Below are 57,671 nucleotides of genomic sequence, written 5' to 3' on the forward strand. Positions count from 1 at the left end.
ACCTTCGACCAATTGGTTAAAAGCCAACTGCTCTACCAACTGAGCTAACGACCCATAGCTGGATGCCGGCCTTGCTTCCGGCGAACAAGCGTTCAAATGACCCTTGCTCTGCGTTTGGTGGGTCGTGAAGGATTCGAACCTTCGACCAATTGGTTAAAAGCCAACTGCTCTACCAACTGAGCTAACGACCCAAACGAGGCGCACATATTACTGATATTTCGTCGCTGATCAACCCCTTTCTCGGGGATTCCCCAACTTTTTTATCGATCCGGTCAAGATACAAACATCTCGGTTAATCTGTAACCAGATTCACGCAGACTCAAGAAACTTACGCGCAAGATCGGCTGCGCCAGTATCCGGATAGCGCTCTACAACGCTTTGCATCCGGCGCTTCGCTTCATCTTTTTCGCCCAGCCGATTCAACGTAATGCCAAGCTTGTAAACGGCGTCTGGCGCCTTACGGTGATCGTGGAACCGCGTGGCGACAATGGTAAAGGCCTGTTTTGCCTGCTCCAGCTTCGGATCTGCCAGATACACTTCACCAAGCCAATAATAGGCATTAACGGTTAGATCGCCCTCTGGGTACTGGTCGATGAAATCATAGAGTTGGCTGATCGCGGCATCAAAGTCTTTCTTGTTGCGAATCAGGTCAATAATGGCGCTGTAGGTTTTCTGCTCCTCCGCACCCGGAGAACGATACACTCTGGCTGGAGTCGAGCGCGTAGCCTCGCCAGGCCGGCTGGCCTGCGAATTTGCCGAAGCGTCGTCGGCAGCTTTGCTTTCAAGGCTCTTGGACAGATCCAGAATCCGCTGATCCAGATCCACGTACCGGTCACGGCTTTGCTGTTGCAACCGACTGACCTGATGCTGCTGCTCCTCAACCTGCCCCTGAAGCCTGCGCACATCAGCCTGGAGTTGCTGGATCATATAGAACAATTCCGCAGTGGCCTGGTTGTTACCTGCCTTGCGCTGGGCCTCTGAGGTGTTGTTCTGAAACGCGGGTGTGGACGACTGTGCATGACTGACTCCCGCCAGGCCGAAGCCCAGCGGGAACAGCACTGTCGCCATGAGCAGTTTTCTCATGGGACCTTCCGATAGTTAGCTTTGATTACTCGAACACCAGCTCAACGCGACGGTTCTGCGCCCAGGCGCTTTCCGAAGAACCATGCACAGCTGGCTTCTCTTCACCATAGCTTACGGTTTCAAGCTGACCACGGGAAGCACCGTTAACGACAAGGAATCGCTGAACTGCACTCGCGCGACGCTCGCCCAGCGCCAGGTTGTATTCTTTGGTGCCACGCTCATCGGTGTGACCCTCCAGTCGTACTTTCTGACGCGGATTGTCGGCCAGGAACCGAGCATGTGCGACCAGTACGTCCCGGGCTTCCTGCTTGATTTCAGAGGTGTCGAAATCGAAGTAGAAGACGGTGATGTTACGCAGGGCCTGTTGTTCTGCCTGCTGCTGAGCCGCCTGGCGTTCATCATCGGTCAAACCTCGGGACGAAACGCCATCGCCATCCGCACCGCCATACACGGTAGAGCCGCCATCCTGATCGATAGCAGCCACGTCAGACCCGTAGGTACCGTCTTCCATGGTATCCCCGGTGGAGCTACAACCGGCTACCAGACCAACGGATAACAGCATTGCAAACGCTTTGGACTGTACTGAGAATTTCATCTACACACTTCCTTTTTTGACTTGGTTTAATCGAACAACAACTTAATCAGCGAACGATAGGACCCCACGCGGGCTCACGCACATCACCGTCCGCTGCAGGCAAGCTATAAGCTGCCCCACCGTTCGCTGACACTACCGTAAGCACACTGGTACCGTTTTGCTGGGTGGCATAAATCAACATGCGTCCGTTTGGCGAAACGCTGGGTGATTCATCGGACTCGGTTCGGGTGATGACGGTTTCCTCACCGTTTTTCAGATTAATTCGGGCGATGTGAAAGGCCCGATTTCTTTGATGAACGTAGTAAACATACTCGCCTTTGGCATCCGGACGGGCACGGGCGTTGTAACGGCTGCCGAAGGTAATCCGCCGAGGTTCGGCACCCAGACGCTCCATATAATAGATCTGGGGCCCACCGGATCGGTCAGAGGTGAAAAAGATCCCCCTGCCGGCATGATCCCAGGCACCCTCGGTGTCAATCGCCCAATGATTAGTCAGCCTGGTGAGGTTGCCCGATGCAATTTCGAGCCGGTAAATCTCGGCGTTGCCATCTTTTGACAGAGTCAGCAACAAAGACTTGCCATCCGGCGACCAGGCCGGTGCTGAGTTGAGCCCCGGGAAGTCGGCGACTTTCTTGCGCTCACCGCTGGCCAGTTCATGGGTGAACACGACCGGCTTTCCGGTTTCAAATGACACGTAGGCCAACTGCTTGCCATCCGGCGACCAGGCCGGCGAAAGAATCGGCTCCTTGCTTTCCAGGCGCACTCTGGCTCGCTTGCCATCAAGATCACTCACCTGAAGCCGATACAGGGTCTCGCCCCCCGTTCTGCTGAGCGTTACGTAGGCCAGCTTTGTGGAAAACACCCCTGGATCACCGGTAATAGCCTCGTAAACCCGATCACTGATGTGGTGGGCCAGGGTACGAACATTATTGGCAGAGGCTCCGGCAGTTTCACCCAGAATGCGTTCTTCACGGTTGACATCGAACAACTCGTATCTCGCCTCTATGCGCTCGCCCGAGCGTGTAAGCTGACCTACCAGAACATACCGTTGGCCAAGCATGCGCCAGTCGCGGAAATACACCTCTGACCGTTGTGATGGCAAACTGAGCATTCTGGTGGGCTCCAGCGGGCGAAACTCGCCGCTCATGGTCAGGTCGGCCTGAACAATACTGCTGACCTTGTCACCGGCGGGCATCGCGCCGCTCTCGGCAAAGGGCACCACAGCGATCGGGATGGCTGAGTCTGCACCTTCGGTAATGCGAATGAGCAACTCCGCCCTGGCCGTGCTGGCAACCAGCATGGACACCAGCAGTGCGGTCAGCACCGCGGCAAAAGAAAATCCCTGGCGATAAGCGTTATGTGCGTTCAAAGTCATAGGCCTCACCGCAACCGTTGCGGGTTAAATTCAATGGTAAACTGACGGAAATAGCGCTCAAATGTATTCCGGTCCGAAGGCACAGGGTAACGACTTAACGACCGCACCGCCCCCAACGCCGAATTATCAAACGCGGTATTCCCGCTACTGCTGACCAGCCTCGCGTTAACCAGTTCCCCGGTTGGCAACAAGGTTATCTGTATTCGGGCCGTCATGTCCTCCGTCGCCGACGACGGCGGATACCAGGCCTGACTCAGCCGCTCTCGAATCAGAGACTGATATCGTTCGCTCTCCGACAGCATTTGCGCCTCTCTCGCGCGGGCCGCTGCAGCCTCTTGCTGACGCCGGGCCTCGGCCTCGCGCTGACGATCGGACTCGTCCGCCAATGCCTCAAGCTGTTGCTCTCTCAAACGACGCTCCGCTTCCTGACGCCTGCGTTCCGCCTCTTGCCGGGCAGCTTCTTCCTGGCGTTTTCGCTCGGCCTCTTCCTGTTTACGCCGCTCTTCCTGGCGCCTTTTCTCTTCTTCGGCTTTGCGCTGCGCCTCTTCCTGCTGACGGCGCTCTTGCTCAGCCCGCTGACGCTCCCGCTCTTTAGCTTCAGCCTCTGCCCGCTGGCGCGCAGCCTCTTGCTCACGAGCTTGCTGCTGTTCGCGCTCTCGCGCCTGGGCTTGTTGCCGCTGCTGCTCTTCTTGCTGTCGCTGCCTGGCCTGAGCCTCAGCCTGCGCCTGACGCTCAGCCTCTTGCCGGGCCTGTTCTTGCTGTCGCCTGCGTTCAGCTTCTTCTTCCTGACGTTCCCGCTCCTGCTGTTGGCGGCGCTCTTGATCACGATCTCGCTGGTCCTGATCATCGACCACCGGGCTGGGTCGCGGCTCCGGACTGACCAGGCGCGCAGAGATCTGCCTGGGCTCAGGCTCAGACACCGGCGATGTCCAGGACCAGCCGGCAAGGGCAATTCCGACAATCAGCAAGTGTAAGGCCAACGACATCACCACCGGTGATTTCAGCGATGCAGGCTCGGTACTGATAATTTCCCGTTTGTGACCCTTCACAACAATAATGCCACCCTGTTACTGCCTTTCCCGGGGCGTGTCGGTGATTAAACCAACACCGGTTGCACCCGCAGCCTGGAGTTCAGCCATTAATCTGACCACCACTCCGTATTCAACAAATTCATCGCCTCGCACCAATACTTCCCCACTGGTACGTTGTGACAGGATGTTAGCAACCTGCTCCCTGACCTCCGACAAAGACATGGGATCACCGCTGCGATCACCTACCTCCAGGTAATAGGCACCATTGCTGTCCACCGAGACCGTTATAGACTCCACATCCTTATCTTGCTGGATCGGGTCTGATGTGGTTTGAGGCAAATCCACTTTCACGCCCTGGGTCAGCATCGGTGCCGTCACCATAAAGATCACCAGCAGCACCAGCATAACGTCGATATAAGGCACTACGTTGATCTCTGACATCGGTTTGCGCCGACTCTGGGACATCATGCCCTTCATGCCGCTCATACCGTTACACTCCCGTTACCGATAACCGCCATCAGGCAGCCTGATCGTTGTTGTGCACACGCCTGTGCAGAATGCTGGAAAACTCTTCGGCGAAGGTTTCGTAGTTCTTCAGAAGCGCATCCGACATGGCCGAAAAACGGTTATAGGCGATAACGGCCGGAATCGCGGCAAACAAACCCATAGCAGTTGCGATCAAAGCCTCGGAAATACCAGGCGCCACCGTAGCCAACGTTGCCTGTTGCGCCTGAGCAAGGCCACGGAAGGAGTTCATGATGCCCCACACCGTACCGAACAAGCCGACGTAGGGGCTGGTTGAGCCAACGGTGGCCAAAAACGGCTGGTGCATTTCCAGACGTTCCTGCTCGCGTGAGAACGCAACGCGCATCGCCCGCTGGGTACCTTCCATCACGGCATCGGCATCCCTGCTTTGCTGGCGCAAGCGGGAGAACTCCTTGAAGCCGGCGCGGAATACCGATTCCATACCGGAGAACGGGGTCGGATTGGCATTCACCTCTTTGTAAAGCTGGCCAAGATCCATACCAGACCAAAATCGTTCCTCAAACGCCAATTGCGCCTGTTTCGCCTGCCGAAATACCTGAACACGCTGAAATATCAACGCCCAGGACACCACCGACGCCACCACCAGCAACAACATGACCAACTGCACCAGAATCCCGGCATTGGCAATCAAATACCAGACTGAAAGTTCCGCTTCCACTGTGCACTCCCGACTAAGTTTGTATGCTTTTCAATAAATTACAGAAACTTTTTAAGAATCATTTGCATATTATCTGGCAACCTGCGCGGGCGGCCTGTATCCAGCGCAATACACGCAACACGCACCTCGGCCTCGCACAGTAGCCGGCGATCAGCTGATCTGAACACCTGCTGCCGAAATGTCATCCACACCCGCGACGAGGCAATCGGCTCTGCGGTTACCAGCACCTGATCATCCAGCCTGGCCGGAACCAGGTAGTGCAGATTCATGCGCTGCACCACGTAACTGATGTTGTCCTCCAGCCCCGCTCTGAGGCCGACGCCCTGGCTTCGAACCCACTCTGTCCTGGCTCTCTCCATGAAGTGGAGATACTTGGCGTGAAACACAATGCCGCCGGCATCCGTGTCTTCGATATACACCCGGATCGGCAGTTCAAAAACCTCTTTACTCGCGCCATCAGTCAAAGGAGCCGCCCTCTCTGTCCGATTTCGGCGGCACCACACCAAAGTGCTGGTAAGCACTGGACGTTACCATGCGGCCTCTTGGCGTTCGCAGCATATAGCCCTGCTGAATCAGGAAAGGCTCCAGAACATCCTCGATCGTGCCCCGCTCCTCACTGATGGCAGCCGCCAGACTCTCGACACCCACTGGACCACCATCGAATTTCTCGATCATCGCCAACAACAGCCGGCGGTCCATGTGATCAAAACCCTGACTGTCCACTTTCAACATGTTCAGCGCCTGATCGGCAATGTCTGCGGTGATGCGACCGTCGGCGCGCACCTCTGCAAAATCCCTCACGCGCCTGAGTAAGCGGTTAGCAATCCTTGGTGTGCCACGAGACCGGCGGGCTATCTCAAACGCCCCGGCGCTGTCGATAGACACCGACGACAACCGGGCAGACCGCGTGATGATGTGCGTCAAATCCTGCGTGTTGTAAAACTCCAGGCGCTGAACAATACCAAACCGGTCACGCAGCGGTGACGTTAGCAAGCCGGCACGCGTGGTCGCTCCTACCAGGGTAAATGGCGGTAAATCCAGCTTGATAGACCGGGCCGCAGGGCCTTCGCCGATCATAATGTCCAGCTGGTAGTCCTCCATGGCCGGATACAAGACTTCCTCTACCGCCGCACTCAGACGATGGATCTCGTCAATAAACAAGACATCGCCTTCTTCGAGATTGGTGAGCATTGCTGCAAGGTCACCGGCTTTTTCCAGTACCGGCCCGGAGGTCGTCTTGATGGCCACACCCATTTCGTTAGCAATGATGTTCGCCAACGTGGTTTTACCGAGCCCGGGTGGGCCAAAGATCAAAACATGATCCAGGGCCTCCTGGCGGGCTCGTGCAGCAGAAATAAAAATTTCCATCTGCTCCCGAACCGTCGGCTGACCAACATACTCGGATAACAAGGTCGGGCGAATAGCTCGATCATGCACTTCCTCGTATTCACCGCCCTTTGCCGATATCAGTCGGTCGGATTCAATCATGGCATTATCCGCTTGCTGGGAATAAACAACCTGCCCGCTTGTTCAGGATGCACCAATTGTACAAAGGGCATTGTGGGAGTCACGTTACGCTCTCTACACATTGGTGTCATGAGGCGACATAAAAAAGCCGGAGAATCAGAAATTACCCGGCCGGAATCATATTGCGCAAGGCGAGACGAATCAGCGTCTCGCTGGTCATCTCCGGCTCCGCGACTTTGGCGATCGCTCTGGCAGCCTCCTGGGGCTTGTAACCGAGTGAAATCAGGGCGGATTCCGCTTCTTCTCTGGGATCGTGATTTGCCACAGGCGCTACCTGAAGCTCGCCTGAACCGGTCACACCCGGTGCAGCTGGTATAAACTGCCCCTCGAGCTGACCAATTCGATCGGTCATTTCAATCAATAACCGCTCGGCCGTTTTCTTGCCGACACCGGGCAGTTTGACCAGTGAGCTGACGTCTCGCGCCTCAACACAGCGGATAAACTGTTGCGCATCCAGGCCGGAGAGAATACCCACCGCAAGCTTCGGCCCTACCCCGTTAACCTTGATCAACAACCGGAACAGATTACGATCCAGCCGGGAGGCAAAGCCAAAGAGGCTCTGGGCATCTTCGCGAACAGCAAAGTGTGTGTGCAGGGTGACTTCCTGCCCGATCTCTGGCAGGTGAAAGAAAGTGGTGTAGGGAATATCAATTTCATAACCCAGCCCGGAACACTCAACCAGTGCATGGCCTGGGTTTTTTTCTACAAGCAATCCTCGGATACGACCAATCAAAGCAGGTCTCCTGTGGCTGTTGTGAGCTTGTTATTGTCGCCGGACACGCCCACCCCTGACCTTGCCACCGATCCCGGCCAGCTTGAGCATGCTCTGGTTCATGTGGGCATGGCATAAGGCAATAGCCAGAGCGTCGGCGGCGTCTTCCTGAGGCTTGCGCGACAACCCCAACAGGGTCTGCACCATGTGTTGGATCTGGGCCTTGTCGGCGCCGCCGGTGCCGACTACCGCCTGCTTTACCTGCCTTGCGGAGTACTCATGCACCGCCAATCCACTGTTGGCAGCACTGACAATGGCCGCGCCCCGGGCCTGACCCAGCTTGAGGGCAGAATCTGGATTGCGTGCCATGAATACTTGCTCGATGGCAAATTCTTCAGGACGATACTCGCCAATCAGCACTGCGAGGCTTTGAAAAATGGTTTGCAGGCGCTCCGCCATCGGCTTTTCACCAACCCGGATGCAGCCGCTGTCGAGGTATTCGATCTGGCGGCCATCCACGCGAATGATGCCGTAACCGGTAATTCGGGAGCCCGGATCTACTCCAAGGATGATTGGCATCCGCCTGCCCTCAGAGGTGCATTGGTCATACCAGCATGCCGGGCCGGGAATGCGGACACTGCCCGCTCTCCCGACCCCAGGCACTTACTCTTGGTCTTCTGCTTTGTTGCCTTCAACCGGCTTGGCAGAGCGACGCAGGCGAATGTGCAACTCTTTGAGCTGTTTTTCGTCTACTTCGCCCGGCGCCTGAGTCATCAGGCAGGTGGCGCTCTGGGTCTTCGGGAAGGCAATCACGTCACGAATCGACGACGAGCCGGTCATCAGCATCACCAGACGGTCCAGGCCAAAGGCCAGGCCACCGTGAGGTGGGCAACCAAACTTCAGTGCGTCCAGCAGGAAGCCGAACTTGGCTCGGGCTTCTTCCTCACCAATGCCAAGAATGCGGAAAACAGTTTCCTGCATCTTGCCGTCGTGAATACGGATAGAACCGCCGCCCAGCTCGGTGCCGTTCAGCACCATGTCGTAGGCACGGGACAGTGCGGTAGCGGGATCGGAGGCCAGCTCTTCCGGGCTGCACGAGGGTGCTGTGAACGGATGATGAATGGCCGTCAGGCCACCATCCGAGGTCTCTTCGAACATCGGGAAGTCGACAACCCACATCGGTGCCCACTCGCAGGTCAACATGTTCAGATCGTGGCCGACTTTGATGCGTAATGCGCCCAGCGCTTCGTTGACCACAGTGGCTTTGTCGGCACCGAAGAACACGATGTCGCCGTCTTCCGCACCCACGCGCTCGATGATCGCCAGGGCAATGTCATCACCCAGGAACTTCACAATCGGAGACTGCAAGCCTTCGACACCTTTGGCCAGGTCGTTAACCTTGATGTAGGCCAGGCCCTTGGCCCCATAGATGCCAACAAATTTGGTGTAGTCGTCGATCTGCTTTCGGCTCAGCTCGCCACCTTTCGGGACGCGCAGCGCCGCAACACGGCCTTTCGGGTCTTTTGCCGGGCCAGCGAATACTTTAAAGTCGACGCCTTCAACCAGGTCACCAACGTCGAGCAGTTCGAGCGGAATCCGCAGGTCTGGTTTGTCACTACCAAAACGCTGCATGGCTTCGGAGTATGGCATGCGCGGGAAGTCTGGCAGCTCAACATCCAGCACGTCTTTGAACAGGGACCGAATCATGTCTTCGTTCAGCTGCATCAAAGTCTCTTCGTCAATGAAGGAGGCCTCGATATCTACCTGGGTAAATTCAGGCTGGCGATCTGCCCGCAGGTCTTCGTCGCGGAAACATTTGGCGATCTGGTAGTAGCGATCAACGCCAGACACCATCAGCATTTGTTTGAACAGCTGAGGTGACTGGGGCAGCGCAAAGAAGGAACCGTCGTGGGTCCGGCTGGGTACCAGGTAATCGCGGGCACCTTCCGGGGTGGCCCGGGTCAGAATGGGCGTTTCCACATCCATGAAGCCGCGGCTGTCCAGGAAGTTACGGATGTAGCTGGTAACCCGGGAGCGGAAGCGCAGACGATTGATCATTTCTGGCCGACGCAGGTCGATAAAGCGGTAACGCAGGCGAACGTCTTCGCCCACGTCTACGTGTTCATCCAGCGGGAACGGCGGGGTGGCGGCTGCGTTCAGGATAACCAGCTCTTTACCCAGCAGCTCTACCTGGCCGGTAGGCATAGTGTTGTTTTCGGTGCCGGCAGGGCGACGACGTACGCGGCCAGTGATTTTGACCACAAATTCGCTACGGACTTTTTCCGCCAGACCAAAGCTTTCAGGGGTGTCTGGATCGATAACCACCTGAGACATGCCATCCCGATCCCGCAGATCCAGGAAGATAACCCCGCCGTGGTCACGGCGGCGGTGTACCCATCCGCAGAGTGTGACTTCCTGATCAATGTGGGATTCGTTGATCCCACCGCAATAATGACTGCGCATATCGGTTCCCGTTCGTTCTGAATGTGTGCGTTAATTCGTGATGTCTGGGCAATCAGGTGGGGATGGCTTTCCGAAACCGTGCGGAGCCATGGATGGCGAAGCCGAGCTTACACGGACGTATTCACAGCGTGTTTCGGAAAGCCATCCCCACCTGATTGCTTGCAGCGAAATCCTGGCCGATGGAAATTTTTGCGACCTTACTGGAAAAGCCGCCCATTATAAACACAATGCCGTTGAAAATCAGGCGTACCGAAACGCATTTGAGCCACTCAGATGACTCCATGTGAACAGACGGCTAAAATGCCGGGTTTTAGCGGTCGTTGGAGTAGCCATTTTGGCCACCAGAGCAGAGCAGAAACTGAAGACCCGCCGGGCATTAATGGACGCCGCCCTGGCGCAGCTGAGCGCAGACCGGGGCTTTGGCAGCCTGAGCTTGCGAGAAGTAGCCCGTGAAGCTGGCATCGCCCCAACCTCATTCTATCGGCACTTTTCAGAGCTGGATGAATTGGGCCTGGCCTTGGTGGATGAAGGCGGTGTGGCGCTGCGGCAACTGATGCGCCAGGCCCGCAAGCGGATTGTTCGGAACGGGAGTGCGATTTCCACCTCGGTAGACACATTCATGGAGTATCTGGGCAATAATGCCAACCTGTTCCGCCTGATGTTGCGGGAGCGCACCGGGGTATCCAAGCCCTTTCGTACGGCGGTGAAGGCGGAAATTGATCACTTTGTGACCGAGCTTGCAGATGACCTGCGCCGCTTTGCAGAAGAGCAGAACAAACAGCTGGCAGAGCCACGCCTGGTGGCTGAAGCCATGGTAACGCTGGTGTTTAATCAGGGAGCGGAAGCACTGGATGCCACACCCAAAGAGCGGGAAGAGCTGAAAGTCAAATTGAAAACCGAGTTGCGAATGATTCTGGTGGGCTCCCAGACCCTGGCCCAGTGGCAACAGGGCCCGGAGTAGACACGGGCCGGATCAGGCCAGGGACTGCAATAATGGATGCAGCCTGGCACTGACTTCCGCCAGCTGATCATCTGTGTACGGCACGGGCGCCTGCTTGCCCCAAACCGGACCCGGCCATGCCGGGTCTCCTTGATACCGCACAATGTGATGCAAATGCAGCTGCGGCACCATGTTGCCCAGTGCCGCAACGTTCATTTTGTCGCCGCTAAAAAGCTCCATCATACCTCGGCTTAATACCGAGGATTCTTCCACTAACCGCACCTGTTGATTATGCTTCAGCTCGTAGATTTCCCGGATGCCGGGTACGGCCGGCACCAGGATAATCCACGGCCAGGTTTTGTCGTTCATCAGACAAACCTCACACAAACGGGAGTATCCCAGCTTGTGTGTATCTGCCGTCAGCCGCTCGTGTAGCTGAAACATCACCTGAACTCCCTGTTATTAACCGGCTGAGTGGAACTGGTTAAGACCGCGGCCAACGGCATAATAGACCAGGCCATGGCGCTCAAGCATTTCAGGCTCATACAGGTTGCGACCATCAAAGATGGCGGGCTGCTTCAGAGCGCCGGCAATCAGATCAAAATCCGGCGACCGGAATTCTTTCCATTCGGTACAGATGGCCAGCACATCAGCCCCTTTAAGTGCCTGCTCTTTGGTGCCGCACAGTGTCAGCCCGTCATGGCCCTCATAAATGCGCTGGGTTTCTTCCATGGCTTCCGGATCAAAGGCCTGTACCGTGGCACCCGCCTCCCAGAGAGTTTCCATCAGGGTACGTGATGAGGCTTCGCGCATGTCGTCGGTATTCGGCTTGAACGCCAGGCCCCAAAGCGCAACCACCTTGCCTTTCAGGTTACCCTGGAAGTAATGACTGATCTTGTCGAACAGCACGTGCTTCTGTGCGTAATTGACAGCTTCTACGGCATTCAGCAGCTTGGCTTCATAACCACAATTACCAGCAGTGCGCGCCAGCGCCTGAACGTCTTTCGGGAAGCAGGAGCCACCGTAGCCGCAGCCGGGATAAATGAAGTGATAGCCGATGCGCGGATCAGAACCAATGCCACGGCGCACGGCTTCGATGTCAGCACCCAGGCGTTCGGCCAGGTTGGACATTTCATTCATAAAGCTGATTTTGGTGGCCAGCATCGAGTTAGCCGCATACTTGGTCAGCTCGGCAGAGCGAATGTCCATAAAGATCATTCGGTCATGGCTGCGGTTGAACGGGTAGTAGACCTCGCGCAGCACTTCAGCAGCCTGCTCGCTGTCAGTTCCGACCACAATGCGATCCGGCTTCATGAAATCGTTGATAGCCGCGCCTTCTTTCAGGAATTCCGGATTGGATACCACATCGAAACCCAGCTCCAGGCCGCGCTTGTCAAGTTGGCCACGCACCGCAGCTTTCACTTTGTCTCCGGTACCCACGGGCACGGTGGACTTGTCCACTATCACCTTGTAGTCGTCCATGTACTGACCAATAGATTTGGCCACAGCGAGCACGTATTGCAGGTCGGCAGAGCCGTCTTCATCCGGCGGCGTGCCTACGGCGATGAACTGCAAGGTGCCGTGCTTGACGGCGTCTTCGGCATCGGTCGTGAACGACAGCCGGCCGGCCTCGACCGTGTGTTTGACGATGCCATCAAGGCCTGGCTCATAAATTGGGATCTGGCCATTCTTCAGTTTTTCGATCTTGCCCTGGTCCACATCCATGCACAGTACGTCATGGCCCACATCCGCAAGGCAAGCGCCCGTTACCAGGCCCACGTATCCGGTTCCGAAAATCGTAATTTTCATTGCATCATTCCTGAAATTCGTTGGTTAACAATTTTATTTGGAGGCTTTTTTCTTCTGCCAGACGGCTTCCCAGGCAAGAGCAGTGCGTACGATGGTATTGAGGTCATCGTAATCCGGCTGCCAACCCAAAACGTCTTTGATACGGGTGTTGTCTGCCATTAAAGCGGCAGGATCTCCGGCCCGACGGCCAGCTTGCTCTACCGGGAATGAGGCACCAGACTCCAGCTTCACCACGTCGATCACTTCCTGAACAGTGAAGCCACGGCCATAACCACAATTCAGGACCTGAGACTTGCCACCACCGGACATGTAATCGAGCGCCATCACGTGAGCCTTCGCCAGGTCCTCCACGTGGATGTAATCGCGAATACAGGTGCCATCGCGAGTGTCGTAATCGGTACCAAACACGCTCATACCCTGGCGCTGGCCGGTCACGCACTCACAGGCGACCTTGATCAGGTGCGTTGCCTCGGGCGTTGCCTGTCCCAGACGTCCTTCCGGGTTGGCTCCGGCGACATTGAAGTAACGCAGGATGACGTAATTGAGGTCCGAGGCAGCGGCAAGATCCATGATCATGCGCTCGCTCATCATCTTGGAGGCACCATAGGGATTAATGGGCGCCAGCGGCAGGTCTTCAGTCAATACCGTCTGTTCAGGCATGCCATACACCGCAGCCGTAGAGGAAAACACCATCGATGGTATTTTGTGGCGCTCCACGGCTTTCAGCAGATTCAGGGTGTTGCGGGTATTGTTGCTGTAATACTTGAGAGGATTAGTGACCGATTCTGGCACCACAATGTTGGCTGCGAAGTGTAAAACGGCCTCAAACCGGTGCTTTGAGAACACCGCCTCAATGGCGTCTTCATCCGCCAGATCTGCCACCACCAGCTCGCCGGCCGTGACCGCCCAGCGGTAGCCGGTCGAGAGATTGTCGAACACCACAATGTCGTGGCCTGCCTCCGCCAATTGGCGCACAACGTGACTGCCGATGTAGCCGGCACCACCGGTAACGAGAACTTTCATGAGGCTGCGCTTCCCTTCCCTGAGTGTTGTTGACGGCGCTGCCGGATTTCCCGACGGCGCCGGCTAAAAAATTCGGATATCACCTGGCCGCACTGGTCAGCCATTACACCGCCAGACACGTCTACCCGCCAGTTCAGGTGCGGCTCTTCCAGAGTTCTTCGGGCTGATTCCACAGCTCCGGCTTTCGGCTCCGCCGCTCCATACACCAAACGGCTGATTCGGCCATGAACGATCGCACCCACACACATGGTGCAAGGCTCCAGCGTCACATACAGCGTGGCGCCTGTCAGCCGGTAGTTACCCACCCTGGCAGCGGCATCCCGCAGGGCTCGTATCTCGGCATGAGCGGTCGGATCGCAGCCAGAAATCGGCGCATTGAAACCGGCCCCGACTTCCTTACCATCGAGAACCACCACTGCGCCAACAGGCACTTCACCCATCCTGGCCGCCTGGCCGGCAAGGTCCAACGCCCGTTCCATCCAGTATCGGTCTTCCCGGGCATTATTCACAATAGCTTATCTCCCGCCCGTTAACCGCCGCTTATTCCCATTCGATGGTGGCCGGCGGCTTGGACGAGATATCGTAGGTTACCCGAGACACGCCCGAGATTTCGTTGATAATCCGATTAGACACGGTTTCCAAAAGATCGTACGGCAGGCGCGCCCAGCGAGCGGTCATGAAGTCGACGGTCTCCACCGCACGGATGGCGATCACATACTCGTAACGGCGGGCATCACCCACCACGCCAACCGACTTCACCGGCAGGAACACCGCAAAGGCCTGACTGGTCTTGTGGTAGAAGTCTGCGCGGTGCAGCTCCTCCAGGAAGATGGCGTCAGCCCGGCGCAAGATCTCGGCGTACTCTTTCTTGACCTCGCCCAGAATCCGCACACCCAGACCAGGGCCCGGGAACGGGTGACGGTAAACCATATCGTAGGGCAGGCCCAACTCCAGGCCGATCTTGCGTACTTCGTCTTTGAACAGTTCGCGCAGCGGCTCAACCAGTTTCAGCTTCATGGTTTCCGGCAAGCCACCGACATTGTGGTGAGACTTGATGACATGTGCTTTACCGGTTTTGGACGCGGCGGATTCGATGACATCCGGATAGATGGTGCCCTGGGCCAGCCAGATCACGTCTTTGATGCGCGTAGCTTCTTGATCAAACACCTCGATAAAGGTGTTGCCGATCACTTTACGCTTCTGCTCCGGGTCGTTCACACCCTTGAGCTTGGACAGGAACAGGTCTTCTGCATCGGCACGGATCACTTTTACGCCCATGTTACTGGCGAACATGTCCATCACCTGGTCGCCTTCGTGCAGTCGCAGCAAGCCGTTATCAACAAACACGCACGTCAGCTGATCACCAATGGCCTTGTGCAACAGCGCTGCGGTAACCGAGGAGTCAACACCACCTGACAGCCCCAGCAACACTTTGTCATTACCCACCTGCTCACGAATCTGACGGACCGCGTCGTCAACAATCTTGGCGGGGGTCCAAAGTGCCTCACAGCCACTGATGTTCAGGATAAAGTGCTCAAGAAGCCTCTTGCCCTGCAGGGTGTGGGTCACTTCCGGATGGAACTGCACGCCATAAAGATTGCGGTTGAGATCCTGCATGGCTGCAATCGGCGCGCTTTCAGTGGACGCCAGCAGCTCGAAACCTTCCGGCATGACCACAACTTTGTCACCGTGACTCATCCAGACATCCAGCAAGGACTCGCCCGCCGGGGTCAGGTGGTCCGTGATGTCCTGCAGCAACGGACCCTGGGCCCTCACCTTGACCTGAGCGTAACCGAATTCACGCTTCTCGGAGCTGGCCACACGCCCCCCCAGCTGCTCTGCCATGGTTTGCATGCCATAGCAGATGCCAAGAACCGGAATTCCCTTATCGAACAACCCTTCAGGGGCCCGTGGACCGCCCAGCTGGGTAACAGACTCCGGGCCGCCGGCCAGGATAATGCCCTTGGGGTTGAATGCTTTCAGTTCGTCGTCTGTGATATCGAACGCTTTGATCTCACAGTACACGCCGATTTCTCGCACACGGCGAGCAATTAACTGGGTGTACTGAGAACCGAAATCGAGAATCAGGATACGGTGGTCGTGAATATTCTGAGCCATGGAGTCCTCGGGCTGTAAAGAAACAACACGGCCCGGAAACCGGGCCGTGTCAGATCGAGCAAAGATTAACCGATTCGGTAGTTGGGTGCTTCTTTGGTGATGGTTACGTCGTGGACGTGGCTCTCGCGCATACCCGCGTTGGTAATCCGGACAAATTCCGGCTTGGTGCGCATCTCTTCCATGGTGGCACTGCCAGTGTAGCCCATGGAAGCCCGCAGGCCGCCCATCAACTGGTGCACGATGTTACGCATCGGGCCTTTGCAGGCAACGCGACCCTCGATACCTTCCGGAACCAGCTTCTCAATGCCTTTGGTGGCATCCTGGAAATAACGGTCGCTGGAACCCTGCCCCATAGCGCCAATCGATCCCATACCGCGATAAGCCTTGTAGCTGCGGCCCTGGAACAACTCAACTTCACCCGGGGCTTCGTCAGTACCCGCCAGCAAGCTGCCAATCATCACACTGTGAGCGCCAGCAGCAATAGCCTTGGCAATGTCGCCAGAGAAGCGCACACCGCCGTCGGCGATCACCGGTACGCCACGGTCACGCATGGCTGCCGCGACGTTGGAAACCGCTGAAATCTGGGGCACACCAATACCAGCCACGATTCGGGTGGTACAGATCGATCCGGGGCCAATGCCCACTTTGACCGCATCGGCACCGGCGTCAGCCAGGGCAAGTGCAGCGGAGGACGTGGCAATGTTGCCGCCGATCACCTGAACGTCCGGGTAGTTTTCTTTTACCCAGCGTACGCGATCGATAACACCTTTAGAATGGCCGTGAGCTGTATCCACCACGATTACGTCAACACCGGCCTCTGCCAGCGCCGCCACACGGGCTTCTGTATCACCGCCGGTACCAACTGCGGCACCTACCCGCAAACGACCCTGCTCATCTTTGCAGGCCAGCGGATAATCCTTGGCTTTCTGGATATCTTTAACGGTAATCAGGCCGCGCAGTTCAAAATTGTCGTTGACCACCAGCACTTTTTCGATTCGGTGACGGTGCAACAGCTCTTTGACATCGTCCAGGCTGGCACCTTCTTTAACCGTCACCAGCTTGTCTTTTTTGGTCATAATATCCCGAACCGGGGTATCCATCCGACTTTCAAAACGGATGTCACGGCCCGTGACAATGCCAACCAGATCGTTGCCATCTACCACTGGCAGCCCGGAAATACTGTTGGCCATGGTAATATCCACCAGCTCCCGAACCGTGGTGTCTGGAGTTACCGTGATGGGATCTTTCACCACACCACTCTCATACTTCTTGACCTTGCGGACTGCAGCGGCCTGCTGTTCCAGCGTCATGTTCTTATGCATGATGCCAATACCGCCTTCCTGAGCCATGGCAATAGCCAACTCAGCTTCAGTGACCGTATCCATTGCCGACGACACCAATGGAATGTTCAGGTTGATGCCTTTGGTCAGCCTGGTCTGAAGGTTGACCTGATGGGGAAGAACCTCGGAGTAACCGGGCACAAGCAGAATGTCATCAAACGTGAGGGCTTCTTCGGCAATACGCAGCATTGGGATCCGCCTTTTGAACATGCTAAGTTGGGAGCTTGCTCGTTACACTCGAGACGGTGCAACACAGCAAAATCCTTAATCGACCTATTATAAAGAGGTGACTACGGACAGTAAACCGCGAGGTTTTTGCACTTCTATTGCATCTTGCTGAATTTCCGTTATTTTTACCCGTCTCTCGGCTATTGCGTATGAACGATCTTGGAGCGCCATTTTTGACTTCCCCCTACCCGGATACCCGCCCAAGGGCTTTAACCGTCAGCGAACTCAATCGTCAGGCCCGGCATTTGCTCGAATCCAGCTTTATGCAGGTGTGGGTAGAAGGCGAACTGTCCAGCTTTTCAAAACCTTCATCCGGGCACTGGTACTTCTCCCTGAAAGACCAGAAATGCCAGATCCGATGCGCCATGTTCCGGGGCGCTAACCAACGCATCCGCCCCTTGCCCCGCGAAGGCGACCAGATCCGTATTCGCGGCAAGGTCACGCTTTACGAAAATCGTGGCGATTTTCAAATCATCGTTGAGCACATGGAGCCCGCCGGGATTGGCGCTTTGCAGCAGGCTTTTGAAGCATTAAAGCTGAAATTACACGCTGAGGGCTTGTTTGACCCGGCGCGAAAAAAACCGATTCCGTCGATGCCGCGCCACATTGGCGTCATTACCTCCCCGACCGGTGCTGCCATACACGACATACTGACCGTTCTGGCTCGACGCTGCCCCGCGATTCCCGTGACACTCTACCCCACGGCGGTTCAAGGGCAGGCTGCAACCGCCGACATTGTCCGCGCCATAGACCAGGCGCAACGCCATGGAGTCGCCGACTTACTGATCATTGGTCGTGGGGGCGGTTCACTGGAAGATCTCTGGTGCTTCAATGAAGAGACGGTCGCCAGGGCCATTGCCAGCTGCTCAATACCAACCGTCAGCGCGGTCGGCCACGAGGTCGATGTCACCATTGCGGATTTTGTGGCGGATCTCAGAGCACCGACACCCTCAGCGGCGGCTGAAAAGGCCTCTCCCGATCAACTCCAATGGCTACGCCGGCTTGGTGAGCAGGAGTTGCGGCTCGGTCAGTCCGCGCGCCGGCTGTTTCAGCGCCTGCAAACCCAGCTGGGCCACCTTGCCGCCAGATTGCGGGATCCACGCAGGCAGCTACAGGACAAAGCTCAACGCATGGACGAGCTGGACCTGCGCCTGAACAAAGCGATGGCGCAGCAACTTGTTCAGACCAGACTCAAGGCCAACCACCTCAGCCAACGACTGAGCACCCAATCGCCTCACAAAACCCTGCTCGCAGCCAGTGAGCAGACAACCAGGCTGAACGACCGGCTCGAAGCTGCCATCCGGCAACAGCTTCGACAACAGCATGAGCACCTGCAACATAATGCTCAAACCCTGCACCTAGTCAGTCCGCTAGCCACCCTTGGGCGGGGTTACGCAATTGTAAGGGATGACCAGAACCGGATTGTTCGCAACTCTGAGGCCCTCAGCGAAGGCTCATCAATCACCGCCCGCTTTGGCCAGGGCAGTGTTCGCGCACAGGTGACAGAGGTCAACTCTGATAGCCATTGAGCGTTAAATACCAGGCGACTTCGCCTATGGTCTAGTAGTCATGGTTTTTAAAGCTTCTACAGTTGTGTTTAACAATCACAGAACAAAAACAGCACAGCTGAGGTGGCAAGCATGAACTACCACTCTGAGTTCCGCCGGTCGATCGACCAACGGGATGACTTCTGGCGAGAACAAGCTCAAGATATAGATTGGATTGAATCTCCGAAAACCATTTGGCAGGCACTGAATAACGGTCACGGCGAGTGGTTCCCCGACGGAACCCTCAACACCAGCGATGCCGCGCTTGATGCCAACATCCGCGCCGGCCGCGGGCAACAGACCGCCCTTATCTACGACTCGCCGGTAACCAATACTCAGCAAAAATATACCTACAACGAATTACGCGATGACGTTGCGCGATTCGCCGGCGCTTTGCGGGCCCGCGGTATCGAGAAGGGCGACCGGGTTATCCTGTATATGCCCATGATCCCGCAGGCAGCCATCGCCATGCTGGCCTGCGCACGCCTGGGCGCCGTTCACTCTGTCGTGTTCGGGGGTTTTGCCGCCCATGAACTGGCGGTGCGAATTGAAGATGCCCAGCCAAAAGCGCTGATTACCGCCTCTTGCGGCATCGAAGTCACCAAAGTGATTGAATACAAACCACTGGTGGACAAGGCCATTGAGCTGTCCAGCCACAAACCCGACCTGTGCGTGGTCTATCAGAGACCTCAAACCACAGCGACGCTAAAAGACGGGCGTGATTTTGACTGGGAAGAGATCTGCGCCAGCGCGGAGCCAGCCGATCCGGTACCCGTAAAATCAACCGACCCGCTTTACGTTCTCTACACCTCTGGCACCACGGGCAAGCCAAAAGGGGTGGTACGAGATAACGGCGGCCATGCAGTAGCCCTGAAATACAGCATGAAGCTGGTGTACGACGCCAAACCCGGCGACGTGTTCTGGGCTGCCTCGGATGTTGGCTGGGTGGTGGGTCACAGTTATATTGTTTATGCGCCGCTATTCGCCGGCTGCACCACTATCCTTTATGAAGGCAAGCCAGTCAGAACCCCAGACGCAGGCGCATTCTGGCGCGTGGTGCAGGATCACAAAGTGAATATGCTGTTCACTGCTCCAACCGCTTTCCGAGCCGTTCGCAAGGAAGACCCGGAAGCCGATCAGCTTGGCCGCTACGATGTATCATCGCTAAAGCGCATCTTCCTGGCCGGTGAACGGCTGGACCCACCCACCTATGAGTGGCTCAAGGAGCATACTGGCCTGCCGATTCTGGACCACTGGTGGCAGACCGAAACCGGCTGGGCCATCTGCTGCAACCCGGTGGGCCTTGAAATGATGGCCACCAAGCCGGGGTCGGCCACCGTGCCCTCGCCAGGGTTCAACGTTCAGGTGGTGGACCCGGAAGGCAGCCAGATACCTGCCGGCGAACAGGGCCAGATTGCCGTCAAACTCCCGCTGCCACCTGGCTGTCTGATGACAGTTTGGGGCGATGACAAACGGTTTCAGAGCAGCTATCTGGACCCGATTCCCGGGTTCTACAGCTCTGGCGACGGCGGCTTTATCGACGACGATGGCTACGTCTTTATCATGGGGCGCACCGACGACGTGATCAACGTGGCCGGCCACCGCCTGTCCACCGGCGAAATGGAAGAAGTCGTTGCTTCACACCCGGCCATCGCCGAGTGTTGTGTGGTTGGCGCTCACGATGACATGAAAGGCCAGATCCCCATTGGCCTGGTGTTGATCAAAGATGGCGCAACCATTGATCAGGACGAACTCGAAGAAGAACTGGTTGACATGGTTCGGGAGAAAATCGGCGCCATTGCCTGCTTCCGTCGAGCCATTGTGGTGGATCGACTGCCCAAGACCCGCTCAGGCAAGATTTTGCGCCGGGTCATTCGGCAAATTGCCGACGGGGAGCAGTACAATGTGCCCAGCACGATCGACGACCCCGCCATTCTTGAGGAAATCAGCGAGAAATTCGGGCGCTGATTCGCAAAGCCTTCATAATATGCAACACAACTTTGCCTGAAACCCAGGCAAAGTTGTGTTGCATATCTGTGACAACCCACTGTTTTTAAACATTTTAAATCTTTAAAAACTTCCTGAAAAAACAATTGACGCCCCCCAAACACGGTCTATACTAAAAATTGCTGTGATCCTCTGCAGCGGTATTTGGCGAATGCGTTTCAACGTCCTGCCCAAGGCTTTTCGTTGCCCTTCCTCAGTACGCTCCGGATGTTCCAGCAACGGTTTCCGCTCCGGCAGAAGCCGAGTCCGTACAGGCTGCTACCTGTGCGGAATCCGAACGTCCCGTGAGGGCAACATTTCAGTAAGACAGGAAAGATCGATGTCCGATACCAAGACTGGCCAAGTAAAGTGGTTCAACGAATCCAAAGGCTTTGGCTTTATTGCTCAGGAAGGCGGCAGTGACGTTTTCGTTCACTACAGTGCAATCAATTCCGGCGGTTTCCGTACTCTGGCAGAGGGCCAGCAAGTACAGTTCACCGTTACTCAGGGACCGAAAGGCCCGCAGGCGGAAAACGTAACCCCGCTGTAAGCGGTTGCGTTAACTGCCGGATGCCCCTCACGGGCAGACGGAAAAGAACGGCCAGCACATCGCTGGCCGTTCTTGTATTTGAAGGCTACCGGCTCAGGCCTGGGCAACCGCGCCAGTTTCTGAGGTAGTAGCGGCATCGCTGGCTGCCGTCTGAGCAACGGCTGAGAATAGCGCCTGCAAGGTCGCCGAGGTCGTATCCTCCGCCAGCGCAGCTGCACTGCAATGCTGGCCATTGGCGGTCAGGCGGATGCAGGCCAGAGCATTGGCATTGGTCCCCTCGCCCAACGCAAACTCATCATACGCCTCAACCGCAACGGCAATCCCGAACCGTTTTGCCAGCGCGTCCGATACTGCCTCAACGGCACCCAGCCCCTGCCCTACCAGCGTTATCGGGGAGGCATCACGACCCACCACCACCTCGGCCCGAACGCCATCATTATCCCGATGCAAATCATAAGAGCGCAAAGCCCAATCGGTATGCACTTTCAGGTAGCGCTCATCAAACAACCGGTGAATGGTGTGGGAGTCAATTTCACCACCGTTGGTTTCGGCTTCGCGTTGCACCACTTTGCTGAACTCGATCTGCAACCAACGGGGCAAGCTGATCTTGTAATCCCGTTCCAGCACGTACGCTACCCCGCCCTTGCCGGACTGGCTGTTGATGCGCACCACTTCTTCGTATCGCCGGCCAAGATCAAAGGGATCAATCGGCAGATAGGCGACATTCCAGGTTTCGCCCTCCGTACGTCTTGCCAGGCACTTTCGAATAGCATCCTGGTGACTGCCAGAAAACGCCGTAAACACCAACTCACCCGCGTAGGGATGGCGTGGGTGAGTGGAAATCTCAGTACACGCTTCTACCACATCGGTAATTTCAGCCATACCAGAGAGGTCCAGCATCGGGTCAATGCCTTGCGAATACAGATTCATAGCCATGGTAACCAGATCCATATTACCGGTGCGCTCTCCGTTACCCATCAACGTGCCTTCAACCCGGTCAGCTCCTGCCATCACCGCCAATTCAGCGGCTGCCACAGCACAACCCCGGTCATTGTGGGTGTGCACACTGATCCTGACGTGCTCACGGTAGCGGATATTCTCACAAATCCATTCCACCTGGTCGGCAAACACGTTAGGGGTTGCCATCTCAACGGTGGCAGGCAAGTTTATGATCACTGGCTGGCCCTGGTCCGGTCGCCAGACATCGTTCACTGCATCAACTACCTCGGCCGCGAAATCCAGCTCGGTGCCGGTAAAGCTCTCTGGCGAATACTGGAACGTCCAGTCAGTATCCGGATAACGCTCAGCGATCTCTTTGACCACGGTTGCGCCCTGTACGGCGATGTCTTTGATGCCGGCGCGGTCCAGACCGAACACCTGCTCACGCTGAACGGCAGACGTTGAGTTGTAAACGTGAACAACGGCTTGCTTCACCCCCTCAAGTGCCTGATAGGTGCGTTTAATGAGTTCCGGCCGCGCCTGGGTAAGCACCTGAATTTTCACATCAGCGGGGATTCGGTTTTCTTCAATCAGTTTGCGGCAAAAATCAAAGTCGGGCTGACTGGCTGCCGGAAAGCCGATTTCAATTTCCTTAAAGCCAAGTTTGACTAACAAATCGAACAGCCGTTGTTTTTGAGCGACGCCCATAGGCTTAACCAGCGCCTGGTTGCCATCGCGCAGATCAACGGCGCACCAGACCGGGGCTTTCTCGATGACCTGATCCGGCCAACGACGATCTTCTTTAGCTACTGGCTTAAAGGCGCTGTATTTACGATGGTCAAAGGCCATACCTGAACATTCCTTCCGCTGATCGTGACTATAAAGAGCAGTGTAACGCCCCCAGCGCGCCATTTGGTTGCTATTTGCGCAAGCATTCGATATTTTTAGCAATATAATTGCCGTACTCTAATCAGGCGAAGAAGATGATTGCGAATAACGCCAAGCCGTTGGCCAGAATCGACAAAACCGACCGTAAAATCCTCGAACAATTGCAGAGCAATGGCTCGCTCACGAATCAGCAGTTGGCCGAAAAAGTCGGGCTATCCCCTTCCCCATGCCTGCGCCGGGTGAGAACCCTTGAAGAAGCAGGTATTATCGTGCGGACAGTAACCATTCTGGATCACAAGAAACTCGGGCTGGCGCTGACAGCGATTATCCTGATCGGTATGGACCGTCACACGCCGGAACGGTTTGCCGCTTTCGAGGAGCAAGTCGCTGCGTACCCGGAAGTCCAGGAGTGTTATCTGATTACCGGACAAAGCGCCGATTATATGCTGAAAGTGGTGGTACCCGACATGGACCACTACCACCAGTTTCTGCTCAACCGGATTACCCGCATTCAAGGCGTCAGTGGGGTGCACTCCAGCTTTGTGCTGCGGCGGGTGATAGACAGCACCGCCTTGCCACTGGGTTACCTTTCCTGAGGCGACTACCAGTCTGTAGATTAGCGCCTCATCGTCTGTACCTTGTGCCACAGGCTCCGTACAATAAAAGCCACTTTACGACCATGACAGGCAGACCCGGGCCAGCCCTCCTGCCGATCAGTCTACATTTCTACTTTTCATCAAAGCGGAAGAAACGATGCGAGCAAGCCGTTATCTGATTGCCACCCAGAAAGAGACCCCTGCCGACGCCGAAATTATCAGTCATCAGCTGATGCTGCGTGCGGGCATGATCCGGAAACTGGCCGCAGGCCTATACTCCTGGCTGCCGATGGGCCTGCGTACTTTGCGCAAAGTGGAACGGATTGTTCGTGAAGAGATGGACAAGAGCGGGGCCCAGGAAGTTCTGATGCCGGGGGTTCAGCCTGCGGAATTGTGGCAGGAATCCGGCCGTTGGGAACAGTACGGCGGCGAATTGCTGCGCATGAACGACCGTCACGGTCGGGACTTCTGCCTCGGCCCAACTCATGAAGAAGTGATCACCGACCTGATCCGCAATGAGCTGAAAAGCTACAAGGAACTGCCGGCCAACTTCTATCAGATCCAGACCAAATTCCGCGACGAGCGCCGTCCCCGTTTTGGCGTTATGCGTTCACGCGAGTTCATCATGAAGGATGCCTACTCCTTTCACGTCAACGCGGCTTCTCTGGACGACACCTACCAGGTGATGCACCAGACCTACTGCAACATCTTTGACCGTCTGGGCCTTGATTACCGCCCGGTGCAGGCAGACTCCGGCGCCATCGGCGGCAGTGCATCCCATGAATTCCACGTACTGGCATCCTCCGGTGAAGATGCCATCGTGTTCAGCACCGACAGCGACTACGCCGCCAACATGGAGAAAGCCGAAGCAGTTGCACCGGCCGGCGAGCGCCCTGGGGCCACAGAACCCCTGACCGAAGTGCACACACCGGGCCAGAAAACCATCGAGGCCGTTTCTCAGTTCCTCGGCCTGCCGGCTGAGCGCAGCGTGAAGACACTGCTGGTCAAGGCTGAAGCCGATGACAATGGCGATGCCGGTCTGGTGGCACTGATTCTGCGCGGCGACCATACTCTGAACGAAATCAAAGCTGAAAACCTGCAGGGAATTGCCGAGCCGCTAACCATGGCGACTGATGAAGAAATCGAAAGAGCCATCGGCTGCAAACCCGGCTCTATTGGCCCGGTGAACCTTCCGGTGCCTGTGATTATTGATCGCAGCGCCGCTCATTTGGCTGACTTTGTCTGCGGGGCCAACAAGGATGACTACCACCTGACCGGCGTAAACTGGCAAAGAGATCTACCGCTGGGCCGAGTTGAAGATCTTCGCAACGTGGTGGAGGGCGACCTGAGCCCCGACGGCAAGGGCACACTGGAAATTCGCCGCGGCATCGAAGTGGGCCACATCTTCAAGCTGGGCAACAAATACAGCTCGGCCATGAACGCCACTGTACTGGATGAGAACGGCAAGACCGTGATCATGGAAATGGGCTGCTACGGCATCGGGGTTTCGCGCATCGTGGCGGCCTCCATTGAGCAGAACCATGACGACAAGGGCATCATCTGGCCAGATGCCATTGCGCCATTTGAAGTCGCCATTGTGACGTTGAATGCGCATAAGTCACCCATCGTCGCAGAGGCTGGCGAGAAGCTCTACGAGCAACTGCGACAGGCTGGCTATGACGTACTGCTGGACGACCGGAACGAGCGACCGGGCGTTAAGTTTGCAGACATGGAGCTGATAGGTATACCGCACCGGTTTGTGGTTTCCGAGCGCGGTCTTACGGCTGGCACCCTGGAATACAAGGGTCGTCGCGATGAAGACAAGCAGGATATTGCTGTCGAAGATGCCCTGCTGTTTCTGGTAAAGGCCTCTCCCAAAGGCAGCCTGTAAGTTGTTCTGGCCGTTCCGGGCATCGCGTTATCGATCACCCGGAACGGCAACACCAACGCTACCGTCGACCAACGATGCCCGGCTCCATTTCCAGTTCTACCCCGAACTTATCCTGCACAGACTGGCGCACCTCTTTCGCCAACGCCAGCACATCGTCACCGGTACCACCTGAGTGATTAATCAGAACCAGCGCCTGTCGGTTATGAATTCCAACCCGGGCACTGCGGAAGCCTTTCCAGCCGGCCTGATCAATCAACCACGCGGCCGCCAGTTTAACGCCCTGCTCCGCCGGATAAGAGACCACGTCAGGGAATTGCGACTGCAAACGTTCAAACCGGGAGGCATCAATCACCGGATTTTTAAAGAAACTGCCCACATTGGGCAGCACCGAAGGGTCCGGCAGCTTGCGACGACGCACCGCCATAACGGCTTCAGCCACATCCAGAGGTGTTAAAGACGCAGTATCAGTATCCGCCAGATAGCTCTGAAGATCGCGATAACCCAGTTTGAGCGGCCGTGAGCGGGATAGGCCCAGGCGGATTTCCAGAATGATGTAACGGCCCGGGTGATGCTTGAACAGACTGTCCCGGTAACCTAACTCACAATCTGCTGCCGTCAGGGTGACCGACTTCATTGTACTGCGATCGAGTGCCGTAACGCTTATCAGGGTATCGCCCAACTCAACGCCGTAAGCGCCGATGTTCTGCACCGGAGCCGCACCGGCAGTGCCGGGAATCAGCGCCAGATTCTCAATGCCACGGTATCCCGACCGGGCTGCGTACACGACCGCCTCATGCCAATTCTCGCCGGCGCCCAGTACCAGCACCGCATCATCACCACTGGCCTGCTCCCACCTTCGGCCACGAATGGCCATGTGCAGCACCAAACCATCATAGTCACCGGCAAAGACCAGGTTACTGCCACCGCCAAGCACCAGGGTATCCAGCTTACGGTCGGAAGCCCAGCGGAGCGCATCCCGCAACTGGCCTTCGCTGCCAATAGCCACCAGATACCGGGCGTGAGCGGCAACCGCCAGGGTGTTCAGAGCACTCAAACTGGCCTGCTCGTTAATGGTGAGGCCCAGGCTCAAGCGAGTCGCCTCCGGATGTCCTCCAGCAAGCCCTTGCTGGCGTCGTGTATCAAGTCCAGGACTCGTTCAAACCCGTCTTCACCGCCATAATAGGGATCGGGCACTTCAGCTTGCCCAGACTCGCCAAACTCAAGTAACAACCGAGGCTCTGTTCCCCCGTTCTGATGCCACAGGTCTCTAACGTCAGCCAGATTCTCGCGGTCCATCACCAATACGTAGTCAAACCGGTCAAGATCCTCCACAGCAATCTGGCGCGCCCGAAGACCGCTGATATCAATTCCCCGGCGCCCTGCGGCTTCCATCGAGCGGGTGTCCGGTGCTTTACCAATGTGCCAGTTGCCAGTGCCACAGGAATCGATGCGCAATCTTTCCGAAATCCCCTGCTGGCTTGCCAGCTGCCGGAAGACGCCTTCGGCGGTGGGTGAACGGCAGATATTCCCCAGGCACACAAACAGTACGCTGACGTGCTCAGACATAACGTCCTCCTGCTTCTAACAAAACCCTGATCCGGGCCAGATCTTCCTCGGTGTCGACGCCCGGGGCGGGCGGTTGATCGGCAATATCCACATGAATACGAGCGCCATTGTACAACGCACGCAACTGCTCCAATGCTTCTATCTGCTCGGTAGGCGCAGGCGGCCAACTGACGAACTGGCCCAATACACTGGCGCGATAGCCATAAATGCCGATGTGCCGGAAGTACCCGATACCGTCAGGCAGATCGACATCGGCTTCCCAGGCATTCGCCGGCCAGAAATCCCGTGCCCAGGGAATCGGCGCACGGCTGAAGTAATGGGCGATACCCCGGGCATCGAACACCACTTTCACTACGTTGGGATTGAATACCTGCCTTGGGTCATGGATCCGTTCACACAGGGTCGAAATGGCCACTTCGGGGTACAGGTCCAGATTCTCGGCTACCTGATTGATCAATACCGGCGGGATCAGAGGCTCATCGCCCTGCACGTTGACGACCCGATGGTCCGGGTCGAGGCCCAGCTTTCTGGCAACCTCTTCCAGGCGATCGGTGCCGCTGGCGTGATACGGCGAGGTCATCACCACTTCTGCACCAAACGCCTGGCAGGCGTCCTGAATACGCGAGTCATCCGTGGCAACCACCACCCTGTCGGCCTGACTTTCTCTGGCCCGCTCACACACATGCTGAACCATTGGCTTACCAGCAATCATCGCCAGGGGCTTGCCCGGCAATCGGCTGGAGGCATAGCGAGCGGGAATGACAACGGTAAATGACATGATGGCGCGTCCTGCTTGCAGGTTAATCAGTGTTTATCGAGTCGCTCGTCAGAGCTCAGTGTGCGGGCTTCAACAGCCAGCATCACCGGAATGCCTTCACGGATCGGAAAGGCCATGGCATCGTGATAGCAGATCAGCTCGGTGCGAGCTTCGTTAAGCTTGAGTTCGCCCTTACAAACCGGGCAGGCCAGCATGGCCAACAATTTCTTATCCATGGTGTGTTCTCTCAGTGTTTTGTTGATGCAACAACTTGGAGCACCGCCGGAGCCGCTCCAGAAAACGGTGTTCAAAAGGTTCTGACAGGCAAGCATCCACCGTCAGCACCCAGGCGTTGTCTGGCGCAAAGTCCCGACATTTAACAGCATCCTTTGCCGTCATCACCAACCATTCACCCGGCCTGGAGCCAAGATCTTGCGGGCGAAAGCGATGATGATCCGCATACGGCGCCTCCTGAACCCGAGCTCCCAGTGACCGAAGCGTGTCGAAAAACCGCGAAGGGTTACCGATACCGGCAACCGCTCGAACAGACTGTCCCTGCAACGCGCCAGGGGTAAGCGTTTCGCCTGAGTTCAGGTTAACCAGTGAGGATGGCCGCAGCGCCATAGCGTGAATATCCGGGTGCTCGATGCCGGCAAATTCATCAATCTGCTGCCCGGATGGCGGGAACTCTGCCCCGTTCAGGACGACAAAATCTACGGTCGCCAGTCGCGACACAGGCTCTCGCAATGGTCCTACCGGTATCAACGCACCATTGCCAACACCCCGCCGATCGTCAAAAACCGCCAGCTCTATGTCTCTTGGCAATCGGTAATGCTGAAGCCCGTCGTCGCAGATCAACACATCACCCAGCTGTTGCTCAAGGGCCCAGTGGGCGCCGCGACAACGGTCTGGATCGACCACCACCGGGCAACTCGTGGCCAGTGCCAGCATCAAGGGCTCGTCGCCACTGACGGTCGCCGGCGTTGTGTGACTGACCAACAGTGGATAGCGGTCGCTTTTACCACCGTAGCCCCGGCTGAGGATGACCGGCCTCCAACCTTCCTGCTGCATTCGCTGGACCAGCCGGGCCGTCAGCGGCGATTTACCGGTACCACCCGCCGTGATATTGCCAACCACGACCACCGGCACCGGCAAAGGTTCGTTACGGGCCTGCCAGGCTTTGCGCCGTTTGGACTCAGCCACTGTCCGGTATAACCAGGCCAGCGGCGACAGCACCGCCAGTGGTTTACCCTGTTGGTACCAAAGGCGCTCAATCAAACCGGCACTCATGCATGCTCGCTGAACTGAATCTGGTGCAGCTGAGCATAAGCGCCATCGGCGGCAAGCAGCTCTTCGTGAGTGCCAGACTCCACAATGTGTCCTTTATCCATCACCAGAATCCGGTCCGCTTTCTCTATAGTCGATAAACGATGCGCGATGACCAGCGTCGTCCGCCCGGCCATGACCGTCTCCAGCGCCTCCTGAATGTGGCGTTCAGATTCGGTATCAAGGGCCGATGTGGCTTCGTCAAGGATCAGAATGGGCGCATCCTTCAGCAGTGCACGAGCAATAGCCAATCGCTGGCGCTGGCCGCCAGACAACATCACGCCGTTGTCGCCAATCATCGTATCCAGCCCTTCCGGCATCCGGTCAATAAACTCCAGAGCGTGGGCTTTTGCCGCCGCGCTCCGGATCTCCTCACGACTGCAATGACGCAATGCGCCGTAGGCAATGTTGGCGGCAATGGTGTCATTGAATAACACCACGTTCTGGTTGACCAAGGCAATCTGGGAGCGCAAACCCTTAAGCGAAAACTCGTTCAGAGAGTGTCCGTCAATCCGGACATCACCACCGGTGTATTCATAGAACCGCGGCAGCAGACTGACCATGGATGATTTACCACTGCCGGAACGGCCCACCAAGGCGACGCTCTGGCCGGCAGGAACTCTCACCGATATACCGTCGAGTACGTTGTCCAGCTGGTCACGATAGCGGAAGCAAACCTTATCGAACTCGATATCGCCGTTTACTCTTTTTGGCGAATAGTGACCCGAGTCTTCCTCGGGCTGCTCATCCATGGTTTCAAACACGTCGTAAGCGGCGGCGACACCTTTCTGAATCTTGGCGTGCACCGAGGTCACCTGGCGAATAGGTTTGGCCATGGTGGTTGCTGCAGTAATAAAGGCAATCAACTGACCGGTACTCATTTCGCCCCGGATCTCCGGCGACAGCATGGTCCAGACCAGCGCGGCAATGGCGATGGCGACCAGCACCTGGATGACCGGCACACTGATCGCCTGGGTGGACGCCATCTTCAGGCTCTGCTTGAGGTTCCGATTACTGACATCGCGGAAGCGTTCCCGCTCGTAGTCTTCCCCGCCAAAGGTCCGGACTACCCGATAGCCGGCGATAGATTCCGAGGCAACGTGGGTAATGTCGCCCATTGAGCCCTGAATCCGTTGGCTGATCTTGCGAAAGCGCTTGCTGGCGTAATTTACCACCAGCCCGATCACCGGGCCCACGGTCAGGAACACCAGCGTGAGCTTCCAGTTGGTGTAGAGCATGAAGCCCAGCAAGCCGACAATGGTCAGGCCTTCCCGCAGCGTGATGGTGATGGCGTTGGTGGCGGCCTCTGCCACCTGCTCGACGTTGAAGGTGAGTTTGGATACCAGGCGCCCGGCGGCGTTGTCATCGAAATAGCGGGACGGCAGCGTCATCAGCCGATCAAACACGTCATTTCTGAGCGCGTTGATGACCTGGCGGCCAACGTAACTGATGAAGTACTGACTGAAGAACGTGCCCACGCCGCGAAAAGCGAAAATGCCCACGATCAGACCGGTTAACATCAGGCGGTTCTGGTCTGTGGGGTTTTCGATGGCGGTGATCACATACTCCATGGCAGCCGCCATGCCCGTGGACGCAGCGGCATAAATGATGTTGCCAAACACGGCCAGCGAAAACGCAAACCAGAACGGCTTTACGTAGCCCAGCAACCGCTTGTAGGTTGCCCAGCTGCCTGTTGGTGTCACCTGAAGCGGTTCAGGCTTTGAGTCAATCACGGGCTGTCAGCCTCCCGCTCTGTGGTTATGCTCAATTTCGCAAACCCCAGGCGGCCGGCCACATCCATGGCACGCACAACAAATTCATGGGGAGTTCTTGCGTCTGCAGTAATGATGAACGGCAGACTGCTGTCTCCCTCAGCCAGCTCCCTGACACCCCGCTCAAGGGTTTCACGCCGGTTGTTGACCAGCGTTCGCTCGTTAAGAATATATTGGCCTTCAGCGTTGATAACGACGTCTATCTGGCGTAATTCTGACGGCGATGCCGGTTCGCCACTGGCTGACGGCAGTTCCACCTGCAGGTGACTTTCCCGGGTGAAGGTGGTGGACACCATAAAGAAAATCAGCAGCAGGAACACCACATCGATCAGTGGCGTCAGGTCGACCCCGACTTCCTGGCTTCTCTGGCGCTTGAACTTCACGGCGTTCAGGCTCCTTCCACGTCGATTTCACGGTCACCATGAACCACTTCCACCAGTTTGATGGCTTCCTGCTCCATGTTAACCACCAGTTCATCAACGCGGCGGATGAAATAACGGTGGCAGATCAGCGCCGGGATAGCGACGCTCAGACCTGCAGCGGTGGTGATCAAGGCCTCGGAAATACCACCGGCAAGATTGCCGGCATCGCCAACACCTGCCAATTGGATCTCGGCGAACACCTTGATCATACCAATGACGGTGCCAAGCAGCCCCAGTAACGGCGCAATCGTAGCGATCGTACCCAGAGGGTTCAGAAAACGCTCTAGCTCATGAATAACCTGACTGGCTTCATGCTCAATGCTTTCTTTCATGATGTCCCGGCCATGCTTGGCATTAATCAGCCCGCCAGCCAGGATACGCCCAAGAGGAGAAGACCCCTGAAGCGCTTTGAGCTTGCGCCCGTTAAGTTCTTTTTTCTTTATCCAGCGCCAGAGTTCATTGATTGACTGGACCGGAGCTACCCTTGAGGGCCGCAGAGTCCAGAATCGCTCCAGAACGATGGCAAGCGCCAGAATGGAACAGGCAACAATCGGCACCATCAGGATGCCACCGGCTTTCAACAGCTCGAACACGCTTGATCTCCCTGATTAGTTACAAGCCGCGCTACTTTAGCATAGGTGCCGGTTGAGGCCACACCTGGAATGTCACGGACTATTGCATTGATCCCGGGTAAGCCCCCGGCCGCCTATCCAAAAACGTGAAGCATGCCGCAGTTCACTGATTTTCGGGCCATCTTGATTGAGCTCAATCGTAATCTCACCGGCACAGGCGGTGTTCAAAGCCTGCACATCTGCAGCCTGGTAACGACTCATAACATCTGGGTGCGGGTGGCCAAAACGATGGCGATAACCGGCGGTGTAGATCACCCAGTCAGCCCGCAAGGCACTCACCCAGGTGGCCGATGAAGACGTCTTGCTGCCATGATGGGGAGCCAGCACCATTCGATGAGCAACGGCCTGATCAAACCAATCGACACCGTCTGGGCCAAGCATTTCAGCTTCTTGCCGGCGAGTAATATCGCCAGTCAGCCACAGGTCGGTGGACGACACCGCGTGGTAGACACGCAGTACGCAGGAGGCGTCGTTACCTGGCCGCCCGGAGTTAGAGCGCCAGAATTCAAACGCCAGATCCTGCCAGGTGAAACCTTGCTGCGGGCACGGCTCGACCGCAAACCCGGAGCGATTGCCCAACTTGTCGGCAATCGCCTCCGGCTCGCCACTGCTGATCAATCCAATCTCAAAAGCAGACGCGAGCAGCCCAAGCCCTCCCGAGTGGTCGCTATCAGCGTGGCTCAGCACCAGATGATCGATTCGATTGACTCCAAGGGCCTTAAGACCGGGAATCAGAGTGGACTCCACCGCAGAGAACACACCACGTACCTCCGGGCCAGTATCGTAAATCAGCACGTTGTCATCGACTCGCACAAGAACCGACAACCCTTGTCCGACATCCCAGATGCGGATTTCCGGCCGTTCAACCATCGGATTGGACGTTACTTGAGCACCTGCGGCCGCCAACAACCCCCAGGCGCCCAAAAGGCTTGCGGCCATCAGGCGAAACCTTTGGTCCGGGTAACGAAGCACAAGCAAAATCACGCCTGCCAGCACTGCCAACAGCAGGGGCGCCGCCGTGGGTGCCAACAACGCGACAGGAGCGGCCAGGGCTTCGACCCACTCCAGCCAGACCATGAGCAGACCGAGCACCGAATCAAAACCAAAAATGACCCAATCCGTTAAGGCACCCCCGGAAAGCAGTATCAGGAAGGTCCCGGCGAACAATGCGGGCATCACCACCAATGACACCCACGGGATCGCCAGCAGGTTCGCGAGCAAGCCCGCCACAGGCTGCGATTGCCCCAACCCTGCCAACAATGGCCACAGGCCCGCAAACACTGCCAACTGCGCAAGCACAAGCCCCTTGAGCCAGCCTGGAGCGCCCAATCGACCGGTGAACACCAGCAACAGCACACCGACCGCTCCGAACGACAACCAGAACCCTTGATCGAGCGGTGCAAAAGGGTCCATTAACAGAACGATGAACAGCGCTACCGAAAAGGGCCGCCAGGCAGAGACGTCCCGAGCCACCAAAAGGTACCAGCCACCCACAATAACCATGATCAGGGCCCGCCGGGTTGGCACCGAGAACCCGGCCACAAGGGCGTATATCAGACAGGCCGCTGCCACCAGGATAAACGCCGCCTTCCGCCTTGCCCGCTCCCCGCCCCAGCGGGCCGGCGCGGCTAACAAAAGCCTGCGCACAATCAACCCTGCCCCGATAGCCACCAACCCAAGATGCAGCCCAGAGATCGCGACAAGGTGAATCGTTCCGGTCGCCCTGAGCGTATGCCAGTGTTCGTCGGTCAAATGACCACGATTGCCAATCAGTAGCGACGCAATTAACGGGTATTGTCGGGCATCAGAAAACCGCTGATGAACAGCCTGCGCCACCGACTGATGCCATTGATGGTATTGGCAATGCCAGCCACAGGTGACAAAGGGAGCATCACTGACGCCCCTGACGGTGCCTGTGGCGCGGTAGCCGTGCCGGAACAACCAGTCCTCGTAACGAAAACCGTTGCTGTTCAGCGTTCCATGGGGCTGTTTCAATACGACGTCTAACCGGAGCCGATGTCCGGGCAGCGCCTGGCCATCACGGCCATACCAGGCCAACCGGATTTTGTGGGGAAGGCGCTGAGGGTCTATACGGTCATCCGGATGGTGCCAACGGGAAACGCAAAGACTGAATCGAAGACTGCCAAAGCTTCCTGCTTGCGGCAGGTCACACAGGTAGCCAGATACCGTAATGCGCGCGCCCTCAAGCTCCCCGGGCAACCGCTCAGACAACCGGGCATTGGCATGCCAGCAAGCCCAGGCCAGACCCAGTAACAAACACAATGCCCAAAGGCTGGTCCGCTTGAGCCATAACGACTTGCCGCAAATGACACCCCCGGTAACAACCAATATGGCGAGAAACAAGATCGGATACGGTGGTAAAACTGTCAGCTGATACAGTAAGATAACGCCGCACGAGAACGCGATAATACCGGCAACACTGCCCGCGCCAGTTTCAAGCGTGTGATCATCGCAAAGCAGATAGGACAATCCTTGTCCTCCAGTTCGTAAGCCCGGCATTTTTTGATGTGCCGGATAATATTCATCGAGACGCAACAGGCCGAACTTCCGATGCCCAAGAAGTTCATGAAACGGTATCTGCCAACTCCGGAGAAAGTGCAATCGATAGAATCATTGCGCTTTCTTGGCCATATCCTTCATGAACCCAACCTTTGGCACATCAATCGTCACAGCGTGTCGCGGGCTTTTCTGATTGGCATTTTTCTGACCTTTATCCCGATGCCATTTCAGATGGTTGCTGCCTCCTTTATGGCGATCTGGATTAATGCCAACCTGCCTCTATCGGTGGCGCTGGTCTGGATCAGCAACCCGCTGACCATGCCCCCCATCTTCTATTTCAACTACAAAGTCGGCGCCTGGATACTCGATCGACCGGTCCTGGCTTTCGAGTTTCAGCTGTCCTGGTCCTGGCTGAGCAGCCGCCTGATGGAGATCGGGGTGCCGCTGTATGTTGGCTCAATCGTCGTGGCGACCATGGCTGGCTGCTCAGCTTACATGGTCATCCAGTTTCTGTGGCGGCGAAAAATTCGCACCGACTGGCAGGTTCGCCGCCACGCCCGAAAGATGCGCAAAAAAGCCCGTAAAGAGGCCCGCGATCAGGCTTCCTGAATAAGCCGTCCCTGCTCAAGGCGCAACACCCGCCCCAAACTCCGAGCCATCTTCATGTCATGGGTGACCATCACAAAGGCGATGCCCGACTGATCTCTGAGATCCTCGATCAATGCCCGAATGCCCTCTCCTGTATGCTCATCCAGATTGCCGGTCGGCTCATCCATCAAAACGCAGTCCGGCTCGTTCACCAGGGCGCGGGCGATAGCCACTCGCTGGCGCTCACCGCCGGACAGCTCCGAAGGCTTGTGCCTCAAGCGTTCGCCAAGCCCTACCTTCACCAACAATGATTCTGCCTTGGCTTTGGCCGTCGCCAGAGGCTGCCCACCTAAAGCACAGGGCATCATAACATTCTCCAGTGCCGAAAACTCTGGAAGCAGGTGGTGAAACTGATACACGAAGCCAAGGTGGCCATTACGGAACCTGGCTCGACCTGCCTCCGACAACCGATGGATGTCCTCGCCACAAATGTGAATCTGCCCGGAGGAGGGACGGTCCAGCCCGCCTAACAAATTCAGCAGGGTGGTTTTACCCGCGCCGCTGCTACCCACAATGGCCACGGTCTCGCCGGCAGACACCTCCAGAGAGATATCGGAGAAGATGGTCAGTACTTCCGGTCCCTCAGAGTAAGTTCGGGTTACCTGTCGACAGTCAATGACCAGGGGCTTGCCCGCGCTCTGTTCAGTATTACTCATAACGCAAAGCCTCCGCCGGTTCAATTCTCGATGCCCGCCATGCCGGATAGATGGTTGCCAACAGGCTCAAAGCGAACCCGGCGCCACTGATGATTGCTACATCATTCCATTGCAACTGGGACGGCAGGTAACTGATAAAATAAACATCCGCACTCAAAAACTGATGCCCCATCAGATCTTCAAGCCAGGCAATGAACGCGCTGATATTCAAGGCACCGACAATACCCAGGACCGTGCCCATCAGGGTGCCGAACACACCGATCACCGCACCCTGAATAATAAATATCCGCATCACGCGGCCCGGCGTTGCGCCCATGGTTCGCAGAATGGCAATGTCGGCGGTTTTGTCCGTCACCACCATCACCAAAGTGGACACGATGTTGAACGCCGCCACCGCTACAATAAACATCAACAACAGTCCGATCATGGTCTTTTCCATACGGATCGCCTGGAACAGATTACCGTGGGTGCGAGTCCAGTCCGACACGTAATAGCGCCCACCCAAATCCTGGGCAACCTGATTCACCACCCGTGGTGCGGCAAACAGATCATCCACCAGCAAACGCACACCTTCGGCCCGACCACCGGTGCGCATCAGTCGAGCGGCGTCATCCATATGAATCAAGGCATAGTTGCCATCAAGTTCAGCGCCAACACTGAAAATACCTTTTACAGTGAAGCGTTTGAGCCTGGGCAAGACCCCGGCCGGGGTCACAGACGCCTCTGGCAGAACGACGGTCAACTTGTCGCCCACCTGCAGGCGCAAACTGGAGGCCATCAACCGGCCAACGATGATGCCAAATTCACCGGATTTCAGCTGATCCAGCCCACCCTCAATAAAGTGATTTTCAATGATCGATACGGTAGCTTCCTGTTCCGGCAGGATACCGCTAAGCATCACACCCCGAACCTCGCCACCACCGGTCACCATGCCCTGCCCCTGGATAAAAGGCGCTGCAGCCAGTACCCGTGGGTGCTCCTGAACCCGGCGATCCACCTCTTCCCAGTCTTCGAGGGGACCGGAGGCGCCTTGAATGGTGGCATGGGGCACCATGCCCAGAATGCGTTGCTTCAACTCCCGGTCAAAACCGTTCATCACAGACAACACGATAATCAGTACGGCCACCCCGAGCATCAGCCCGAGCATGGAAGTCAGGGATATAAAGGATATAAAGTGATTACGCCGTTTGGCTGCGGTATACCGCAAACCAATATAGAACGATAACGGTCTGAACATGAGGAGATGCCTGTCGCTGCCTTCAGATCTGTCGTGGCTTGATATCCCGGGCCGCTTACTCACACCCGGGAAACTGCTAAACTATTCTCAATTAATAACAAATCAGCCCAGCGGAGACAGAATGCCAGGCTCGCGCGCAACGCACCCGACCAAGGAATCCAAAGCCGATCGACGAGAGTATTTTCGGATCGAGGACCACATTGGCCTGGAAATCCGCAGGCTCACTCAGGGCCAGGACAACGATCCGGATCCGTTTAATGGCACGCCACTGGAGAGCCTCAAAGCTGAGTTTCGCCGGCTTGACCAAGACGTCAAAGCACACCTGGCCAGTTTGGCTGAGCGCGACCGCTTGCTAACCGGACTGGTCAAATCGATGAACAGCAAGCTCGACACGCTGGCGCGCATTATCGCCTTTGAGCAAAATCCGTTGCAACCGGAAGACTGGCAGGATGTGACTCTGAGCGAAGGTGGACTGTCTTTCTGCAGCAGCACTCGAGCCTGGAACAAAGGCGACCGGATCGCCGTGCGGATGACGCTACCACCGGAGCTCTACCAGCCGCAAGCACTTGCAGAAGTTCTCACCGCTGAACCGGATGACCGGGGTGGAGCAAGGGTTCACACCGAATTTGTAAAACTGGAAGACAGCGATCGCCAACAAATTGCCCGCCATGTGATGCGCTGGCAAATCCGACAACGGCAAAAAGAGTAGAATCGAAAAAACGCTGACTTTTCCTCGTTTTTCCGAGATATTACGTTTTATCCATGTCCTGCGGGTTGTCTCGCAGGGAACAGGCATTAATGGAGAACCCAATGAAGAGCAAGCACAATCTGATCGCCGCTATGGCCCTGACGTCGTTGATTTCAGCTGGTGTGGCCAGTCACGTTCACGCTGAAGAGCTCACCATTCCGGTTGGCAGCCAGGCTGACCGTAGCGAAATCAGCCTGCCCTCCACCGGCATGAGCCAGGACTCGGTGCGAAATCGCTGGGGTGCACCACAAGAAATGAAAGGCCCGGTTGGCGAACCGCCGATCAGCCAGTGGCACTACCCGAACTTCATCGTCTATTTCGAGCATAACCAGGTACTGCATTCCGTCGTTAAACGTAACCGCAAATAACTTTTCTGAGAGTTCAATTTTCTCTGTTCATGGCCTGACGTTATCGCAACGGTCAGATAGAATGGCGACTTTTGCGAACCAAGGTGACGAATACAGTGACTTCCAAGCGAGTGTTGCCTGCGGAGTGGGCACCCCAGAGTGCGGTTATGTTGACCTGGCCACACCCGGGCACCGACTGGGCCCGAATGATGGCCGAGGTCGAGCCGGTGTTTCTGACCATTGCCCGACAAGTGCTGCGATTTGAGCATCTGCTGATCAGCTGCGAGTTTGTGGTCAGGTTGCAGGAGCTGCAACGGGAGCTGAACGAGTTTGCTGTGGCCGAAGACCTGCCCGGGCGGGTCATCACCGTGCCTGCACCCGCCAACGACACCTGGGCACGAGATCACGGCCCGATTACCGTAGACACTGGCGACGGCCCGGTCGTGCTTGATTTCAGCTTCAACGCCTGGGGTGGCAAGTTCCCCTGGGAGAAAGACAACGCACTCAATCAGCACTTGGCTAATGCCCGAGTGTTTGGCAAGCATCCGCTGCAATCGGTTGCGTTTGTGCTCGAAGGCGGCTCTATTGAGTCTGATGGCGACGGCACCATTCTTACCACCAGTGAATGCATGCTGACGCCGTCAAGAAACCCCTCCATGGATCGCTCCGCCATTGAGCAGCTGCTATCGGAGATGCTCGGGGCAGACCGCATGCTCTGGCTCAATCATGGGTATCTGGCCGGGGATGATACCGACAGCCACATCGACACACTGGCTCGCTTCTGCGCCCGCGATCATATCTGTTATGTGGCCTGCCCGGATGTGGCAGACGAACATTACAGAGCACTGGCGGCCATGGAAGACGAACTGAAAGAATTTCAGCAAAGAGACGGCAGCCCCTACAAGCTCACGGCGCTGCCCTGGCCAGACGCCATCTACGATGAAGACGGCGAGCGCTTGCCGGCCACCTATGCAAACTTCCTGATTATTAACGGGGCCGTTTTACTGCCGGTCTACGATGTACCTCAGGATCAGGAGGCTATCCGCATCATGGCGGATATCTTCCCGAACCGGGAGATCATCCCGATCAACTGCCGACCGCTGATCCACCAACATGGCAGTCTGCATTGCGTCACTATGCAGATTCCTGCAGGCGTGGTGACTTTATGAGCAACACACCCGACGACAACCAACTTAGCATCGCCGCGATCCAGCAAAAATGCAGCGCGGATAAGGCTGCCAGCCTCGCCACCTCGGAAGTGCTGATTCGCGAAGCGGCGAAAGGTGGAGCCCAGCTGATTGTTCTACAGGAGCTGCACGCCACGCTGTATTTTTGCCAGACTGAAGACACCGCCGTGTTTGAGCTGGCTGAACCCATCCCGGGGCCAACCAGCAACCGGTTGTCTGCCTTGGCAAAGGAGCTCGGCATTGTTCTGGTCGGTTCCATTTTCGAACGCCGGATGAACGGCGTTTACCACAACACAGCCGTGGTGTTTGATACCGACGGCAGCCTGGCCGGCATCTACCGTAAAATGCACATCCCTGATGATCCGGGCTTCTACGAAAAATTCTATTTTACACCTGGCGATGCCCGGTTTAACGAGGGACATAGCGGGTTCACCCCCATTGAAACATCCCTTGGCAAACTCGGTGTACTGGTGTGCTGGGATCAATGGTACCCAGAAGCCGCACGCCTGATGGCATTAGCCGGCGCAGACCTGCTGATTTACCCCACCGCCATCGGCTGGGACATCACCGATGAGCCCGATGAACAAGCCCGCCAGCTTGAGGCCTGGGTAACCGTGCAGCGGGGTCATGCGATCGCCAACAACTTGCCAGTCATCGCCCCCAACCGCGTTGGTACAGAACCAGACCCGTCGGGCCAAAGCAACGGCATCCGCTTCTGGGGCAACAGCTTCATTTGTGGGCCCCAAGGTGAGTTTTTGGCACGGGCTGACGAACACAGTGAATCCATTCTTACCGCAACCCTGGACCGCAACCGTACCGAATCTGTTCGTCGCATATGGCCGTATTTCCGTGATCGACGTATTGATGCCTACGAAGACATTCTCAAACGGGTACGGGACTGAAATCTGCATGAAACAGAAACTGGACAGCGTTGTTACCGAGCTCAACAAGATTCTGCTGGGCAAAGAAACCCAGGTAAGACTGGCTCTGTGCGGCCTGCTCGCCCGTGGTCACCTGCTGATCGAGGACATCCCCGGCATGGGCAAAACCACCCTGTCCCATGCCCTCGCCAAAATCATGGGACTGAGCTACCAGCGCATCCAGTTTACTAACGACCTGCTGCCCGCCGACGTTCTGGGTTACTCCATGTACGACAAACAAGCAGGCAGCCTGGTGTTTCATCCCGGTCCTATTTTTGCCCAGGTGGTACTGGCCGACGAGATTAATCGCGCCTCACCACGCACCCAAAGCGCACTGCTCGAAGCCATGGAAGAACGACAGGTCTCCATCGAGGGAGAAACCCGCCCCCTGCCCTCGCCGTTTTTTGTAATTGCCACCCAGAACCCCATCGAACAGGGCGGCACCTTCCCACTGCCGGAATCTCAGCTCGACCGCTTTTTGATGCGGCTTCGTCTTGGCTACCCAGACCCAAAAGCGGAGCGAGAACTGCTAGAGGGCGAAGATCGCCGGGCGCTGACAGAGCGGCTGCAAGCGATTCTGCCCCACGACGACCTGAGAGCCCTGCAGACGGCTGTCGATAGCGTATCCGCAAGCCCTGCCTTGCTGGACTACCTGCAACGATTACTTGAGCAAAGTCGGCGCATGTCTGGACTACTGTATGGACTGTCGCCCCGCGCAGGTATTGGCCTGCTGCGCGCCTCCAAAGCCTGGGCACTGATGGCCGGCCGCAATCACGTTTTGCCAGACGACGTGCAGGCGGTTTTCCCTTCCGTCGCCGAACACCGCCTGGAACAGGGAGAGTCCGGCAAAAGCCAAGAGCGGGTGCGCCAGCTGCTGGCCACAGTTTCTGTACTTGAATAAAGCGGCCGTGGCCTCATCTAACTGACTTAGAATTCCCAAACACCAGCGAGAACCTCATGAGCGAAACCCGACACTCCCGACTGATCATTCTTGGCTCCGGCCCGGCCGGCTATACCGCTGCGGTCTATGCGGCCCGTGCCAACCTGAACCCGACCCTGATTACCGGTATTGAGGTAGGTGGCCAGCTCACAACCACGACCGATGTCGATAACTGGCCCGGCGATAACGACGGTGTTCAGGGGCCAGAGCTGATGCAACGTATGCAAAAGCATGCGGAACGCTTTGAAACCAACATTGTTTACGACACCATCAACGAAACTGACTTGAGCACTCGCCCGTTCCGGCTGAAAGGTGACAGCGGTGAATACACCTGTGACGCCCTGATTATTGCTACCGGCGCTTCAGCCATGTACCTGGGCCTGGAATCAGAAGAAAAGTTCAAGGGCCAGGGCGTCTCTGCTTGCGCCACCTGCGATGGATTCTTCTATCGCAAACAGAAAGTTGCGGTGATTGGCGGTGGTAATACCGCAGTAGAGGAGGCCTTATACTTGTCCAACATTGCCGACGAGGTCACTCTGGTGCACCGTCGCGACAAACTCCGCTCCGAGAAGATACTGCAGGACAAGCTATTCGAAAAAGCCAAAAACGGGAACGTCAAGATCGTCTGGAATCACACGCTGGATGAAGTGCTGGGTGATGGCACCGGCGTCACCGGCATGCGCATCAAAAGCACAGAAGACGGCAGTACCCGCGACCTGGATCTGGCCGGTGTCTTTATTGCCATCGGGCACAAGCCGAACACCGGCCTGTTTGAGGGCCAGCTGGACATGGAAAACGGCTACATCCGCATTCAGTCCGGGCTGAATGGCATGGCCACTCAAGCCAGCGTTCCGGGCGTGTTCGCGGCGGGTGACGTGGCCGACCACGTCTATCGTCAAGCAATAACCTCTGCCGGCTTTGGCTGTATGGCCGCCCTGGACGCCGAAAAGTTTCTGGATCAAGACTGACACGGGCAGCAAAGCGATGACTGCGCTACCCTGGCTGGACCCGGACAAACTCTGGTTCCCCCCTGCGGATGAGGCGCTGGACGACCCTGACGGTCTTCTGGCCCTGGGCGGCGACCTGTCACCCGAACGGTTATCGCTGGCCTACCGTAACGGCATTTTCCCGTGGTTTAGCGATGACCAACCCATTTTGTGGTGGTCTCCCGATCCAAGGTGCGTGCTATTTCCTCACGAAATACACATCTCCCGGAGCCTGCGGCGCACTCTCAACCAAAGACGTTTTCGGGTTACTGCCGATCAGAGCTTTCATCGAGTCATCCGTTTGTGCGCCAATACCCGAAGTGAGGGTACCTGGATTACCGATGAGATGATGGCTGCCTACACCGAGCTATACCGGCTGGGTGTTGCTCATTCCATCGAAATCTGGAATCAACAGGGTGAGCTGGCCGGCGGAATGTATGGAGTCGCCCTGGGCGCATGCTTTTTTGGCGAATCCATGTTCTCTCTCGAGACCAACGCCTCGAAAGTTCTGATGGTGCATCTGGCGCACCAATTGGCAGCCTGGGGTTATCAGATGATGGACTGCCAGGTGGAAAGCAGCCACCTGATCAGCATGGGTGCAAGGACCCTTCCCCGTGCGGAATTTTTATCTATACTCAGATCGTGTGTGGATCGAAAGGCCGATCAGCCAGACTGGACATTCACCTGGCAATGGCCTGGGCCGGAGGTGTAAATGAGTAATCTGAGAACTCTTGTTTTCTTTGCGACGCCTCCCCACGATTGCAGCTATCTGCCAGACCGAGAAGCAACCACCATGTTTGTGGACCCCAGGGCCCACATAGACAAAAAACTTTACAGCCAATTAACCGCGCTGGGCTTTCGCCGCAGCGGCTCGCACTATTACCGGCCCCATTGCGAGCAATGCAATGCCTGCATTCCGGTGCGCCTGAAGGTGGATCAGTTCCGCGCAGACCGTAATCAACGCCGCGTGCTGCGCAAGAATGAAGACATCACCTGCAAACTGGTCCCCGCCTCATTCAGCGAGCGCTACTACCGCCTCTATGCACATTATATTGAGGAGCGGCACCGGGATGGCGATATGTACCCACCGTCAAAGGAGCAGTTCACGTCGTTTCTGGTAGAGGGCTCAACCGAATCCTGGTTCCTGGAAATGACGCTGGCTGGCGAATTGGTGGGTCTGGCGGCGGTAGATTTACTGGACGACGGTTTGTCTGCGATCTATACCATTTTTGCCCCGGAGCTTGAGCTCCGGAGCCTGGGCACCTTCGCGGTGCTTTGGCAAATTGAAGAAGCAAAGCGGCGAGGTTTACCTCACCTATATCTGGGCTACTGGATCAGGGATTGCCGTAAAATGAATTACAAAACCCGATTCAAACCCATTGAAGCACTGCGGGACGGCCACTGGCGCGAGCTACAAACCGACTGAATTTTGCTAAACGTTAAGAAATCAGGCAGAATTGCGCAATTTAAAATCACCGAAAAGTATTCCGAACGAGGTTTTTACTGAATGGCGAAATCAGATGTCATTGAAATGGAAGGCGTTATTCTAGACACCCTTCCAAACACTATGTTTCGTGTTGAGCTGTCCAACGGCCACGTTGTGACCGCGCACATCTCAGGCAAAATGCGCAAGAACTACATCCGCATCCTGACCGGCGACAAGGTCAAGGTTGAGTTAACACCTTACGATCTGAGCAAGGGGCGCATCGTTTACCGCGCCCGTTAATGCCAAGTGACATCTGAAAAACCCCGCGTATGCGGGGTTTTTTATTGCGCCAGACAAAGCCATCTCGTAACGAGGAACTACTCCCTGTTCTGATCGGAACACTCAATGCCTCCCGGATTGGTGTAACAGCGAATTTTGCGAAGTATTGTCATCATATCTTCATGGTAGACAGCCGCCGCCAACGGTGCCCCCTGTTGGTTATCGGCAAGCAGATCAATGCGCACTTGTCTGAGCATTTCCTGATACTCCCGCATATCCTCTGGCCCGATATCCACCCACCGCTTCCTTATCATTGTTCTTGGCGAGCCGTGTAGCACCACGGGATTACCGCCTAAAACTGACAGAAGTCATCCTGAATTGAATTGACAGCGCGGCCCGGGAAATAAGCCAGATTCGGCCAACAGATAAAAAAAACCCGCTGTTGTAGCCGACAGCGGGTTTTCGGGACAAGCCAAAGTAATCGAATCAGACCGCTTCGGCGGGCTCATCCTCGTAGTCAAAAACCAGCTCATCGCCTTTCAGTTGAATGAAGACATCACCTCCCTTCTCTGCCAGCCTGCCAAACAGGATCTGCTCAGCCAACGGCCGCTTTATCTTGTCCTGAATCAGACGCGCCATCGGCCTGGCACCCATGGTTACATCGTAGCCTTTCTCGGCCAACCAGGATTTCGCCGCGCCATCCACATGCAGTACCACGTGCTTCTCATCCAGTTGCGCTTGCAGCTCTGTCAGGAACTTGTCGACCACGTGCGTAATGGTCGCCTTCTGCAGGTCAGCAAACTGAATGATTCCGTCCAGGCGGTTGCGGAACTCGGGCGTAAAGGTCTTGCTGATAATCTCCATGCCATCACTGCTGTGATCCTGCTCGCTGAAGCCAATAGACCTGCGCGCCATGCTCTCCGCACCGGCGTTGGTGGTCATCACCAGGATTACGTGGCGGAAGTCTGCTTTGCGACCGTTGTTGTCGGTCAGGGTACCGTGATCCATAACCTGCAGCAGCAAGTTGAAGACCTCCGGATGGGCCTTTTCAATCTCATCCAACAGCAAAACGCAATGTGGATGTTTGTTGACCGACTCTGTCAGCAAACCGCCCTGGTCATAGCCCACATAGCCCGGAGGCGCACCGATCAGACGAGAGACGGTATGCCGCTCCATGTACTCCGACATATCAAATCGTACCAGCTCAATACCCAGCACTTTTGCCAACTGCTTGGTGACTTCGGTTTTACCCACACCGGTAGGCCCGGCAAACAGGAACGCACCTTCAGGTTTCTCCGGCGCCTTAAGGCCGGCACGAGCCAGCTTGATGGCCGTTGCCAGAGATTCGATGGCAGGATCTTGACCAAATACCACCATTTTGAGGTCTCGCTCCAGATTACGCAGCAGGTCCTTGTCGCTGGTAGAGACATTTTTCGGCGGTATGCGCGCAATGCTGGCCACGATGTCTTCAATGTCGGTTACATCGACCGTTTTCTTGCGTTTACCCTCAGGCTGCAATCGCTGTCTTGCACCGGCTTCATCAATCACATCAATTGCCTTGTCTGGCAGATGACGATCAGTGATGTATCTATCCGCCAGCTCAGCAGCAACCCTAAGCGCCTGGTCGGTGTACTTCAGGTCGTGATGCTTCTCGAAATTTGGCTTGAGGCCTTTCAAAATCTGGTAGGTATCCTCAACACTGGGCTCGTTCACATCGATTTTCTGGAAACGTCTCGCCAGAGCGCTGTCTTTTTCAAAGATGCCCCGAAATTCCTGGAAGGTTGTTGAACCGATGCAACGCAACTCACCCGAGCCGAGCATAGGTTTCAGCAAGTTTGACGCGTCCATAACGCCGCCAGAAGCCGAACCAGCGCCAATGATGGTGTGGATCTCGTCGATAAACAGGATGGCATGATCCTGCTTTTTCAGATCATTAAGCAGACCTTTCAGGCGCTTCTCGAAATCACCCCGATATTTGGTACCGGCAAGCAGCGCGCCCATATCCAGTGAATACACCACCGCATCGGAAATAATATCCGGCACCTGACCGTCTACAATGCGCTTGGCCAGGCCTTCCGCTATGGCGGTTTTCCCGACGCCGGCTTCACCCACCAACAATGGATTGTTCTTGCGCCGACGCACAAGAATCTGAACCACCCGCTCCACTTCGTGTTCGCGACCGATCAGCGGGTCGATTCTGCCCTGCCGAGCCTGCTCGTTCAGGTTGGTCGCATAACTTTCGAGCGGGCGAGAGTGAGAACCCTCCTCGCCTGCTTCATCCTGGGCGACATGATCAGCGCCATCCTGATCCTCCGCCCCTTGTACACGGGATATACCATGAGAGACGAAGTTCACCACGTCGATTCTGGCAATGCTTTGTTTCTTCAGAACGTAAACCGCCTGGCTCTCCTGCTCACTGAAAATGGCAACCAGCACGTTGGCTCCGGTCACCTCTTTTTTGCCAGAAGATTGCACGTGAAACACAGCACGTTGCAACACGCGCTGGAACCCCAGTGTTGGCTGGGTTTCACGCTCGCCGTCGGAACTGGGGATCAAGGGTGTGGTGGAGTCTACAAACTCAACCAGCTCATCTTCGAGCCGCTTCAGGTCTGCACCACAGGCTTTGAGAACACCCACTGCCGATTCATTGTCGAGAAGGGCCAGCAACAAATGCTCAACGGTCATAAATTCATGACGCTTGTCCCTGGCATTTTTGAAGGCCGTATTCAGCGTAATTTCAAGATCTTTGCTAAGCATGTGCCACCCCGCCTTCTATCAGTCCGCACGTTCAATCTCACAAAGGAGCGGGTGGTCACATTCCGAAGAATACTGATTCACCTGCGCCGCCTTTGTTTCCGCGATGTCGCGGGTATATACCCCACATACGGCTTTTCCCTGCGTATGGACGAGCAGCATCACCTGCGTCGCCTTCTCTTCATTCATTGCAAAGAATGTCATCAGTACATCCACCACGAAGTCCATGGGGGTGTAATCATCATTCAGGAGCAACACCCGGTACCGGGCCGGGCGCTTCAACGCTGGCTTCTCGGGCGCAACACTGACGCCATCCTGGCGACCGGGTTGTTCGTCCTCCCCCTGATTAAATACTAGTAGAGAATTCTCAATTGTCCGCATGATTCTGTTTACCGGATTTTCGGCTTCCTGAGTAACTGTGGTTGCCCGACACACGGTTTTCAAGAGAAAGACCGTCTCGAACGTGCGTTATTTATCAATACGACCATGATACCGCTTCCAGACCTTCTTGAACCACTCATTCAACCACTCGTTACTCTTGACTCAGGCCCGGGTTTGGTCGACAGTTAACGTTGATTGTAAAATCATGTTAATTTGCGCAATCGCATGTAACCAGATGCGACAGCTTATACTGCCGCAAGGCACCGGGGCCGGCACGGAACAGGCCCGACCGGAAGCAGCCACTCCAAGAACAATATTGACAAACACGGAACAGGGGAGTTCATCATGCCAAAAGGCAAGGTCAAGTGGTTCAACAACGCCAAGGGGTACGGCTTTATCATCGAAGACGGCTGCAGCGACGATCTGTTTGCCCATTTTACTTCGGTACAGATGGAGGGCTATAAAACGCTGAAAGCCGGCCAACCCGTAACCTTTGAGAAAAAGCCGGGGGATAAAGGCATTCACGCCGTCAATATCGTTCCAGATGAATCGACGGCCACGCAGACTCCGGAGATTGGCTCGCAGCAGCGAGACTCATCTTCCGGGGCCGCAAAGCCAGAGCGCGAAGGGTATCCACCAAGAGCGGTAAACGGCTAACAAAGCCCCTCAACAGTGCATTTTGTTCCTGCTGGCTTCGCCGGCAGGCCTTCCCTTTTTGTGCTTTTTTCACGAACACGAATCCGCTAGGCTTACCTCTCCCGAGCATTCGTCAGACAGGATCCCGTGAATGGCCGAGCTGATACTTTTTAATAAACCGTTCCAGGTATTAAGCCAATTCACTGACGACCGCCCCCGGAATCCCCGTGCCACGCTGGCGGACTGGATCGATAAGCCCGGGTTCTACCCTGCCGGGCGACTGGATTACGACTCCGAAGGCTTGCTACTGCTCACGGATCATGGGCCGCTTCAACACCGGATCGCCTCGCCCGAAAATAAAATGCCAAAAACCTACTGGGCTCAGGTAGAGGGCGAAATCAGCGAATCGGCCATCAAACACCTCTGCACTGGCGTAGAATTGAACGATGGCATTACCCGACCGGCAAAAGCGCACGTTATTCAGCAGCCTGCAATCTGGCCAAGAGTACCACCGATAAGATACCGGCCTTCGGTACCCACCAGCTGGCTGGAACTGACCATCAATGAAGGGCGCAATCGACAGGTGCGCAGAATGACAGCAGCGGTTGGCTACCCTACCCTGAGACTTATACGATGCCGGATTGGCGAGTGGGCACTGGATCATCTGCAACCCGGTGAATTCCGGCTTGAAAGCGTAAACATGCCCGACAACTCAGCACCAGACAAGTCCAACTCCGGCAAACCCGGAACCCAATCCCGAAAATCCGGCAGGAGACCCCACCGAAAATGACCTGGAAGCCCCACGCCACAGTCGCGGTTATCGTGGAAGACGATCAGGGCCGGTTCCTGTTGGTGGAAGAACTCAGCAACGGTAAGGTTGTGTTCAATCAACCGGCCGGGCACATTGAAGAAGACGAACGGATCATGGATGCCGTGCGCCGGGAAACCCTCGAAGAAACCGGCTGGGAAATAGAGCCAACTTACTTTTTGGGCGTTTACACCTACACGGCTCCCGCTAACGGTGTCACCTATTACCGATTTTGCTACGCCGCCAAAGCCATTCGCCATGTCACCACGGAGCTGGATGCCGGCATCATTGCCCCGCACTGGCTCACACTGCAGGAAGTGCGCGATCTTGGCAGCAAGTTGCGCAGCCCTTTGGTCTTACAATGCATCGAGGATTACCGAAACGGCCGGCAATTCCCCCTGGATGTGGTCATCGACGGACAGACGTAATCATCACAAAGTGATAAAATTTCAGCTTTTAACCGATTACCAGAAGGCCCATGACCCAGAATCCTGCAACCAAAGCCCCTCAAAACACCCGTGTAATCGTTGGCATGTCCGGTGGCGTAGATTCCTCCGTAGCCGCCTGGCTGCTAAAAGACCAGGGCTATCAGGTAGAAGGCCTGTTCATGAAAAACTGGGACGAAGACGATGGCACCGAGTACTGCACCGCCATGACCGACCTGGCGGATGCCCGGGCGGTGGCCGACGCTATCGGTATCAAACTTCATACCGCCAGCTTTGCCGCCGAATACTGGGACCGTGTTTTTGAGCATTTTCTGTCTGAGTACAGCGCCGGGCGCACCCCCAATCCGGACATCCTGTGCAACAAGGAAGTCAAATTCCGGGCGTTTCTCGATTACGCCGTTACCCTGGGCGCAGACTATATCGCGACCGGCCACTATACGCGCCAGCGCCCGCTTGAAGACGGCAGCGGCAAGGCTGAACTGTTAAAGGGGCTGGATCCGAACAAAGATCAAAGCTACTTCTTGCACGCCGTATCCGGCGACCGGATTGCCCGCACACTGTTTCCGATTGGTGAACTTGAAAAGCCAGAGGTACGCCGCATTGCCGAGGCCCAGGGCTTCATCACCCACGACAAAAAAGACTCCACCGGCATCTGCTTCATCGGCGAGCGCAAGTTCACTGATTTTCTGAAACAGTACCTGCCGGCTCAGCCTGGCCACATTGAGACCCCGGATGGCAAGGTCATCGGCAAGCATCAGGGCCTGATGTATCACACCATTGGCCAGCGTCAGGGCCTTGGCATTGGCGGCCTCGCTGAATTCGGAGACGAACCCTGGTATGTCGCAGAAAAAGACCTCACCCGTAACGTGCTGATCGCCGTTCAGGGTAAGCATCATTCTTTGCTGTTCTCGCGAGGCCTGGTGTCTGGCCCCATCGACTGGATTGCCGGCGAGGCCCCGGCGCCACAATTTCGCTGCAAAGCGAAGACCCGTTACCGTCAGCCGGATCAAGACTGCGAAGTCACTGTTATCGATGGCGGCGTAAAAGTGGTGTTTGACGACGCTCAGCGGGCGGTTACTCCGGGGCAGTCAGTGGTTTTCTATTTCGACGAGATCTGTCTTGGCGGTGGCGTTATTGAGCAAACCTGGCGTGACCATGAGGCATTGCCAGAACGCCTATGCCAGACTGAAGCCACAGGAGCCGCATCATGAGCCGCTCCCTGCACGATCAGACCATTGCGCTGGCCGGTCTTTTTCAGGCCGCATCGTTAGTGCGACAGGTTGCCCACAACGGCACCTGCAACGAGGAGAGCCTGGAAACCTGCATTCGTTCGCTGTTCGCCAGCGATCCAGCGTCAACGCTGGATGTTTATGGCGGCGAACTGTCTGACATCCGCGAAGGCCTAGACGCCCTGTCAACCTCGCTGGCCCAACAAAGCCGGCCCCAGGACGTCGAAATACTCCGCTATGTACTGAACCTGATTCACCTCGAGTCCAAGCTCAAGCGCGATCCAGACATGCTGGATGTGATCGGCAGTCGCATCGACCAGGCCCGCCACACCGCCAGTCATTTTGGCTATGTCCACAGCAACCTGATAGGCAATCTGGCATCTGTTTATGGCGACACCATCAGCACCTTTCGCCTGCGCATTCAGGTCAGCGGCAATCCGCAGGTACTGCAGCAGGAGGAAAACGCTGCCAAAGTCAGAGCCTTGCTATTATCCGGTATTCGCTCGGCAGTACTCTGGCGGCAAAGTGGCGGCCGCCGCTGGCAGCTGATTTTTGCACGCAAAAAAGTGATTCACCACGCCCGCGAGCTGTTGCGCTGATTCAAACCGGGCGCTGGTGTATCATACAGCCCCTATTTTTTGTCCGATTCTTTGATGAACTGAGAGGTTTTCGATGGAACTCAACGCCCTGACCGCCATTTCCCCGGTCGATGGACGCTACGGCAGTAAAGTCAGCGTATTTCGCAGCATATTCAGTGAATACGGCCTGATCCGTAATCGGGTAACCGTCGAAATCCGCTGGCTGCAAAAGCTTGCCCAGCACCCGGCCATTACCGAAGTGCCCGCCTTCTCCACTGAGGCCAACGCCTTTCTGGACAAGATGGTCAGCGAGTTCAGCCTGGCCGACGCCGAGCGCATCAAAGAAATCGAACGCACGACTAACCACGATGTAAAAGCCGTTGAGTACCTGATCAAAGAAAAAATCGCTCAGGTGCCAGAGTTGCACGCGGTCACCGAATTTGTTCACTTCGCCTGCACTTCTGAAGACATCAACAACCTGTCGCACGCCCTGATGCTGCGCGAAGGCCTGGATCATGGATTGCTGCCCGGCATGGAAAAGGTGGTCGATAAATTGGCCGAACTGGCCAAAGCGCATGCAGAGCAACCCATGCTGTCCCGCACCCACGGCCAGACCGCCTCACCCACCACGGTGGGTAAAGAGCTGGCGAACGTGGTGTACCGGCTGCGCCGCCAGATCAAACAGATCAAAGCGGTTGAACTGATGGGCAAGATCAACGGCGCCGTTGGTAACTATAACGCGCACCTGTCGGCTTACCCGCAGGTTGACTGGGCCGCCAACGCGAAAGAGTTTATCGAAAGCCTTGGCCTGGACTGGAACCCATACACCACCCAGATCGAGCCCCACGACTACATCGCCGAGCTATACGATGCCGTTGCACGTTTCAACACCATCCTGATCGATCTCGATCGCGATATCTGGGGTTACATTTCACTCGGCTACTTCAAGCAGAAAACCGTCGCAGGCGAAATCGGCTCCTCTACGATGCCGCATAAGGTAAACCCCATCGACTTCGAAAACTCCGAGGGCAATCTGGGCATCGCCAACGCCATCTTTGGCCACCTGTCGGCCAAGCTGCCGATCTCACGCTGGCAGCGTGACTTGACGGATTCCACGGTACTGCGAAATCTGGGTGTTGGCTTTGCCCACAGCCTGATCTCCTACGAAGCCACGCTGAAAGGCCTGAGCAAGCTGGAAATTAATCCGGCCCGCCTGAACGACGACCTGAACAGCGCCTGGGAAGTGCTGGCCGAGCCGATCCAGACCGTTATGCGCCGTTACAACATCGAAAAGCCCTATGAAAAGCTTAAAGACTTGACCCGCGGCAAGGCGATGACCCCCGAAGTCATCAAGAATTTCGTGGAGACTCTGGAGATCCCGGAGCACGCGAAAGCCGAACTGCGCGCTCTGACCCCAGAAACCTACATTGGTAACGCCGTCGAACAGGCCGGCAACATCTGAACCGGAGCAACACCATGGACATGCTTGGCGGACTGACAGCCTCTGAATTTCTGCGAGACTACTGGCAGAAAAAGCCTCTAGTGATCCGCCAGGCATTCCCCGATTTTCAATGCCCGGTCAGCCCGGACGAGCTGGCAGGGCTGGCTTGCGAAGAAGCGGTGGAATCCCGCCTCATCCTTGAGGAGGACTCGGGCAAACCCTGGCAACTGCACAACGGCCCATTCACCCCGGAGCGCTTCAGCCAACTGCCAGAGCAGGACTGGACACTGCTAGTGCAAGGGCTGGACCACTGGGTGCCCGACGTCGCCGACCTGCTGGAGCCATTCCGCTTCATCCCGAACTGGCGCCTGGACGACATCATGGCCAGTTACGCGCCCAGGGGTGGCAGTGTTGGCCCCCATTACGACATGTATGACGTCTTTCTTCTGCAGGCCCAAGGCCATCGTCGCTGGACCTTTGGTGGCCATTGCGATCACACCTCGCCGCGGGTAGACGGCACACCCTTGCGTATTCTCAGTAGCTGGGACGGTGAACAGACCGTCACCCTGGCGCCGGGCGACATGCTCTACCTGCCCCCTGGCATTGGCCATCACGGCGTCGCCGAAGACGACTGCATCACCCTGTCTATCGGATTCCGGGCACCCACGCTGGATGACCTGCTGACCGGCTTCACCGATTATCTGAGCCAGCATGCAAAAGCCTCAGAACACCTGAATGACCCGGACCTGACAATACAGGACAACCCCGGCACCATTTCTCCAGACGTGATCGATCGCCTGGACAGCGTTATCCGCGAACAGCTTGGAGATCGCCGCAACCTGGCACTGTGGTTTGGCCAGTTTGCAACAGCACCCAAGAGCCTCGACATCGTCGTGCCCGCCGATGAGCCGGCCACGGCGGAGGATCTGACCGAAGCCATTCACGCCGGTGAACAGCTGCGCTGGAACGAAGGCTCCCGTTTCGCCTACCATGAACTGGACAATGAAACTGCCTTGTTCGTAGATGGTGAACAGTATCTGCTAAAGGGCGATGCGCAACCGCTGGCCCCCCTGCTGTGCGCCGCCGCGCGCATCAATATGGCGGAGCTGACCAAGTTTACGGGTGATGACGCGCTGCTTGGGTTGCTGACCACACTTTATAATCAAGGCTCGGTCTACTTCGAGTAAGTCATGACACCAAGATTCCGAAAATACAGCTGGCAACTGGCTCCCGACTCGGTTCGTGACATCCGGCAGCGGGTGTTTATTGATGAACAGAAGGTGCCGCCAGAGCTGGAGTGGGACGACACTGATGAAATTGCCGACCACTACCTGGCAGTCGATCGCAACAACCAGCCCATTGCCACCGCCCGCCTGTTTTCGACCCTCGAAGAAACCGGCTATATCGGCAGGATGGCGGTAATGCCGGAATATCGGGGCAAAGGTATTGGTAAAACCCTACTGCGCCACCTGTTAACCGAGTCTGCCGGGCGTTTCCAGGAGTTGCGGCTTTCAGCGCAACAACACGCTACCGGTTTTTATCAACGTTGCGGTTTTCATGTCTGCTCAGACCTCTACGACGATGCCGGCATACCTCACCTCGACATGCGCTGCCTGGCACCCGCCCTGGCCGACAGCGTCATCGGCCAGAGGCCTCAACCACTGATCCTCGGTGCCGATGCCGAGAGCTGGCTGTTTGATCACGACAGCGCCCTGCTTGGGTTGATGGATTCGCTGATTGGCCAGGCCGGCCAACGGCTTTGGCTGTATGACCGTTTTCTGGATCACGACCTGTACGATCGTCACCAACTCCGCGAGCTGATTTCGGCGATTGCCCGCCGCCACAGGCTGAGTGATGTTAGGTTACTGATTCATGATGACAAGCCCCTGGTGCAGCGACGCCACCAACTGGTGGAGCTGATGCGACGGCTAACCAGTCGTATTGAGCTGAGACTGGTAAACCAGGATTACCCGATCGAAGGCCAACCCTTTTTGTTGACTGACCGCGAAGGTATTCTCTGTCGACACGATTTCAACAAACCCGAAGGCTTTGCCAATTTTGCGGCTGGCGGGCGAGTGAAGGTCAAGGCAGAAGCCTTCCAACGCATGTGGGACGCTGCCCGGCCCTCACTTGAGCTGCGTGAATTACCGATCTGAGTGCTGGCTCTGTGACACCTGAGGCGACTCAAACTGGGCGCCAAAAGGTGCGAACTCCTCGTCAACTTCTTCAGCCACTTCGGCAATCAGCTTTCTCAACCATTGGTGATCCGAGTTGTGTTGCAACAAGGGACTCCAGGCCATCTTCAGCTCAAAAGGCGGAATTTCGAAGGGGGGCACTTTTACCACCAGGTTGGGGTTATGCTTCTGAAGCCAGGCCGCCCTTGATGGCAGGGTAGCAATCAAGTCGTGCTGCTCCGCCAGCAGCATGGCCACCTGATAGTGCCGGGTGAACACTGAGATCTGACGCTTTCGGCCCATACGCCCCAGAGCCTCATCCACCCAACCCAGTCGCTGTACGTCTTTTGGGTTCACCCCCACACCCACCCCAAAGCCAGTTTTACTGACCCAGATGTGGCTGGCATCCAGGTAGGTATCCAGTGTAAACGGCTCTCTCAGGATGGGGTTGCGGGCATTCATCAGGCAGGCGAAGTACTCGGTCCACAGGGTTTTCTGATGAAACGACTGAGGAATCTTGTCAAACCGGTTAATCGCCATGTCCAGCCGGCCCTGCTCCACGTCCAGAAAGCTCACGTCACTCGGCGTCAGCACATCCAGCGTAACATGGGGCGCTTCCTGGCGAATACGCCGCAGAACCCTCGGCATCAGGCAGGACTCTGCGTAATCACTGGCCATAATCCGGAACACCCGCTGGCTTTCCTGCGCTGCAAACGGTGTTTTCTCCTGCACCGCCTGTTCGATATCGGAGATAATACTCCTTACCAGTGGCTGCAATTCGCGAGCCCGCTCCGTTGCCGTCATACCTTCGCTGGTGCGCACCAGCAATGGGTCACCCAGCAGATCCCGCAAACGCCGCAGACCGTTACTCATGGCGGGCTGGGTAATACCGAGGTGATTGGCCGCTTTGGTTACATTTCGCTCACGCAGCAAAACGTCGAGGTACACGAGCAAGTTAAGATCAACCCGGGAAATATCCATTCGGTGCTCCGTTCAAATAACCACACGACCACCAAGAGGCCGCCAAATCATTCACCCACCCAATATACAGAAAACAATTGATTCATAAAATAAATGCTCATTAAGCGAGCTTACAACTAGAAACGGACGAGTGCCCATAATTCTGCTAGGCTTTCAGGGCGTTACCCAATAACATCAAAACCCAGAGACTGGCTTGCCAGGCCGCCCGCTCACTGATATCCGGAGCCAATACCAACACCATGGACGCAACCACCATTGTGCTACTGCTCGGGGCGATCGTCGCCATCTCGCTGGCTATTATTGTTATCAGCCAGATGCGTGAGAAAGCCCGGATTGAACGGGTGCGTAAGATGACCACCCAGGAAGACCTCTACAATCGGGCCAACCGCCTGATCTCAGAGATTCCGGGCCAATACCTGACCCCTGACCTCAAACTTTTACTCCTCAAACGCATGGAAGACGCGTGCCAGGAGCTGGTCATGCTGAAAACCGATCAGCCCGTCAATAAATGGCTCGAGGCCGTCAAACAAACCAAAAAGCAAGTCCTTGAGAATACCGATGACCGCCCCCCGGTGAAAATTGACTCACCTGAGAAAGCAACCTACATCAAGGACTTGTTACAAAACCTGTTCAAGATGATTGAAACAATGCACAAGGCCGGGCGCATTGATACCGCTACCGCCAAAAAGAATCTCAAACACGTCCTGTTTTTGGTACACAAAACCCACGCCGACTTGCACGTTTTTCAGGCCCGCGACTATATCCGACAGAATCAGATCCGTAAGGCTGTCCACGCTTATCATCTGGCGAGCACCGAGCTTGGCAAATCAAAAGATAACCCGCTGGCCATGAAAGCGGTCAAAAGCTTCCGGACTCGAATCAAGGAGCTTGAGGCGAGCATCGTCGAAGGCAACACCGATGCCGAAGGCCACGCCAAGCTGGACCGTGAATGGGACAACTTCCTTCAGGATGACGATTCCTGGAAGAAAAAGGCTGATTACGACAGTTGAGGTTCACGCTCTCTACCCACTGACCAGTCACAGGGATGATCTTGCACCGTGTTTAACAACTCCGGGAAACGACTGTCTTACCGCCTGACCCGCGACACGGTTTTGGTGGCTATGGCATTGGGCCTGGTCTTGAACGTGATTCAGATTACCCTTGATTATTTTTCAGCCAAAGACGCCATGAAGCGGGATATCCAGGCCCTGATTGAGATCAGCAATAGCCCTGCGTCCCAGATTGCCTACAACATTGATGTTCGGCTAGCCGAAGAGTTGCTGGATGGCCTCCTGCGACACCCTGCGACGGTCGATGCCCGAATTCTGGACAGCGATGGCATGACCATGTCGGCGGCAAGTGAGAGCAGCCCGGTATCCCGTTACCGCTGGTCCAGCGACTTGCTGTTTGGTACCAGCCAGGTATTCAGCTCCGAACTGCGTGTACCTCAGTTGCAAGACCTGCCCCTGGGCCAGCTTGTCGTGACCATCGACACCTGGCATTACGGCTTGCAATTCATTCAGCGGGCCACCTACACCCTGCTGATCGGCCTGTTCAAGAGCCTGGTGTTATCCGCCGTCCTGCTGGCCATATTCTACTTTGTGCTGACCCGACCGATGCTCAGCGTCATTGAGGCATTAGGCAAGGTCAGGGCCAGCACGCCTGAAAAAGTGCGCCTTCCGGTGCCGCCAAATCATCGTTTTGATGAAATTGGCACCATGGTGGGCATCATCAACCAGCATCTGGAGAGTATGGAAGGCAGCGTGGCACAACTGAAGGCCGCCGAAAGCGCCATGAAGAACTATTCCACTCAGCTGGAACAGGAAGTTGAAGACCGAACCCGAGAAATTTCTGAGAAAAATCAGGCGCTGCAACGGGGTAACCGTGCCCTCGTGAGGGCCAAAGAAGATGCTGTTCGCCGGGCGCGGGCCAGGGCCAACTTCCTGGCCAGCATGAGCCACGAGATTCGCACACCCCTGAACGGCGTGCTGGGGATGCTGGGACTGGCCCTTGAAAGCGAGCGCGATGC

The 57,671-nt window shown here is 56.3% G+C and carries 58 protein-coding genes, 1 tRNA gene and 1 pseudogene (1 of these 60 running past the window's edge); 26 read left to right on the forward strand and 34 right to left on the reverse strand.

The window, feature by feature from the left end:
- Positions 1-115 precede the first annotated feature (115 nt).
- The 12 genes from IBX51_RS00005 to aspS form a co-directional block, all read right to left on the reverse strand.
- Positions 116-191: transfer RNA gene (locus IBX51_RS00005), tRNA-Lys, on the reverse strand.
- Between the two features lie 118 nt (positions 192-309).
- Complete coding sequence (gene ybgF, locus IBX51_RS00010; RefSeq protein WP_291827188.1) at positions 310-1,083, reverse strand: tol-pal system protein YbgF; 774 nt, start codon at positions 1,081-1,083, stop codon at positions 310-312.
- 25 nt (positions 1,084-1,108) lie between these two features.
- A complete protein-coding gene (gene pal, locus IBX51_RS00015; RefSeq protein ID WP_291827191.1) occupies positions 1,109-1,678 on the reverse strand; it encodes a peptidoglycan-associated lipoprotein Pal in 570 nt (189 codons plus the stop codon).
- 46 nt (positions 1,679-1,724) lie between these two features.
- Positions 1,725-2,978, reverse strand: coding sequence for a Tol-Pal system beta propeller repeat protein TolB (gene tolB, locus IBX51_RS00020; RefSeq protein WP_291827587.1), 1,254 nt, complete (start codon positions 2,976-2,978; stop codon positions 1,725-1,727).
- An 80-nt stretch (positions 2,979-3,058) separates the two neighbouring features.
- A complete protein-coding gene (gene tolA / locus IBX51_RS00025) occupies positions 3,059-4,045 on the reverse strand; it encodes a cell envelope integrity protein TolA (protein ID WP_291827590.1) in 987 nt (328 codons plus the stop codon).
- 75 nt (positions 4,046-4,120) lie between these two features.
- The gene (gene tolR / locus IBX51_RS00030; RefSeq protein ID WP_291827193.1) at positions 4,121-4,570 is read right to left on the reverse strand and encodes a protein TolR; all 450 of its coding nucleotides are present in this window, start codon (positions 4,568-4,570) and stop codon (positions 4,121-4,123) included.
- Between the two features lie 31 nt (positions 4,571-4,601).
- On the reverse strand, positions 4,602-5,288 hold the full coding sequence (gene tolQ / locus IBX51_RS00035; RefSeq protein WP_291827195.1) for a protein TolQ: 687 nt from the start codon (positions 5,286-5,288) through the stop codon (positions 4,602-4,604).
- Between the two features lie 38 nt (positions 5,289-5,326).
- On the reverse strand, positions 5,327-5,752 hold the full coding sequence (ybgC, locus tag IBX51_RS00040; protein WP_291827197.1) for a tol-pal system-associated acyl-CoA thioesterase: 426 nt from the start codon (positions 5,750-5,752) through the stop codon (positions 5,327-5,329).
- Positions 5,745-6,776, reverse strand: coding sequence for a Holliday junction branch migration DNA helicase RuvB (gene ruvB / locus IBX51_RS00045; protein ID WP_291827199.1), 1,032 nt, complete (start codon positions 6,774-6,776; stop codon positions 5,745-5,747). The genes ybgC and ruvB overlap by 8 nt, the downstream gene beginning before the upstream one ends.
- Positions 6,777-6,918: 142 nt before the next feature.
- Entirely contained in the window at positions 6,919-7,548 is a 630-nt protein-coding gene (gene ruvA / locus IBX51_RS00050) for a Holliday junction branch migration protein RuvA (RefSeq protein ID WP_291827202.1), read from the reverse strand.
- 30 nt (positions 7,549-7,578) lie between these two features.
- Positions 7,579-8,106 (reverse strand): crossover junction endodeoxyribonuclease RuvC, encoded by a 528-nt coding sequence (gene ruvC / locus IBX51_RS00055; protein WP_291827205.1) that lies wholly within the window; start codon positions 8,104-8,106, stop codon positions 7,579-7,581.
- An 84-nt stretch (positions 8,107-8,190) separates the two neighbouring features.
- Entirely contained in the window at positions 8,191-9,990 is a 1,800-nt protein-coding gene (aspS, locus tag IBX51_RS00060; RefSeq protein ID WP_291827207.1) for an aspartate--tRNA ligase, read from the reverse strand.
- 334 nt (positions 9,991-10,324) lie between these two features.
- Between aspS and fabR the strand changes: the two genes are divergently transcribed.
- Positions 10,325-10,951 carry an HTH-type transcriptional repressor FabR gene (gene fabR, locus IBX51_RS00065; protein WP_367166326.1) on the forward strand — a complete coding sequence of 209 codons (627 nt, stop codon included), beginning with the start codon at positions 10,325-10,327 and terminating at the stop codon, positions 10,949-10,951.
- Positions 10,952-10,963: 12 nt separating this feature from the next.
- Here fabR and IBX51_RS00070 read toward each other — a convergent pair whose 3' ends face one another.
- The 6 genes from IBX51_RS00070 to guaB form a co-directional block, all read right to left on the reverse strand.
- Positions 10,964-11,374 (reverse strand): HIT domain-containing protein, encoded by a 411-nt coding sequence (locus tag IBX51_RS00070; protein WP_291827209.1) that lies wholly within the window; start codon positions 11,372-11,374, stop codon positions 10,964-10,966.
- An 18-nt stretch (positions 11,375-11,392) separates the two neighbouring features.
- Positions 11,393-12,739, reverse strand: a complete 1,347-nt coding sequence (locus IBX51_RS00075; RefSeq protein ID WP_291827212.1) for a UDP-glucose/GDP-mannose dehydrogenase family protein — start codon at positions 12,737-12,739, stop codon at positions 11,393-11,395.
- Between the two features lie 33 nt (positions 12,740-12,772).
- The gene (gene galE, locus IBX51_RS00080; RefSeq protein WP_291827214.1) at positions 12,773-13,762 is read right to left on the reverse strand and encodes a UDP-glucose 4-epimerase GalE; all 990 of its coding nucleotides are present in this window, start codon (positions 13,760-13,762) and stop codon (positions 12,773-12,775) included.
- On the reverse strand, positions 13,759-14,274 hold the full coding sequence (tadA, locus tag IBX51_RS00085; protein ID WP_291827595.1) for a tRNA adenosine(34) deaminase TadA: 516 nt from the start codon (positions 14,272-14,274) through the stop codon (positions 13,759-13,761). The genes galE and tadA overlap by 4 nt, the downstream gene beginning before the upstream one ends.
- Before the next feature lie 28 nt (positions 14,275-14,302).
- On the reverse strand, positions 14,303-15,880 hold the full coding sequence (guaA, locus tag IBX51_RS00090) for a glutamine-hydrolyzing GMP synthase (protein ID WP_291827216.1): 1,578 nt from the start codon (positions 15,878-15,880) through the stop codon (positions 14,303-14,305).
- A 65-nt stretch (positions 15,881-15,945) separates the two neighbouring features.
- Positions 15,946-17,409, reverse strand: coding sequence for an IMP dehydrogenase (gene guaB / locus IBX51_RS00095; RefSeq protein WP_291827218.1), 1,464 nt, complete (start codon positions 17,407-17,409; stop codon positions 15,946-15,948).
- 188 nt (positions 17,410-17,597) lie between these two features.
- Between guaB and xseA the strand changes: the two genes are divergently transcribed.
- From xseA to IBX51_RS00110, 3 genes and pseudogenes are all read left to right on the forward strand, one after another.
- A complete protein-coding gene (gene xseA / locus IBX51_RS00100; protein ID WP_291827220.1) occupies positions 17,598-18,977 on the forward strand; it encodes an exodeoxyribonuclease VII large subunit in 1,380 nt (459 codons plus the stop codon).
- Positions 18,978-19,070: 93 nt separating this feature from the next.
- Positions 19,071-20,963 (forward strand): annotated as a pseudogene (locus tag IBX51_RS00105) (propionyl-CoA synthetase); the annotation flags it as partial.
- Between the two features lie 358 nt (positions 20,964-21,321).
- Positions 21,322-21,531 carry a cold-shock protein gene (locus tag IBX51_RS00110; protein ID WP_044385991.1) on the forward strand — a complete coding sequence of 70 codons (210 nt, stop codon included), beginning with the start codon at positions 21,322-21,324 and terminating at the stop codon, positions 21,529-21,531.
- A gap of 93 nt (positions 21,532-21,624) precedes the next feature.
- On the opposite strand, the gene leuA is transcribed toward IBX51_RS00110, so the two are convergent.
- Positions 21,625-23,319 carry a 2-isopropylmalate synthase gene (gene leuA / locus IBX51_RS00115; RefSeq protein ID WP_291827226.1) on the reverse strand — a complete coding sequence of 565 codons (1,695 nt, stop codon included), beginning with the start codon at positions 23,317-23,319 and terminating at the stop codon, positions 21,625-21,627.
- 137 nt (positions 23,320-23,456) lie between these two features.
- Here leuA and IBX51_RS00120 point away from each other — a divergent pair, with 137 nt between their 5' ends.
- A complete protein-coding gene (locus IBX51_RS00120) occupies positions 23,457-23,954 on the forward strand; it encodes an Lrp/AsnC family transcriptional regulator (RefSeq protein ID WP_291827599.1) in 498 nt (165 codons plus the stop codon).
- Between the two features lie 157 nt (positions 23,955-24,111).
- The gene (locus IBX51_RS00125; protein ID WP_291827228.1) at positions 24,112-25,845 is read left to right on the forward strand and encodes a proline--tRNA ligase; all 1,734 of its coding nucleotides are present in this window, start codon (positions 24,112-24,114) and stop codon (positions 25,843-25,845) included.
- Between the two features lie 58 nt (positions 25,846-25,903).
- On the opposite strand, the gene murB is transcribed toward IBX51_RS00125, so the two are convergent.
- The 9 genes from murB to IBX51_RS00170 form a co-directional block, all read right to left on the reverse strand.
- The gene (gene murB / locus IBX51_RS00130; protein WP_291827231.1) at positions 25,904-26,935 is read right to left on the reverse strand and encodes a UDP-N-acetylmuramate dehydrogenase; all 1,032 of its coding nucleotides are present in this window, start codon (positions 26,933-26,935) and stop codon (positions 25,904-25,906) included.
- Positions 26,932-27,411 (reverse strand): low molecular weight protein-tyrosine-phosphatase, encoded by a 480-nt coding sequence (locus tag IBX51_RS00135; protein ID WP_291827234.1) that lies wholly within the window; start codon positions 27,409-27,411, stop codon positions 26,932-26,934. Before IBX51_RS00135 ends, murB begins: the two co-directional genes overlap by 4 nt.
- The gene (gene kdsB, locus IBX51_RS00140) at positions 27,404-28,189 is read right to left on the reverse strand and encodes a 3-deoxy-manno-octulosonate cytidylyltransferase (RefSeq protein WP_291827238.1); all 786 of its coding nucleotides are present in this window, start codon (positions 28,187-28,189) and stop codon (positions 27,404-27,406) included. Before kdsB ends, IBX51_RS00135 begins: the two co-directional genes overlap by 8 nt.
- 26 nt (positions 28,190-28,215) lie before the next feature.
- Positions 28,216-28,404, reverse strand: a complete 189-nt coding sequence (locus IBX51_RS00145; RefSeq protein WP_291827240.1) for a Trm112 family protein — start codon at positions 28,402-28,404, stop codon at positions 28,216-28,218.
- Positions 28,397-29,458 carry a tetraacyldisaccharide 4'-kinase gene (gene lpxK / locus IBX51_RS00150; protein WP_291827242.1) on the reverse strand — a complete coding sequence of 354 codons (1,062 nt, stop codon included), beginning with the start codon at positions 29,456-29,458 and terminating at the stop codon, positions 28,397-28,399. Before lpxK ends, IBX51_RS00145 begins: the two co-directional genes overlap by 8 nt.
- Positions 29,455-31,227 carry a lipid A export permease/ATP-binding protein MsbA gene (gene msbA / locus IBX51_RS00155; protein WP_291827244.1) on the reverse strand — a complete coding sequence of 591 codons (1,773 nt, stop codon included), beginning with the start codon at positions 31,225-31,227 and terminating at the stop codon, positions 29,455-29,457. The genes lpxK and msbA overlap by 4 nt, the downstream gene beginning before the upstream one ends.
- Entirely contained in the window at positions 31,224-31,649 is a 426-nt protein-coding gene (locus tag IBX51_RS00160; protein WP_291827245.1) for a biopolymer transporter ExbD, read from the reverse strand. The genes msbA and IBX51_RS00160 overlap by 4 nt, the downstream gene beginning before the upstream one ends.
- A 5-nt stretch (positions 31,650-31,654) precedes the next feature.
- Complete coding sequence (locus tag IBX51_RS00165) at positions 31,655-32,281, reverse strand: MotA/TolQ/ExbB proton channel family protein (protein WP_291827248.1); 627 nt, start codon at positions 32,279-32,281, stop codon at positions 31,655-31,657.
- A 72-nt stretch (positions 32,282-32,353) separates the two neighbouring features.
- Positions 32,354-34,810, reverse strand: coding sequence for a DNA internalization-related competence protein ComEC/Rec2 (locus tag IBX51_RS00170; RefSeq protein WP_291827252.1), 2,457 nt, complete (start codon positions 34,808-34,810; stop codon positions 32,354-32,356).
- Between the two features lie 81 nt (positions 34,811-34,891).
- Here IBX51_RS00170 and IBX51_RS00175 point away from each other — a divergent pair, with 81 nt between their 5' ends.
- Positions 34,892-35,449 (forward strand): DUF2062 domain-containing protein, encoded by a 558-nt coding sequence (locus IBX51_RS00175; RefSeq protein ID WP_291827255.1) that lies wholly within the window; start codon positions 34,892-34,894, stop codon positions 35,447-35,449.
- On the opposite strand, the gene IBX51_RS00180 is transcribed toward IBX51_RS00175, so the two are convergent.
- Together IBX51_RS00180 and IBX51_RS00185 are read right to left on the reverse strand one after the other, a co-directional pair.
- Entirely contained in the window at positions 35,437-36,144 is a 708-nt protein-coding gene (locus tag IBX51_RS00180; RefSeq protein ID WP_291827258.1) for an ABC transporter ATP-binding protein, read from the reverse strand. The two genes, IBX51_RS00175 and IBX51_RS00180, sit on opposite strands and share 13 nt — an antisense overlap.
- The gene (locus tag IBX51_RS00185) at positions 36,137-37,381 is read right to left on the reverse strand and encodes a lipoprotein-releasing ABC transporter permease subunit (RefSeq protein WP_291827262.1); all 1,245 of its coding nucleotides are present in this window, start codon (positions 37,379-37,381) and stop codon (positions 36,137-36,139) included. Before IBX51_RS00185 ends, IBX51_RS00180 begins: the two co-directional genes overlap by 8 nt.
- Before the next feature lie 121 nt (positions 37,382-37,502).
- Between IBX51_RS00185 and IBX51_RS00190 the strand changes: the two genes are divergently transcribed.
- From IBX51_RS00190 to infA, 9 genes are all read left to right on the forward strand, one after another.
- Positions 37,503-38,090, forward strand: a complete 588-nt coding sequence (locus IBX51_RS00190; RefSeq protein WP_291827264.1) for a PilZ domain-containing protein — start codon at positions 37,503-37,505, stop codon at positions 38,088-38,090.
- A 101-nt stretch (positions 38,091-38,191) separates the two neighbouring features.
- Complete coding sequence (locus tag IBX51_RS00195; protein ID WP_291827266.1) at positions 38,192-38,497, forward strand: hypothetical protein; 306 nt, start codon at positions 38,192-38,194, stop codon at positions 38,495-38,497.
- 95 nt (positions 38,498-38,592) lie between these two features.
- Entirely contained in the window at positions 38,593-39,645 is a 1,053-nt protein-coding gene (locus tag IBX51_RS00200; RefSeq protein WP_291827268.1) for an agmatine/peptidylarginine deiminase, read from the forward strand.
- A complete protein-coding gene (locus IBX51_RS00205) occupies positions 39,642-40,565 on the forward strand; it encodes a carbon-nitrogen hydrolase (protein WP_291827270.1) in 924 nt (307 codons plus the stop codon). The genes IBX51_RS00200 and IBX51_RS00205 overlap by 4 nt, the downstream gene beginning before the upstream one ends.
- Before the next feature lie 7 nt (positions 40,566-40,572).
- The gene (locus tag IBX51_RS00210; protein ID WP_291827272.1) at positions 40,573-41,484 is read left to right on the forward strand and encodes an AAA family ATPase; all 912 of its coding nucleotides are present in this window, start codon (positions 40,573-40,575) and stop codon (positions 41,482-41,484) included.
- Positions 41,485-41,540: 56 nt separating this feature from the next.
- Positions 41,541-42,491, forward strand: coding sequence for a thioredoxin-disulfide reductase (trxB, locus tag IBX51_RS00215; protein WP_291827275.1), 951 nt, complete (start codon positions 41,541-41,543; stop codon positions 42,489-42,491).
- 16 nt (positions 42,492-42,507) lie between these two features.
- Positions 42,508-43,221 (forward strand): leucyl/phenylalanyl-tRNA--protein transferase, encoded by a 714-nt coding sequence (aat, locus tag IBX51_RS00220; protein WP_291827278.1) that lies wholly within the window; start codon positions 42,508-42,510, stop codon positions 43,219-43,221.
- Positions 43,222-43,935: an arginyltransferase gene (locus IBX51_RS00225; protein ID WP_291827282.1), complete on the forward strand. Its 714-nt coding sequence runs from the start codon at positions 43,222-43,224 to the stop codon at positions 43,933-43,935. It begins immediately after the preceding gene.
- An 81-nt stretch (positions 43,936-44,016) separates the two neighbouring features.
- Positions 44,017-44,235 (forward strand): translation initiation factor IF-1, encoded by a 219-nt coding sequence (infA, locus tag IBX51_RS00230; protein WP_044386042.1) that lies wholly within the window; start codon positions 44,017-44,019, stop codon positions 44,233-44,235.
- 77 nt (positions 44,236-44,312) lie between these two features.
- Here infA and IBX51_RS00235 read toward each other — a convergent pair whose 3' ends face one another.
- The 3 genes from IBX51_RS00235 to clpS all read right to left on the reverse strand — a co-directional run bounded on the left by IBX51_RS00235 (position 44,313) and on the right by clpS (position 47,349).
- Positions 44,313-44,510 carry a putative solute-binding protein gene (locus IBX51_RS00235; protein WP_291827292.1) on the reverse strand — a complete coding sequence of 66 codons (198 nt, stop codon included), beginning with the start codon at positions 44,508-44,510 and terminating at the stop codon, positions 44,313-44,315.
- A 190-nt stretch (positions 44,511-44,700) separates the two neighbouring features.
- Positions 44,701-46,971 (reverse strand): ATP-dependent Clp protease ATP-binding subunit ClpA, encoded by a 2,271-nt coding sequence (gene clpA, locus IBX51_RS00240; RefSeq protein ID WP_291827295.1) that lies wholly within the window; start codon positions 46,969-46,971, stop codon positions 44,701-44,703.
- 18 nt (positions 46,972-46,989) lie between these two features.
- Entirely contained in the window at positions 46,990-47,349 is a 360-nt protein-coding gene (gene clpS / locus IBX51_RS00245; protein ID WP_291827298.1) for an ATP-dependent Clp protease adapter ClpS, read from the reverse strand.
- Between the two features lie 345 nt (positions 47,350-47,694).
- On the opposite strand from clpS, the gene IBX51_RS00250 reads away from it, so the two are divergent.
- From IBX51_RS00250 to IBX51_RS00285, 8 genes are all read left to right on the forward strand, one after another.
- Positions 47,695-48,006 (forward strand): cold shock domain-containing protein, encoded by a 312-nt coding sequence (locus IBX51_RS00250; RefSeq protein ID WP_291827301.1) that lies wholly within the window; start codon positions 47,695-47,697, stop codon positions 48,004-48,006.
- Positions 48,007-48,136: 130 nt separating this feature from the next.
- The gene (locus IBX51_RS00255; protein ID WP_291827304.1) at positions 48,137-48,775 is read left to right on the forward strand and encodes a pseudouridine synthase; all 639 of its coding nucleotides are present in this window, start codon (positions 48,137-48,139) and stop codon (positions 48,773-48,775) included.
- Positions 48,772-49,221 (forward strand): NUDIX hydrolase, encoded by a 450-nt coding sequence (locus tag IBX51_RS00260; RefSeq protein WP_291827308.1) that lies wholly within the window; start codon positions 48,772-48,774, stop codon positions 49,219-49,221. Before IBX51_RS00255 ends, IBX51_RS00260 begins: the two co-directional genes overlap by 4 nt.
- Before the next feature lie 50 nt (positions 49,222-49,271).
- The gene (gene mnmA, locus IBX51_RS00265) at positions 49,272-50,450 is read left to right on the forward strand and encodes a tRNA 2-thiouridine(34) synthase MnmA (protein WP_291827309.1); all 1,179 of its coding nucleotides are present in this window, start codon (positions 49,272-49,274) and stop codon (positions 50,448-50,450) included.
- Entirely contained in the window at positions 50,447-51,067 is a 621-nt protein-coding gene (gene hflD / locus IBX51_RS00270; protein ID WP_291827312.1) for a high frequency lysogenization protein HflD, read from the forward strand. Before mnmA ends, hflD begins: the two co-directional genes overlap by 4 nt.
- Before the next feature lie 73 nt (positions 51,068-51,140).
- On the forward strand, positions 51,141-52,508 hold the full coding sequence (purB, locus tag IBX51_RS00275; protein ID WP_291827314.1) for an adenylosuccinate lyase: 1,368 nt from the start codon (positions 51,141-51,143) through the stop codon (positions 52,506-52,508).
- 14 nt (positions 52,509-52,522) lie between these two features.
- Positions 52,523-53,674, forward strand: coding sequence for a cupin domain-containing protein (locus tag IBX51_RS00280; RefSeq protein ID WP_291827317.1), 1,152 nt, complete (start codon positions 52,523-52,525; stop codon positions 53,672-53,674).
- 3 nt (positions 53,675-53,677) lie between these two features.
- Positions 53,678-54,643, forward strand: a complete 966-nt coding sequence (locus tag IBX51_RS00285; RefSeq protein ID WP_291827319.1) for a GNAT family N-acetyltransferase — start codon at positions 53,678-53,680, stop codon at positions 54,641-54,643.
- Here the strand turns inward: IBX51_RS00285 and IBX51_RS00290 are convergent.
- The gene (locus IBX51_RS00290; RefSeq protein ID WP_291827322.1) at positions 54,632-55,642 is read right to left on the reverse strand and encodes a LysR family transcriptional regulator; all 1,011 of its coding nucleotides are present in this window, start codon (positions 55,640-55,642) and stop codon (positions 54,632-54,634) included. The genes IBX51_RS00285 and IBX51_RS00290 overlap by 12 nt on opposite strands.
- A gap of 239 nt (positions 55,643-55,881) precedes the next feature.
- On the opposite strand from IBX51_RS00290, the gene IBX51_RS00295 reads away from it, so the two are divergent.
- Both IBX51_RS00295 and IBX51_RS00300 read left to right on the forward strand, forming a co-directional pair.
- Positions 55,882-56,652, forward strand: a complete 771-nt coding sequence (locus IBX51_RS00295; RefSeq protein ID WP_291827325.1) for a hypothetical protein — start codon at positions 55,882-55,884, stop codon at positions 56,650-56,652.
- Between the two features lie 48 nt (positions 56,653-56,700).
- A protein-coding gene (locus tag IBX51_RS00300) for an ATP-binding protein (RefSeq protein ID WP_291827328.1) crosses the window boundary here: on the forward strand, positions 56,701-57,671 show its 5' portion. It continues 1,375 nt past the right edge of the window; the window shows 971 of its 2,346 coding nt (coding positions 1-971); its start codon is at positions 56,701-56,703; the stop codon falls past the right edge of the window.

This window comes from Marinobacter sp., assembly GCF_014859525.1.
Taxonomy (GTDB): Bacteria; Pseudomonadota; Gammaproteobacteria; order Pseudomonadales; family Oleiphilaceae; genus Marinobacter.

Coding starts and splice junctions, on each gene's coding strand:
- ybgF (WP_291827188.1), bottom strand. CDS start 1,083: ATGAGAAAACTGCTCATGGCGACAGTGCTGTTCCCGCTGGGCTTCGGC.
- pal (WP_291827191.1), bottom strand. CDS start 1,678: ATGAAATTCTCAGTACAGTCCAAAGCGTTTGCAATGCTGTTATCCGTT.
- tolB (WP_291827587.1), bottom strand. CDS start 2,978: ATGCTGGTTGCCAGCACGGCCAGGGCGGAGTTGCTCATTCGCATTACC.
- tolR (WP_291827193.1), bottom strand. CDS start 4,570: ATGAGCGGCATGAAGGGCATGATGTCCCAGAGTCGGCGCAAACCGATG.
- ruvB (WP_291827199.1), bottom strand. CDS start 6,776: ATGATTGAATCCGACCGACTGATATCGGCAAAGGGCGGTGAATACGAG.
- ruvC (WP_291827205.1), bottom strand. CDS start 8,106: ATGCCAATCATCCTTGGAGTAGATCCGGGCTCCCGAATTACCGGTTAC.
- aspS (WP_291827207.1), bottom strand. CDS start 9,990: ATGCGCAGTCATTATTGCGGTGGGATCAACGAATCCCACATTGATCAG.
- IBX51_RS00070 (WP_291827209.1), bottom strand. CDS start 11,374: ATGTTTCAGCTACACGAGCGGCTGACGGCAGATACACACAAGCTGGGA.
- IBX51_RS00075 (WP_291827212.1), bottom strand. CDS start 12,739: ATGAAAATTACGATTTTCGGAACCGGATACGTGGGCCTGGTAACGGGC.
- galE (WP_291827214.1), bottom strand. CDS start 13,762: ATGAAAGTTCTCGTTACCGGTGGTGCCGGCTACATCGGCAGTCACGTT.
- guaA (WP_291827216.1), bottom strand. CDS start 15,880: ATGGCTCAGAATATTCACGACCACCGTATCCTGATTCTCGATTTCGGT.
- guaB (WP_291827218.1), bottom strand. CDS start 17,409: ATGCTGCGTATTGCCGAAGAAGCCCTCACGTTTGATGACATTCTGCTT.
- xseA (WP_291827220.1), top strand. CDS start 17,598: ATGAACGATCTTGGAGCGCCATTTTTGACTTCCCCCTACCCGGATACC.
- IBX51_RS00110 (WP_044385991.1), top strand. CDS start 21,322: ATGTCCGATACCAAGACTGGCCAAGTAAAGTGGTTCAACGAATCCAAA.
- leuA (WP_291827226.1), bottom strand. CDS start 23,319: ATGGCCTTTGACCATCGTAAATACAGCGCCTTTAAGCCAGTAGCTAAA.
- IBX51_RS00125 (WP_291827228.1), top strand. CDS start 24,112: ATGCGAGCAAGCCGTTATCTGATTGCCACCCAGAAAGAGACCCCTGCC.
- IBX51_RS00135 (WP_291827234.1), bottom strand. CDS start 27,411: ATGTCTGAGCACGTCAGCGTACTGTTTGTGTGCCTGGGGAATATCTGC.
- kdsB (WP_291827238.1), bottom strand. CDS start 28,189: ATGTCATTTACCGTTGTCATTCCCGCTCGCTATGCCTCCAGCCGATTG.
- IBX51_RS00145 (WP_291827240.1), bottom strand. CDS start 28,404: ATGGATAAGAAATTGTTGGCCATGCTGGCCTGCCCGGTTTGTAAGGGC.
- lpxK (WP_291827242.1), bottom strand. CDS start 29,458: ATGAGTGCCGGTTTGATTGAGCGCCTTTGGTACCAACAGGGTAAACCA.
- IBX51_RS00175 (WP_291827255.1), top strand. CDS start 34,892: ATGCCCAAGAAGTTCATGAAACGGTATCTGCCAACTCCGGAGAAAGTG.
- IBX51_RS00180 (WP_291827258.1), bottom strand. CDS start 36,144: ATGAGTAATACTGAACAGAGCGCGGGCAAGCCCCTGGTCATTGACTGT.
- IBX51_RS00185 (WP_291827262.1), bottom strand. CDS start 37,381: ATGTTCAGACCGTTATCGTTCTATATTGGTTTGCGGTATACCGCAGCC.
- IBX51_RS00190 (WP_291827264.1), top strand. CDS start 37,503: ATGCCAGGCTCGCGCGCAACGCACCCGACCAAGGAATCCAAAGCCGAT.
- IBX51_RS00195 (WP_291827266.1), top strand. CDS start 38,192: ATGAAGAGCAAGCACAATCTGATCGCCGCTATGGCCCTGACGTCGTTG.
- IBX51_RS00205 (WP_291827270.1), top strand. CDS start 39,642: ATGAGCAACACACCCGACGACAACCAACTTAGCATCGCCGCGATCCAG.
- IBX51_RS00210 (WP_291827272.1), top strand. CDS start 40,573: ATGAAACAGAAACTGGACAGCGTTGTTACCGAGCTCAACAAGATTCTG.
- trxB (WP_291827275.1), top strand. CDS start 41,541: ATGAGCGAAACCCGACACTCCCGACTGATCATTCTTGGCTCCGGCCCG.
- aat (WP_291827278.1), top strand. CDS start 42,508: ATGACTGCGCTACCCTGGCTGGACCCGGACAAACTCTGGTTCCCCCCT.
- IBX51_RS00225 (WP_291827282.1), top strand. CDS start 43,222: ATGAGTAATCTGAGAACTCTTGTTTTCTTTGCGACGCCTCCCCACGAT.
- infA (WP_044386042.1), top strand. CDS start 44,017: ATGGCGAAATCAGATGTCATTGAAATGGAAGGCGTTATTCTAGACACC.
- clpA (WP_291827295.1), bottom strand. CDS start 46,971: ATGCTTAGCAAAGATCTTGAAATTACGCTGAATACGGCCTTCAAAAAT.
- clpS (WP_291827298.1), bottom strand. CDS start 47,349: ATGCGGACAATTGAGAATTCTCTACTAGTATTTAATCAGGGGGAGGAC.
- IBX51_RS00250 (WP_291827301.1), top strand. CDS start 47,695: ATGCCAAAAGGCAAGGTCAAGTGGTTCAACAACGCCAAGGGGTACGGC.
- IBX51_RS00255 (WP_291827304.1), top strand. CDS start 48,137: ATGGCCGAGCTGATACTTTTTAATAAACCGTTCCAGGTATTAAGCCAA.
- IBX51_RS00260 (WP_291827308.1), top strand. CDS start 48,772: ATGACCTGGAAGCCCCACGCCACAGTCGCGGTTATCGTGGAAGACGAT.
- mnmA (WP_291827309.1), top strand. CDS start 49,272: ATGACCCAGAATCCTGCAACCAAAGCCCCTCAAAACACCCGTGTAATC.
- hflD (WP_291827312.1), top strand. CDS start 50,447: ATGAGCCGCTCCCTGCACGATCAGACCATTGCGCTGGCCGGTCTTTTT.
- purB (WP_291827314.1), top strand. CDS start 51,141: ATGGAACTCAACGCCCTGACCGCCATTTCCCCGGTCGATGGACGCTAC.
- IBX51_RS00280 (WP_291827317.1), top strand. CDS start 52,523: ATGGACATGCTTGGCGGACTGACAGCCTCTGAATTTCTGCGAGACTAC.
- IBX51_RS00285 (WP_291827319.1), top strand. CDS start 53,678: ATGACACCAAGATTCCGAAAATACAGCTGGCAACTGGCTCCCGACTCG.
- IBX51_RS00290 (WP_291827322.1), bottom strand. CDS start 55,642: ATGGATATTTCCCGGGTTGATCTTAACTTGCTCGTGTACCTCGACGTT.
- IBX51_RS00295 (WP_291827325.1), top strand. CDS start 55,882: ATGGACGCAACCACCATTGTGCTACTGCTCGGGGCGATCGTCGCCATC.